At 49.2% G+C, this 57671-nt stretch carries 46 protein-coding genes; 27 read left to right on the forward strand and 19 right to left on the reverse strand.

Annotation, left to right across the window (positions count from 1 at the left end; translation table 11 throughout):
- The 5 genes from AC2215_RS19060 to AC2215_RS19080 all read right to left on the reverse strand — a co-directional run.
- A partial coding sequence (locus AC2215_RS19060) for a lasso peptide (protein ID WP_486811586.1) occupies positions 1 to 201 on the reverse strand: 201 nt, incomplete at its 3' end.
- A complete protein-coding gene (locus AC2215_RS19065) occupies positions 176 to 325 on the reverse strand; it encodes a lasso peptide (RefSeq protein WP_486811587.1) in 150 nt (49 codons plus the stop codon). The genes AC2215_RS19060 and AC2215_RS19065, both read right to left, overlap by 26 nt.
- A 192-nt stretch (positions 326 to 517) precedes the next feature.
- Positions 518 to 2476, reverse strand: coding sequence for a lasso peptide isopeptide bond-forming cyclase (locus tag AC2215_RS19070; protein ID WP_486811588.1), 1959 nt, complete (start codon positions 2474 to 2476; stop codon positions 518 to 520).
- Positions 2473 to 2919, reverse strand: a complete 447-nt coding sequence (locus AC2215_RS19075) for a lasso peptide biosynthesis B2 protein (RefSeq protein ID WP_486811589.1) — start codon at positions 2917 to 2919, stop codon at positions 2473 to 2475. Before AC2215_RS19075 ends, AC2215_RS19070 begins: the two co-directional genes overlap by 4 nt.
- Positions 2903 to 3193, reverse strand: coding sequence for a PqqD family peptide modification chaperone (locus AC2215_RS19080; protein WP_486811590.1), 291 nt, complete (start codon positions 3191 to 3193; stop codon positions 2903 to 2905). The genes AC2215_RS19075 and AC2215_RS19080 overlap by 17 nt, the downstream gene beginning before the upstream one ends.
- Positions 3194 to 4186: 993 nt before the next feature.
- Here AC2215_RS19080 and AC2215_RS19085 point away from each other — a divergent pair.
- From AC2215_RS19085 to rppB, 6 genes are all read left to right on the forward strand, one after another.
- A complete protein-coding gene (locus tag AC2215_RS19085; RefSeq protein ID WP_486811591.1) occupies positions 4187 to 6004 on the forward strand; it encodes an efflux RND transporter periplasmic adaptor subunit in 1818 nt (605 codons plus the stop codon).
- A 172-nt stretch (positions 6005 to 6176) separates the two neighbouring features.
- Positions 6177 to 9317, forward strand: a complete 3141-nt coding sequence (locus tag AC2215_RS19090; RefSeq protein WP_486811592.1) for an efflux RND transporter permease subunit — start codon at positions 6177 to 6179, stop codon at positions 9315 to 9317.
- Between the two features lie 12 nt (positions 9318 to 9329).
- Positions 9330 to 10232, forward strand: coding sequence for a hypothetical protein (locus AC2215_RS19095; protein WP_486811593.1), 903 nt, complete (start codon positions 9330 to 9332; stop codon positions 10230 to 10232).
- Positions 10233 to 10334: 102 nt separating this feature from the next.
- Positions 10335 to 10811 (forward strand): hypothetical protein, encoded by a 477-nt coding sequence (locus tag AC2215_RS19100; protein ID WP_486811594.1) that lies wholly within the window; start codon positions 10335 to 10337, stop codon positions 10809 to 10811.
- Between the two features lie 3 nt (positions 10812 to 10814).
- Positions 10815 to 11507, forward strand: a complete 693-nt coding sequence (gene rppA / locus AC2215_RS19105; RefSeq protein ID WP_486811595.1) for a two-component system response regulator RppA — start codon at positions 10815 to 10817, stop codon at positions 11505 to 11507.
- Positions 11494 to 12831 carry a two-component system sensor histidine kinase RppB gene (gene rppB, locus AC2215_RS19110; RefSeq protein ID WP_486811596.1) on the forward strand — a complete coding sequence of 446 codons (1338 nt, stop codon included), beginning with the start codon at positions 11494 to 11496 and terminating at the stop codon, positions 12829 to 12831. The genes rppA and rppB overlap by 14 nt, the downstream gene beginning before the upstream one ends.
- A gap of 132 nt (positions 12832 to 12963) precedes the next feature.
- Here the strand turns inward: rppB and uppS are convergent, their stop codons facing one another.
- The 5 genes from uppS to AC2215_RS19135 form a co-directional block, all read right to left on the reverse strand.
- A complete protein-coding gene (gene uppS, locus AC2215_RS19115; protein ID WP_486811597.1) occupies positions 12964 to 13716 on the reverse strand; it encodes an undecaprenyl pyrophosphate synthase in 753 nt (250 codons plus the stop codon).
- Entirely contained in the window at positions 13713 to 14657 is a 945-nt protein-coding gene (cdaA, locus tag AC2215_RS19120; RefSeq protein ID WP_486811598.1) for a diadenylate cyclase CdaA, read from the reverse strand. The genes uppS and cdaA overlap by 4 nt, the downstream gene beginning before the upstream one ends.
- Before the next feature lie 235 nt (positions 14658 to 14892).
- The gene (gene lysA, locus AC2215_RS19125; RefSeq protein ID WP_486811599.1) at positions 14893 to 16314 is read right to left on the reverse strand and encodes a diaminopimelate decarboxylase; all 1422 of its coding nucleotides are present in this window, start codon (positions 16312 to 16314) and stop codon (positions 14893 to 14895) included.
- A 343-nt stretch (positions 16315 to 16657) separates the two neighbouring features.
- The gene (locus AC2215_RS19130) at positions 16658 to 17479 is read right to left on the reverse strand and encodes an MOSC domain-containing protein (protein ID WP_486811600.1); all 822 of its coding nucleotides are present in this window, start codon (positions 17477 to 17479) and stop codon (positions 16658 to 16660) included.
- A gap of 43 nt (positions 17480 to 17522) precedes the next feature.
- A complete protein-coding gene (locus AC2215_RS19135; RefSeq protein WP_486811601.1) occupies positions 17523 to 18005 on the reverse strand; it encodes a tellurite resistance TerB family protein in 483 nt (160 codons plus the stop codon).
- Positions 18006 to 18187: 182 nt separating this feature from the next.
- Here AC2215_RS19135 and AC2215_RS19140 point away from each other — a divergent pair, with 182 nt between their 5' ends.
- The 4 genes from AC2215_RS19140 (at position 18188) to AC2215_RS19155 (ending at position 22224) form a co-directional block, all read left to right on the forward strand.
- A complete protein-coding gene (locus AC2215_RS19140; RefSeq protein WP_486811602.1) occupies positions 18188 to 19108 on the forward strand; it encodes an NAD(+) kinase in 921 nt (306 codons plus the stop codon).
- A 372-nt stretch (positions 19109 to 19480) separates the two neighbouring features.
- The gene (locus tag AC2215_RS19145) at positions 19481 to 19774 is read left to right on the forward strand and encodes a ferredoxin (RefSeq protein ID WP_486811603.1); all 294 of its coding nucleotides are present in this window, start codon (positions 19481 to 19483) and stop codon (positions 19772 to 19774) included.
- Between the two features lie 54 nt (positions 19775 to 19828).
- Complete coding sequence (locus AC2215_RS19150) at positions 19829 to 20122, forward strand: ferredoxin (RefSeq protein ID WP_486811604.1); 294 nt, start codon at positions 19829 to 19831, stop codon at positions 20120 to 20122.
- Between the two features lie 1145 nt (positions 20123 to 21267).
- Positions 21268 to 22224, forward strand: a complete 957-nt coding sequence (locus tag AC2215_RS19155) for an RNA polymerase sigma factor, RpoD/SigA family (protein ID WP_486811605.1) — start codon at positions 21268 to 21270, stop codon at positions 22222 to 22224.
- 43 nt (positions 22225 to 22267) lie between these two features.
- Here AC2215_RS19155 and AC2215_RS19160 read toward each other — a convergent pair whose 3' ends face one another.
- The 3 genes from AC2215_RS19160 to AC2215_RS19170 form a co-directional block, all read right to left on the reverse strand.
- Positions 22268 to 23236, reverse strand: a complete 969-nt coding sequence (locus AC2215_RS19160; protein WP_486811606.1) for a class I SAM-dependent methyltransferase — start codon at positions 23234 to 23236, stop codon at positions 22268 to 22270.
- Positions 23237 to 23684: 448 nt separating this feature from the next.
- The gene (locus AC2215_RS19165; protein WP_486811607.1) at positions 23685 to 25088 is read right to left on the reverse strand and encodes a cytochrome c biogenesis protein; all 1404 of its coding nucleotides are present in this window, start codon (positions 25086 to 25088) and stop codon (positions 23685 to 23687) included.
- A gap of 194 nt (positions 25089 to 25282) precedes the next feature.
- A complete protein-coding gene (locus AC2215_RS19170; protein ID WP_486811659.1) occupies positions 25283 to 26020 on the reverse strand; it encodes a cytochrome c biogenesis protein CcdA in 738 nt (245 codons plus the stop codon).
- A gap of 131 nt (positions 26021 to 26151) precedes the next feature.
- Between AC2215_RS19170 and AC2215_RS19175 the strand changes: the two genes are divergently transcribed.
- Entirely contained in the window at positions 26152 to 26637 is a 486-nt protein-coding gene (locus tag AC2215_RS19175; protein ID WP_486811608.1) for a PD-(D/E)XK nuclease superfamily protein, read from the forward strand.
- Positions 26638 to 26894: 257 nt separating this feature from the next.
- Entirely contained in the window at positions 26895 to 27794 is a 900-nt protein-coding gene (locus AC2215_RS19180) for a DNA adenine methylase (protein WP_486811609.1), read from the forward strand.
- Between the two features lie 163 nt (positions 27795 to 27957).
- Here AC2215_RS19180 and AC2215_RS19185 read toward each other — a convergent pair whose 3' ends face one another.
- The 4 genes from AC2215_RS19185 to AC2215_RS19200 all read right to left on the reverse strand — a co-directional run bounded on the left by AC2215_RS19185 (position 27958) and on the right by AC2215_RS19200 (position 32134).
- The gene (locus tag AC2215_RS19185) at positions 27958 to 28839 is read right to left on the reverse strand and encodes a pentapeptide repeat-containing protein (protein WP_486811610.1); all 882 of its coding nucleotides are present in this window, start codon (positions 28837 to 28839) and stop codon (positions 27958 to 27960) included.
- Positions 28840 to 29222: 383 nt separating this feature from the next.
- Positions 29223 to 29630, reverse strand: coding sequence for a hypothetical protein (locus AC2215_RS19190; protein WP_486811611.1), 408 nt, complete (start codon positions 29628 to 29630; stop codon positions 29223 to 29225).
- A 151-nt stretch (positions 29631 to 29781) separates the two neighbouring features.
- Positions 29782 to 30579: an OmpA/MotB family protein gene (locus AC2215_RS19195; protein ID WP_486811612.1), complete on the reverse strand. Its 798-nt coding sequence runs from the start codon at positions 30577 to 30579 to the stop codon at positions 29782 to 29784.
- A 28-nt stretch (positions 30580 to 30607) separates the two neighbouring features.
- The gene (locus AC2215_RS19200) at positions 30608 to 32134 is read right to left on the reverse strand and encodes a YifB family Mg chelatase-like AAA ATPase (protein WP_486811613.1); all 1527 of its coding nucleotides are present in this window, start codon (positions 32132 to 32134) and stop codon (positions 30608 to 30610) included.
- 355 nt (positions 32135 to 32489) lie between these two features.
- Here AC2215_RS19200 and pseB point away from each other — a divergent pair, with 355 nt between their 5' ends.
- The 14 genes from pseB (at position 32490) to AC2215_RS19270 (ending at position 54630) form a co-directional block, all read left to right on the forward strand.
- Entirely contained in the window at positions 32490 to 33479 is a 990-nt protein-coding gene (pseB, locus tag AC2215_RS19205) for a UDP-N-acetylglucosamine 4,6-dehydratase (inverting) (protein ID WP_486811614.1), read from the forward strand.
- Positions 33476 to 34642, forward strand: a complete 1167-nt coding sequence (gene pseC / locus AC2215_RS19210) for a UDP-4-amino-4,6-dideoxy-N-acetyl-beta-L-altrosamine transaminase (protein ID WP_486811615.1) — start codon at positions 33476 to 33478, stop codon at positions 34640 to 34642. The genes pseB and pseC overlap by 4 nt, the downstream gene beginning before the upstream one ends.
- Complete coding sequence (locus AC2215_RS19215) at positions 34639 to 35376, forward strand: cytidylyltransferase domain-containing protein (protein WP_486811616.1); 738 nt, start codon at positions 34639 to 34641, stop codon at positions 35374 to 35376. The genes pseC and AC2215_RS19215 overlap by 4 nt, the downstream gene beginning before the upstream one ends.
- 1 nt (position 35377) lies before the next feature.
- Entirely contained in the window at positions 35378 to 36412 is a 1035-nt protein-coding gene (gene pseG / locus AC2215_RS19220; protein ID WP_486811617.1) for a UDP-2,4-diacetamido-2,4,6-trideoxy-beta-L-altropyranose hydrolase, read from the forward strand.
- Between the two features lie 105 nt (positions 36413 to 36517).
- Positions 36518 to 37090: a formyltransferase family protein gene (locus tag AC2215_RS19225; RefSeq protein ID WP_486811618.1), complete on the forward strand. Its 573-nt coding sequence runs from the start codon at positions 36518 to 36520 to the stop codon at positions 37088 to 37090.
- Positions 37091 to 37104: 14 nt separating this feature from the next.
- A complete protein-coding gene (pseI, locus tag AC2215_RS19230; RefSeq protein ID WP_486811619.1) occupies positions 37105 to 38157 on the forward strand; it encodes a pseudaminic acid synthase in 1053 nt (350 codons plus the stop codon).
- A 181-nt stretch (positions 38158 to 38338) separates the two neighbouring features.
- The gene (locus tag AC2215_RS19235) at positions 38339 to 38911 is read left to right on the forward strand and encodes a GNAT family N-acetyltransferase (RefSeq protein WP_486811620.1); all 573 of its coding nucleotides are present in this window, start codon (positions 38339 to 38341) and stop codon (positions 38909 to 38911) included.
- A complete protein-coding gene (locus tag AC2215_RS19240; RefSeq protein WP_486811621.1) occupies positions 38908 to 39618 on the forward strand; it encodes a cytidylyltransferase domain-containing protein in 711 nt (236 codons plus the stop codon). The genes AC2215_RS19235 and AC2215_RS19240 overlap by 4 nt, the downstream gene beginning before the upstream one ends.
- Before the next feature lie 34 nt (positions 39619 to 39652).
- Entirely contained in the window at positions 39653 to 40654 is a 1002-nt protein-coding gene (locus tag AC2215_RS19245) for a Gfo/Idh/MocA family oxidoreductase (protein ID WP_486811622.1), read from the forward strand.
- A gap of 25 nt (positions 40655 to 40679) precedes the next feature.
- Positions 40680 to 41969: a DegT/DnrJ/EryC1/StrS aminotransferase family protein gene (locus AC2215_RS19250; RefSeq protein ID WP_486811623.1), complete on the forward strand. Its 1290-nt coding sequence runs from the start codon at positions 40680 to 40682 to the stop codon at positions 41967 to 41969.
- Positions 41966 to 42943 carry a hypothetical protein gene (locus AC2215_RS19255; RefSeq protein ID WP_486811624.1) on the forward strand — a complete coding sequence of 326 codons (978 nt, stop codon included), beginning with the start codon at positions 41966 to 41968 and terminating at the stop codon, positions 42941 to 42943. Before AC2215_RS19250 ends, AC2215_RS19255 begins: the two co-directional genes overlap by 4 nt.
- A 572-nt stretch (positions 42944 to 43515) precedes the next feature.
- Complete coding sequence (locus AC2215_RS19260) at positions 43516 to 45927, forward strand: class I SAM-dependent methyltransferase (protein WP_486811660.1); 2412 nt, start codon at positions 43516 to 43518, stop codon at positions 45925 to 45927.
- A 24-nt stretch (positions 45928 to 45951) separates the two neighbouring features.
- Positions 45952 to 48813 (forward strand): tetratricopeptide repeat protein, encoded by a 2862-nt coding sequence (locus tag AC2215_RS19265; protein ID WP_486811625.1) that lies wholly within the window; start codon positions 45952 to 45954, stop codon positions 48811 to 48813.
- A gap of 78 nt (positions 48814 to 48891) precedes the next feature.
- Positions 48892 to 54630 carry an O-linked N-acetylglucosamine transferase family protein gene (locus AC2215_RS19270; protein WP_486811626.1) on the forward strand — a complete coding sequence of 1913 codons (5739 nt, stop codon included), beginning with the start codon at positions 48892 to 48894 and terminating at the stop codon, positions 54628 to 54630.
- Here the strand turns inward: AC2215_RS19270 and AC2215_RS19275 are convergent.
- A complete protein-coding gene (locus tag AC2215_RS19275) occupies positions 54603 to 55250 on the reverse strand; it encodes a CheR family methyltransferase (protein ID WP_486811627.1) in 648 nt (215 codons plus the stop codon). The two genes, AC2215_RS19270 and AC2215_RS19275, sit on opposite strands and share 28 nt — an antisense overlap.
- A 301-nt stretch (positions 55251 to 55551) precedes the next feature.
- Positions 55552 to 56262 carry a ribose-5-phosphate isomerase RpiA gene (gene rpiA / locus AC2215_RS19280; protein ID WP_486811628.1) on the reverse strand — a complete coding sequence of 237 codons (711 nt, stop codon included), beginning with the start codon at positions 56260 to 56262 and terminating at the stop codon, positions 55552 to 55554.
- A 332-nt stretch (positions 56263 to 56594) separates the two neighbouring features.
- Here rpiA and AC2215_RS19285 point away from each other — a divergent pair, with 332 nt between their 5' ends.
- On the forward strand, positions 56595 to 57533 hold the full coding sequence (locus AC2215_RS19285; RefSeq protein WP_486811629.1) for a ParA family protein: 939 nt from the start codon (positions 56595 to 56597) through the stop codon (positions 57531 to 57533).
- Positions 57534 to 57671: the final 138 nt, after the last annotated feature.

Genomic DNA, 57671 nt, shown 5'->3' on the forward strand with positions numbered 1-57671 from the left:
ATCGGGGCCTACAGGAGTACCGAGGGGAACGTCTGTGGAGCTAGCACCCCCCTGCTGGGTGAGGTTTTCCACGTTGCCGTAGACGGTGAGGGTGGGAGCGGCGTAGTTGTTTTTGCGTGCGTTCATGGTTTTTTCCTTGTTCGGTAGATGGATTGATGAATGAAGTGGTGACGAACTAGCTGGCAACGGAGGAGATGCCATCGGGGCCTACAGGAGTACCGAGGGGAACGTCTGTGGAGCTAGCACCCCCCTGCTGGGTGAGGTTTTCCACGTTGCCGTAGACGGTGAGGGTGGGAGCGGCGTAGTTGTTTTTGCGTGTTTTCATGGTTTTTTCCTTGATGCTTGTGAGGTTTGCAGTTACAGCTCTCGAACGATCGCTCCAAGAATGGAGTCGGCCGCCAGATAGCTGTGCGATTGGATGCGGGTTGCATCCAAAAGGACAACCATCTGAAATATCGAGTTGTGAGATATTGAATCGGTTGCAAGTCCAACGGGAAATGGGGTGATGGGTTTTCCCTTAGCGAGATGAAACGGCGATTCTGTTGGGGGAAGCAGACGCTTGGCGATAGCGATGTTCCAGCCACAGATCTAAGTTGAGCGCCCGCCACAGAACCATGGCATCCTCTCCTCGGTCTTTCCCGGCAACCCAACAGTGGTAAGCTTGGCGCAGAGCATCGATGTTGGTGTACGGTGCGATGCGCTCTGAACGATGGAAGAGTAAAGATTCGATTTTTGTTTTCTCGAACTGGCGCAGTCCTCGAGCGAAATTCGGTCCGAGATTAGACTTGCCACCCCGCCACTGCACCGCTTTGGGTAAAATCCCCGTCAATCCCCGACGCATTACCATCCGCGTCCAGCCTCGGTGAATTTTTTGCTCGGGCGGTAGGGACAGGCAATACTCGACCAATCGTCGATCCCAGAAGGGAAAGCGCAAGTCGATACCGAAGGCGGCAGCCGCTTTATCCATCACTTCCAAGGTGTAAGGCATCACGCCTCGCACTAAACTGTAGTAATGTTCGGCTCTTTGGCTTTCTTGGGATTGTCGCAAGGCTCGACCCAGGGCTTTACGGCGCTGACCCAAGTCCACTTGCTGTAGGAAGTTTTCGTTGACGGCTGCGTGCCAGGAGGGTTGCGAACCGGTTGCTTGGGGCTGCATCCCCATTCGCCGCTGCAAAGATTTCCATCCGCGCTGGGTGAGTTTGAAGGGGGGGGCGTAGTTCCACAGATAGGGACTCATCCATTCCCAAAAGGAGCGATCGAAGTTTTGGGTATAGCCTCGAACTTCCCCCATCAGAGTCAGCCAGTGTCCGTCTCTGGCGAGTTGGCTCAGGTAGCCGACGCCATGGGAAACGGTGCTGTCGCCATCAAAACCGTCGAGGATGGTGCGCACCCCCTGTTGTTGGGCGATGCCGTACAGACCCCAATTGAGATTGAGGTTGAAGGCGAAGAGTGGTTCGTCTTGATGGTAGAGTTGCCGTTCGCTCTCGACGAGGGGACTGAGACGATCGCCGTACAGATAATGGGGTTCCATACCCCCTCCCTCGAGAACGGCATTGATATAAGGTCGTTCGTCGCATTCGGGAACATCCTCGAAAATTGCTGAGAAGGTGGGCAACGGTTGGCCGTTGTTGCGGGCGAGGATCTCTCGCGCCATGCAGGCAATGGAAGAAGAGTCGAGTCCGCCGCTGAGCATCGAACCGACGGGGTAAGCACTGCGCAGCCGACAGCCCACGGCTTTGGTAAAGATTTCGCGAAACCCTTCGGCGTATTCTTCCTCGGAATCGAGATGCAACTCGCGGGTGGGATCGAGATTCCAGTACGCTTCTATCTGCACGCCATCGGGGGAGACTTTCATCCAATGGGCGGGCGGCAAGCGGTGAATCGCTTGGTAGAAGGTAATGGACGTATTCTCGAACAGGGAAATCAGATAGTCGCCAACCCGCTCGGGATTGATATCGCGGGGCACTTCTTCCAGGCACAGCAGGGCTTTGATTTCGCTGGCAAAGGCAAAGGTGCGATCGCTCAGGTGATAGTAAAAGGGCGTCACCCCAAAACAGTCGCGGGCACAAAAGAGGGTCTGTTCCCGCTCGTCCCAGATGGCAAAGGCGAAGTCACCGATGATATATGCCGGACACCGCGCCCCCCATTTTTGATAGGCGGCTAACACTAACTCGCTATCGGTAATGGTTTCGGTTAACTCGAGGGTAATGTCTAAGGCCCCCAGGAGTTGGTCTCGGTTGTCGATGCGGACGTCGGCGGTGATGGCAAAGTTACCAGTGCGATCGACCCGAGGTAAAGTTTCGTACAAGGATTCTGGGGTCGTCCACCGCATCCGGTGACCGAAACCGAGGCTACCGGCATGCCAAACTCGACTGGAATCGGACCCGCGATGGGTGAGAACTTCAAGGGTGCGATCGATATCATCGCGATCGACCGGTCGTCCGTCTCGGTAGTATACACCTGTAATTGCACTCATCGTTGGTCTCCTTTTAGAGAGGGCATCGGGGTGAAGCGAGAAAGGTCTTGGAGCGCGCCCACCACGACTCGTCCTTGGTTTTCGATCCAGGCATGGGCTTCGAGCTGACCTCGTTCTCCTTTAGCAACTCCGATTTTGAGTTGGGGAGAGTAGCCGTGGCGGCGCATGATGACCTGGGTGGTGAGGGCGCGGGCCAAACACTTCGCGCCACCGGGAGTGTAGCGGCTGCTTTGGTTGACCGCCCAGACAATTTTGTCTAAGTCTCGCGGGTTGGTTTTCACAAAGGATGGGGACGGCCTGGAAATGCGATCGAGTAGACCTTGCAAGGTGAGAAAGGGCAACAACCACAGTCCCAGTCGCACGCCGCCGAGTAAGGCGAAGGTTCGCACTAACAGCTGACGCTCTCGCCGCCCCAACCGGACGAACTTAAGCCACTGCTGCATCTTTGACCTCAACGAGTCCGGTCGCTTCGAGTTCTTGCAGGAGGGCGATCGTATCGAGTTCGCACTGCTCGCGTTCGACATCGTACTTGGCAACGATAATCTCGATGATGTCGCTGACGGATTTGGGTTGTTCGATGGCTTTCCAGATATCGGTTCCCACTTCGTTTAATCCGTAGTAGGCGCCGGATTTGAGATCGAGAACCACCATTTCTCCGGCGAGTTCGGAGGCGAGGCGATCGGGTGCGATGACGATGACTGATTGCTGAGTTATCATTGTGTTCTATTCCTGTTTCAAAGGATATGCTTGCGAATTTGCCCTATCTTTTTGGCTTTGTTGCAACCATCTGATTGCTTTCTCAAGCCTCGATCGATATACTTACGTAGTTTTGCGGGTTTTTTGGTAAAACCGGCTTCCGTATAAACACCGATCTTTTTTTGCTATGAGAATCAATATAGTGGAAATCTCGGAGACTTTCATCAAGGATTGATAAAGAAACCCCGAAATTTCATCAACATTAGGTTAATTCCTGAATCTCAGCCCATCAGTATAAATCCGGATAATTTTCTTAAAGCTTAAATAAAGTTAAATAGTTTTGTTTAAAGCTTAGATAAAGCGCAGTGCAATTCGCCCAAAATCGATCTCAGATTCAGCCGATCTCACCACTCCACAGAGCGTTCTGATTCTGAGGCGATCGAACTTCAGAAGATGAAAACCCGCAAAAATCCGCTTAAAAATACAACTTAAACATCTTGAATGGCGAATTGAAAATTCAGTAATCGCCACAATCTGGATATCAAAGCCTGATTTCATAACAACCGCGCTGGGTGCCGAGTGCAGCGCGGCAGAAATAACAACCTAGTTTTCAACCGCTACAAGCTATATACAGTAAGAGTTTTGAATTTTGCGTAGCAGCACTCGAATCACACCGCACAATTGTGTAATTCCCCGTAGTCCTTCCTCCCCCGCCTTCCCCTGCCCACCGTTACTCGTGTCTTAGCCGATATGTCCACTGCTAGATCTGCGGGTAGCAATCCGGATTCGGCATCTCTCGCTCCTGCGTAATGAGTCCGGGAGACTCTGACGACTCTCGATGACGGCAAAATTTCATCCTCATTTTATTTTGACCTGTCAGACTCAGTACAAAGACTCAAGTTCCTAGCCCTTCAAGACGACTGCATTAGGATTCGAGCGTGAAATCGCCAAACGGTTTGGACGATCGCACGTTCCCTTTTGTTTCCGTAGAAATACTGACATCCGTCTACCCCCATGACATCCAACGCCTTCCCATCTCCTTGGACTCCAGCCCTACTCGTACTCTGTCTGTCTTTGACAACCCCCGTCGCCGTTTTCGCTCATGCCGGACACGGGAACGAGTTTGAAACCGAAGCGGCCGGTTCGGCCCAAAGCGTGTCGGTAGATGGTGATACCGCCCAACGGATGGGCATCATTATCGAACCGATTGCCCCGGAATTGATGGACGTTGGCATTCAAGTCACCGGGGAAATCGAAGCCCTCCCCAGCCATCGCGTCGAAGTCACCTCCCCCCTCCCCGGAACGGCGATCGAACTATTGGTAGACCTTGGAGATGAAGTAACCCAGGGACAAGCCGTTGCTATCCTGTCGAGTCCCGAACTGGCGGCGCTTTGGGTGGATTCCCAAGAACGGCGCGCTGAAGCGGATGCTGATGCCCTCGCCGCCGATGCCGATTTGCAACTGGCCCGAGAAAACTACGATCGCCAACTCGAAATTGCCGAAGCGGAAATTGCCCAAGCCCAAACCCAGTTAGACGTGGCAAAAGCCCGGTACGATCGCGATCGAGAATTAGTCGATGGCGGCGGGGTTCTGGCAGTGGCCCGAGAAAGCTACAAGCGCCAACTCGAAATCGCCGCAGCGGAAATTGCCCAAGCCGAAACCGAAGTCGCCGTTGCCCAGGAACAATACGATCGCGATCGGGATTTGGTGGCAGATGGGGCAATTCCCCGACGGCAAATGCTCGAATCCCAAGCCCGACTAGCCGATGCCCGCGCCCAACTGGCCTCCGCCCGCAGCCGTCGCAGCGTTCTCGATGCCGAATCGGGCGTTCGACAGGCTGAAGTGGACTTGCCGTTTCGGGATTTGCGGGAATCGGAAGATTTACTCGCCGAAGCTGAAGCCGCACTGACGCGGGCGCAACAGCGACGGGATGTTCTCGCCGCAGAAGCCGACATCCAACGGGCCGAGGCAGAGGTGCAAGTTGCCAACGCCCGTATCGATTTGAGCGACGAGACCTATCTCGCCCGCTTGCAGCAGTTGGGGGCCGAACCCAATCCCGATGGAACGGTCACCATTGCCGCCCCGATTGCCGGGACGGTGAGCGAGTTATTCGTCACCTCCGGGGAGTCGGCCCAGGATGCGGGAGAACCGCTGCTGAGTATTGTCGATAACCGTCAGGTTTGGGCAAGTGGGAATATCTACGAAAAAGACCTCGAACGGGTCGAAATCGGTCAGGGGGCGATCGTCCGGGTGGCGGGGTTGGAAAATCGCCTGTTTCGCGGGCGCATCGATCGCATCGACCCGGTGGTACGAGACGGACAGCGGGTGATTCCGGTGCGGGTGGAGTTGGATAACCTCGCCGGGGAACTGAAGCCGGGAATGTTTGCCGAGTTGGAAATTGCCACCGATCGCACGTCAGCCCCGGTTTTAGCGATTCCCACCCGCGCCCTGGTGAATGCCAACGGTCGAGAACTGGTCTATGTCGAGAACGGCAGCAGTTTCGAGCCGGTAGATGTTGTTTTGGGGCAGCGATTTGGCGAGTCGGTGGAAGTGAAAAGCGGTCTGTTCGAGGGCGATCGGATCGTCACTCAGGGGGGGATGCTGCTTTGGGCGCAATCTCTGCGGGGTGGCGGCGACTCCCATGATGAGGAACATGAAGAAGCGACCCAAAATCCGGTTTCGTTTCCCTGGTGGGGAATGCTGCCCGTTGCCGGAGTTGCCGCAGCCGGTGCGTTTTGGTTGGGACGGCGCACTCAGCAACCGGTGATTCGGGAAGCGTCGATCGCTTTGAACGATCGACCAAGAGAAGTCATGAGTAACAAATCGGGATAGGAAAGTGCGCACAGTCACGCCATCACTTTTTCGATGACTTCAATACGCTTCAGTACAACTTGAAGCCAAGCCATATGCCGATCGAGCTGAGAAATTCCCCCTTTTCCCTTTCCCCTTCTCCTTTGACCCCGCTTTGTCAAATTTTGGATAATTTCGTTGTACGTGGCGTGAAATGCTGAACTCCATCCTCAAATGGTCAATTGCCCAGCGCTGGCTGGTGGTTCTCGGGGCGATCGTGGTGACGGTTTGGGGCGTTCTCACGGTGTCGCAAATGCCTCTGGACGTATTCCCCAATTTCGCCCCGCCTCAAGTGGATATTCAAACCGAAGCCCCCGGACTCGCCCCGGAGGAAGTGGAGTCCCTGGTCACCTTTCCGATCGAAAGTGCGGTGAACGGTACGCCGGGGGTAGAAGTGGTGCGATCGTCCTCGGCGGTGGGAATTTCCGTGGTGCGGATTACCTTTAGCTGGGATACCGATGTCTATCGCGCCCGCCAACTGATAACCGAACGGTTGCAACAAGTGGCCGTCACCCTGCCTGAAGGGGTGGAAACGCCGCAAATCACCCCCCTATCTTCTCCCATCGGGACGGTGATTTCGTACGCCTTGACGCTGGAGGAGGGGGGCGAAACCACGTTAATGGACGTGCGGCGTTTGGTGGATTTGGATGTCACCAACCAACTGCTGGCGGTTCCCGGCGTGACTCAGGTGATTTCCTACGGGGGGGATACTCGCCAGTACCAAATTTTGGTAGACCCGACAAAGTTGAAAGCCTTTGATGTCACCCTAGCGGAAGTAACAGAAGCCGCAGAAGGGGCAAACTCTAATGCCGCTGGAGGGTTTCTCATTACCCCCGATCGCGAATATCTCATTCGCGGTTTGGGCCGCATTCAAGCTCTGCCGGAACTCGAACAGTCGGTGGTGGCGACGCGGGATGGGGTTCCGGTTCTGCTGCGAGATGTCGCCGAGGTGAAAATCGGGGCGGCGATTAAGCGGGGTGACGGCAGCGTAGACGGGCAACGGGCAGTGGTGGTGCAGGTGAACAAGCAATCCCTAGCCGATACCCCCAGGGTGACGCAGGCAGTCGAAGCGGCGATGGAAGAGATTCGGGCGGGTTTGCCCTCGGATGTGGCGGTGACGGTGACGTTTCGCCAATCGGATTTTATCGATGCTTCGATCGCCAACGTCCGCAATGCCCTCCGGGACGGAATTATCATCGTCTCGATTATCCTGTTCCTCTTTTTGATGAACTGGCGAACGGCGGCGATTACCCTGAGTGCGATTCCCCTATCGCTGCTGGTGGGGTTGATGTTGTTGAATCTGTTCGGTCAGGGTATCAACACCATGACCCTCGGCGGTTTGGCGGTGGCCATCGGATCGGTGGTGGATGATTCGATCGTGGATATGGAAAACTGCTATCGGGGTTTGCGGAAAAACCAGCAGGCGGGTAACCCCATTTCTCCCCTTCAGGTGGTCTACAACACCTCCGTGGAAGTTCGCGTTAGCGTCCTCTTTTCTACCGTCATCATCGCGGTGGTGTTCGCCCCCATTTTTACCCTCACCGGGGTGGAAGGACGCATCTTTGCACCCATGGGAATTGCCTATCTCCTCTCGATTTTCGCCTCGACTTTCGTCGCTCTCACCCTCTCTCCCGCCCTCTGCGCCTTCCTGCTGGCCAACCAAACCCTGCCCGACGACGATACCTGGGTGGCGCGGCAGTCCCGGCGATTGTACCGTCCCCTGCTGCGGTTTTCCCTGCGATCGCCCAAACTGGTTCTCCTCCCTGCCATCGCTGCCTTTATCGCCTCTTTGCTGATACTCCCCACCTTGGGGCGGGTATTCTTGCCGGAATTTCAGGAACGGGCGTTGGTGAATGCCTACCTCCTCTATCCCGGCGTTTCCCTCGAAACCACCAACCGGGCAGGATTTGCCATCCAAGAAGCCCTCAAGGACGATCCTCGATTCGATTCGATTCAATTGCGATCGGGTCGGGCGGCTGGAGATGCCGATGCTGGGGGGGTAACGCTGGGGCATTTGGACGTGCAAATTAGCGAGGCGGGGATGAAAAATCGGGAGGAGGCGATCGAAGTCTTGCGGGAGGAGTTTGCCAAGCTACCGGGCGTTGCCCCCAGTATCGGCGGTTTCATCTCCCACCGAATGGATGAAGTGCTGTCGGGGGTCAGAAGTGCGATCGCCGTCAAAATCGTCGGGGCGGATTTGTCCCAGTTACGGGAAATCGGTACCCAAGTCCGAGATGCCATGGAAGATATTCCCGGATTGGTAGACTTGCAACTCGAACCCCAAGTCCCCATCGAACAGGTGCAAATTCAGTTCGATCGCGCCGCTGCCGCCCGATACGGATTGAGTGTGGGGCAACTCTCCGAGATTGTCGAAACCGCGTTTAACGGGCGGGTGGTGTCTCAGGTGTTAGAAGGACAGCAACTGTTCGACTTACTGGTGTGGTTGCAACCGGACGATCGCAGCAACCCGGAAACCATCGGTAACCTATTAGTCGATACCCCCACGGGAAGCAAAATCCCCCTCGCCCAGGTGGCAAGTATCGGTTACGGAACCGGGCCAAACACCATTAACCGGGAAAACGTCTCTCGCCTGATTATCGTCTCGGCGAACGTCTCGGGGCGGGATTTGGGCAGCGTTGTAGAGGACGTGAGATCGGCCATTGACGAACAAGTGCAGGTTCGAGAAGGCTACTTCATCCAATACGGCGGTCAGTTCGAGTCCGAACAGCGCGCCAGCCGCAACTTAGTGGTATTCGGAACCCTCGCCCTCTTGGTTATCGGTGTATTGATGTACTTTGCCGTCAATTCGATCGCCGCCACCGTTGCCATTATGCTCAACCTTCCCCTCGCCCTCACTGGGGGCATCTTCTCCGTGGCATTGGGGGGCGGCATCCTCTCGGTTGCGTCCACGGTGGGCTTTATCACCCTCTTTGGAGTTGCCACCCGCAACGGCTTGTTGTTGGTGGATAACTACAACCATAAATTCGCCCGAGGAATGCCCCTAGAACGGGCGTTATTGGAGGGTTCTAGCGAACGGCTGGTGGCCATTTTGATGACGGCTTTTACTTCGGCTTTGGGAATGTTGCCCCTGGTGTTGGGATCTGGGGCTGGCAAAGAAATCCTCCAACCCCTCGCCATCGTCGTATTGGGGGGACTGTTCAGTTCTACGATGCTTACGCTGCTGGTGCTACCGGCATTGTACGCCCAATTCGGTCGCTATCTGGTTCCCAAATCCCGATCGCAATTTGCCAATGGGAAAGTGCCAGACGGTCAAATTCCATCTATCTCTCATTAAAGGAAGTATTCGATGAAAGTATTCACAGCGAGTTCTCTGATTCTTGCAGGTTTGGGATTGAGTTTGATGGTAGGTTGCCGCAACGGCGCCCCTCACAACCATTCATCCGATCATTCATCGCACCATACTTCTCACGGTGACGATTCTCATGGCGATGATTCCCACCACGATTCTCACAGCCATGGCGATAACCATGGCGGCATATCTACCCAAGCGGAATTAGTCGTTCCCCCAGAACTTGCGCCAGAGGAACCCTTCGATTTAGCGATCGAAATTTCCGATGCCTCGGGAGAACCTATCTCCGATTTCGAGATAAGCCACGAAAAACTCCTACATCTGATTGTCGTTAGCGATAATTTCCAGGTGTACCGCCACCTGCATCCGGAATATAAGGGCAACGGACGCTTTGAACTGAATGCGAGTTTGCCAAAAGCTGGAAACTATACGCTTTTTGCCGACTACAAACCCCAGGATAAATCCGGGCAAGTTTCTCTGATGAAACTCTCTATTCCAGGGGGATTAAACGAACCGGCCGTAGAGAATTTCGATCGCACCAAAGTCTACGACACCACCCAAGTTCAACTCAATTTCGACCCCGACGAACTCAAAGCAAACGGCGATATCGTTCTCCAGTACGCCCTCGAAGATACAACAACTCAGCAAGCCGCAGACGACCTCGAACCTTATTTAGGGGCATTGGGACATTTAGTGATTCTGCGTCAAACTGATGACATCACCACCGAGGATTACATTCACGCCCATCCCATGGATGGCAAAACACTGGGCGAAGTCAGTTTTCACACCATGTTTCCCCAACCGGGTCGGTACAAACTTTGGGGTGAATTTAATCGCAACGGCAATATCGTGGTATCGGAATTTTGGGTAGACGTTCCAGAATCTGGGGATAGCGAGTAATGCGATCGGGCGATAGATTTTAAATTTCGATCGAGAGCAACGTTTCTGCCTGTTTCGCACATCCAAACCCCGACAAAAATCAAACCAATTAAAGGAGTAATCATGAATTTCCTAAAATTAAATGCGATCGTTCTTGCCAGCTTAGGTTTAATCGTTGTTACCGGATGTAGCAATACCGCCCAGACTACCGATTCCACTACAAATACCGAACATTCTTCCGATGACGGTCACAGCCACGATGACGGTCACAACCACGGAGAAAACTCCGATGTCAAAGCCCAGGCGATCGAATCGGGAAAATACAATTTAGAATTCTTAGCCGTACCGGAAAACGAGGGAACGCACATCGATTTATTCCTCAAAAATTCCGAAACTAACGAACCGATTGCCGATGCAAAAGTAACTGCTCAAGTGCAGCTTCCAACGGGCGAACAGAAAACGATCGACATGGAATACTATACCGCTGGAGAACATTACGTAGCAGACTTAGACGCTGATGCGGAAGGTGAATATAAAGTGGTAATTCAGACGGATGTTGATGGAGAGAAAGCGAACGGTCGTTTTAGTTTCGATCGATAAATTATGCGCGTACTACTGGTTGAAGACGAACCCGATTTAGGAGCGGCGATCGCACAAACCCTCTCCCGCGAAGCCTACATTGTAGACTGGGTGCAAGAGGGTTACGAAGCCTGGAACTATTTAACATACGAAAATATTGAGTACACCGTTGCCATTTTCGATTGGCTGGTTCCGGGATTGTCGGGAATCGAGTTGTGCCGCCAGCTTCGGCAAGCGGGCAATTCCCTACCCATTCTCATCCTGACGGCAAAAGATCGCCTCGAAGATAAAGTGGTGGGGTTGGATGCGGGGGCCGATGATTATCTCACCAAACCCTTTGGCATGGCAGAATTGTTAGCGCGGTTGCGGGCCCTGCAACGACGCGCGCCCCAAATCCAACCCCAATCCCTGCAAATTGGCAATCTCACCCTCGACTACGACTCCCGCACCCTTTCGTGCGGTGACGCAGTGAAAATTTCCCTCACCAACAAAGAATTTCAACTACTCGAGTATTTCATGCGCCATCCCGATCGAATTATTACTCGCGATTTAGCCATGACCCAAATTTGGCAGATTGCCGCCGAACCGGGGAGTAACGTGGTGGCTGCCCAGCTGCGGTTGTTGCGTCGCAAATTTGCTGCCCATAATTGTATTTGTCCGATCGAAACCGTATACGGACTCGGGTATCGCTTCAATCGCGCCGATGCATCGAAATAAGCTTTTCAGTCGCACTCGCATCCGATTAGCCCTCTGGTACGCCGGAGTTATCGGCATCGTTCTTAGTGCCTTTGGTTTCGGGGTGTACGCAGCGCTCGCCTATCTCTACGAACGGGCGGTCGATCGCGAAATTGAATCCCTAGCCGCCACCCTCCACGACAGCCTGGAATCCTTTCTCGTTTCTCCCGGACGCACGGAACCGGAGATTCAGCGTTTTTTCCCCGATTTCTGTACTCAAGATGAAGAGTGTTCGACCCTGCGGGCCGCACGATCTCACCATCTAGTTAGTCCCATTGCGCAAGGCAACTATTACCTGCGTTTGCTGAATTTCTCCGGGGATGTGGTGGCAGTGGCGGGTATCGTCCCCCAGGATTCGACCCCGCAAGCTGAAGCATGGCACACTCTCACTGACACGGAAGGCGATCGCTACCATCAATTCACCACCATTATCCACACCCAAACCGGCGCGGATTGGGGATACCTCCAGGTGGGACGCAAGCTCCACGATCTCGATAGCTATCTCTCGGCAGCCCGGTGGGTGTTGATGCTGGGATTGCTCCTGGCGCTGCTGTTGGTGGGGTTTATCGGTTGGGGGTTGGCAAGTTTGGCGATGCAGCCAGTGTACCAGTCCTATCGGCAAATTCAACAGTTCACCGAAGATGCCGCCCACGAGTTGCAAACCCCCTTCGCAGCTTTGCAAGCATCGATCGAATCCACGCTGAGAATCGAAAACCCCACCGTTACCCAAACACTCCATACCCTGCACGCTGTCGATCGTCAGAATCGCCGTCTTTCCCACCTGGTGAAAGATTTACTGTTTCTCTCGCGGATGAAACAACGGGCCGTCCCCCACGATAGCCAACCCTGCTGTCTCCAAGACCTCATCGACGACGTGGAAGAAGAACTGGCGGTTCTGGCGGTTACCAATGGGGTGAAATTGGTCAAAGAGATTTGTGCCACCGAACTCCTATCGGTGATGGGAAACGAAGCGCAACTCTACCGCGCCATCTACAACATTGCCAGCAATGCCATCCGCTACACCCCGAAAGGGGGTCGAGTCACCCTCTGCCTCGATCGCATTCCCCCCCACGCCGTCATTCAAATTCGAGATACCGGTATTGGCATCGCCCCAGAACACCAACCGCGTATTTTCGATCGATTTTACCGAGTGGGCAGCGATCGCTCTCGGCGCACCGGGGGATCGGGTTTGGGACTGGCGATCGCTCTCGAAATCCTTCGCACCCACAACGGTCGCATTCAGGTGCAAAGCGAACTCGGTTGCGGCAGTACCTTTACCGTTCGACTCAATTGCGATCGATTTTGAATTGGTGGAGTATCGCAACCGCCAGGGCGGGTGCGGACAACACCGGACAATTGTGTCATTCGGTCGAGGTGTCCCCCCCTGCCCCGCTCGCCCACAGTCAATTGTGACCGAACCGATATGGCGACTGCTATACTAGCGAACTTTCCCAAACCGGCGATCGCGTTTCTGATACGCCAATAACGCCCGATGAAATGCGGCGCGATCGAACTCCGGCCACAGGGTATCCGTCACGTACAATTCCGCGTAGGCCATCTGCCAGAGCAAGAAATTACTAATGCGCATTTCGCCACTGGTGCGAACGAGCAAATCCGGATCGCCAACGCTCGAGGTATACAAATGGCGCTCGAACAACTCTCCATCGATTTGCTCTGGCTGAAGTTTCCCTTCTTGGACTTGAGTGGCAATGGAACGACAGGCGGCTAAAATTTCCTGCCGTCCGCCGTAATTTGTCGCTACGGTAAACTGAATACCGGGATTATGGCGGGTCATGTCCGTAGCACGAGCGATTTCGGCTTGTAGCGAGGGTGGCAGCTTCTCCAAATTCCCCACAAACTGGATGCGGACTTTCTCCTCCATCATCTCCTGCAACTGCTGGCGCAACACTCGCTCGAATAAAGTCATCAAAAAATCGACTTCTTCTAGAGGTCTACCCCAGTTTTCCGTAGAAAATGCATAGGCCGTGAGCGCTTTAACCCCCCAGTCATCACAGCAACGCAACAAATTTTTCAGCGCGTCCACACCTCGCTGGTGTCCCATGATGCGGGGTAATCCCCGGCATTTAGCCCAGCGACCGTTCCCATCCATAATCACCGCGACGTGACGGGGGAGTCGTTCGCGATCCAAATCTGCGGGTAGCTCTTGCAATAAGGTAGAATTTACAGTCATTTTTTGTTACTAGAAGCCGATGAAGTCAAACGAAGCAAGCGAGCGATCGCCGCACCACCTTGGGAACCGATTCGCCGACCCAAACTGCGTAAATTTGGAGCGACGACCTCGCGATCTGCGGAATTGGAGAGTCGCGCTTCCAATAGTTCCTTGAGTTTACTGCTAGTCAGGGGTCGGTTGAGGGTTCCCCGTTCGGCGAGGGAAATCGAACCCGTTTCTTCTGACACCACAACGCAGATGCAATTTTCCACACGTTCGGTGATTCCCATGGCCGCTCGGTGGCGCGTTCCCAGTTGCCGAGACGCCATGCGTTCCGAAAGAGGCAAAATGACCCCAGCCGAGAGGATGCGCGACGCACGAACCCAAACAGCTCCGTCGTGCAGTAGGGTACTGGTTTGAAAAATTGTCTGCAACAGTTCCTTCGAGATCTCTGCATTGAGTCTAACACCGGGAACTGAAAAATCTCGTTCGTCAATGGGTTCGTTGGTTTCGAGAATCAACAGCGCGCCAATCCGATTCTGAGATAATTGTTTGATGGCTTCGACAATTTCATCGGTAATGCTATTAGAACTCGACGGTTGGGGGCGAGAAGATTGAAACAGAGTGGAAATTTCACCCCGACCCAATTGTTCTAAAAAGCGTCGCACCTCAGATTGCAAGTTGATTGCCATGGCGATGGCGCAGCCGATGGTAATTTTATCGAGGACAAAACCCAAAACCTTCAATCCGAGATTTTGAGCGACGGTGACGGCAACCATCAAGATAATAAAACCTTGCACCATCCACAGCGTCCGACGTTCGCCAATGACCACTAGCACCATATAGGTCAGTGCGAGCACCAGTGCCAGCTCGATGGCCAATCCTAGATTTTGCACGACTTGAAGCAATCTGGCCTGAATCCAGCTTGGGTCTGTGAACCATTGCTGTGGCAGAACTCCCATGAGAATCTGGATTTTTGCTCCGTACGGTTTGTTTGGACGCGGCGCGATCGCGATCGTATTTTCGTGCGAACGTTTCGGTGCGATCGCCCCCAAGGCTTGTGGAGTTTAAACAATGCCACAAACCATCGAGTTTCTCAACTCAAATCCTCGGACGGTAGAGAAATTCTCAGTGACAATCTCGCGATCCCAGGGCCTTTGAGTCAGAACTTTCCAACTCGCTCGGCACACCCCGAGTTTACGAACGATCGCTCCTGAGTCGATCGGGTAAACAGTCTTGACGAATCAGATCTTGATAGGTTTCGCGTTGGAGGATTAGGTTGGCTTCCCCATCTTTCACCACGACCGCTGCCGGACGGGGCAGCCGATTGTAGTTCGACGACATACTGTAATTGTAGGCTCCCGTTCCCATTACGACTAAAGTATCTCCCGGTTGGGTGGGGGGCAATTGGGCGTTTTGAATCACCACGTCTCCGGATTCGCAATGTTTGCCAGCTACGGTGACGGTTTCCGTTAGCGGCGCGCTCATGCGATTGGCGACCGCCGCGCGGTACTCGGATTGATAGGTAATCGGACGGGGATTGTCGGACATACCGCCATCGACGGTCACGTACGTCCGCATTCCAGGAATGGTTTTGCTCGAACCCACGGTATAGGCGGTCACGCACGCAGAACCAATGGCAGAGCGTCCCGGTTCGCACACCAAACGCGGGAGGGGCATTTGAGCCGCTTCGCAAGCAGCCGTTACGGATTCGCATACCGTTCGCACCCATTCCTCAATACTGGGGGGATCGTCAGCCTCGGTGTAGCGAATGCCCAAACCACCGCCCACGTTTAGCTCTCGAACGGGCAGGTTGTAGCGCTTGGCGAGTTGCATCCACTCCACCATCACCCCGGGTAAATCTCGATGGGGTTGCAGCTCGAAAATTTGCGACCCGATGTGAGCGTGCAAACCAATGCATGACAGGGAAGGTTGCCCGCTCAGGAAGTCGAAGACGCGCTCGATCGAATCGGGATCGAACCCAAATTTACTATCGATGTGACCGGTTTGAATGTATTCGTGGGTATGACATTCAATTCCCGGGGTGAATCGGAGCATTACGCGGGTGGGTTCCTCGTTTGCGCGCGTCAGTTCGGCGAGGGTTTCGAGTTCGAGCCAATTATCGACGACGATCGTACAACCAATATCGATCGCCTGTTGCAGTTCGGCTCGCGACTTATTATTACCGTGAAAATAGATCGTTGCCGCATCCATCCCCGCTTGCAAGGCTGTATACAGCTCGCCACCGCTGACCACATCGATTCCCCATCCTTCACTGGCAACGATCGCGCAAACGGCCAAACAATTCCAGGCTTTGGATGCGTAGATAACCAGGGCCTCTCCAGAGTAGTAGCGATCGAACGCTTCTCGATACTGGCGGCACGACGTTCGCAGGGTTTCTTCATCTAAAACGTACAACGGCGAACCAAATTGTTCTACCAAAGTCACCACATCGCAGCCCCCGATTTCCAAATGCTCGAGGTCGTTAATGCGAGCACTCAGCGGTAACAGTTGCTGGTTGGGGGAGAGCGATTCGATGGCGGAATTTGGGTCGGTTAGATATTGCTCGGCCGTTGCGGGCGCTGAGGCGGGTACTTGTAATGAGGGAGTCGATACCATAATCGTGAGTAATGGAGGAGGAGATGCTGAACGCCAACCCTTAGTTTACAGAAAAGTCTGGAACCTTGACATCTACCCCGGCGTAAACGCACTGGGATTCCTCAGTCTCACGATTTCGATTTCTGCTTCGCGCGCACCGACCTTCACTGATTTATCTCAACATCAGTTTTGGATTGTTGTATCTGCTTCGGGTGGGCAATGGGGAACGGGGAATGGAGTAGCTTCCTGACCCGAGCGCAGATTCACTCCGGTGTTTTCCGCTGGCTCTAGAATTTCCTGCGAGTTCGAATGTCTCCGAGAAGGAACATTTGAGCGAGGCAACTTCACTAAAACCGATCTTCTCTTACAGTTCGTCCGTCGAGTGGGGGAGTAACTGCAAGCCGTCACCCACCCCCAGGGAACCTGCGGTCAAAACTTTCGCCCCCACGGCGGTTTTGGCATGACCGAAATGTTTCCCCAACCCGGAAAATAAGGGCATATCTCGCACGCCGGAGTCTGGATGGACTTCTATATTCACACAGCGACCGATGGGGGCGGACACCTCAATTTTTGCCGCTCCGATCGTCATTTCCCGACCGACCCAGTTAAACTCTTCCCAGGCTGTAACCCCGTCGATCAGAACGTTCGGGCGAAAGCGACGGACATCGATGGTACGACCGACGGCTTCGCCGATGGCGTCGAGGGTGGCTTGACTGAGGACGGACAGGTGAACCGGCTGACGATCGGGGTAGCGAGTCTGGCCCGTGCGCGTTCCCACCAGTTTGACCGGACTCGGTATGGGATGTCTGGCTTTTTCCGTGGGAGTGAGCGTTGCGAGGTAGTCGCTGAAAAAACCGTTGATGCGATCTCGCTCGGTTTCAGTTTGGGCTATTAAGACTTCGGTACCCTGGTGGCAAACTTGAAGCCGATCGGTTTGGGCATCGTAGCAGCAATCGAGAGCGGCGAGTCCGGGCCAATCGTTTTGGACGGCAAAGTGTTTTTTCGGCATCCACGGCACGATCGCCTCATCGGCTCCCCCAGTATCTTCAAACATCAGAGCAAACGCCCGATCGCCCCGAATCCCCACATCGGCTTCGAGCATCACTCGATCGACCCTTTGCGGTGTCAGTCCTTTAATCGGATGCACGAAGATTTGCGTCACCCTCGGTTCTGTTGCGCGGTTCAAGGCTCGTTCCTCAAGTCTTTAATTTCGTTGAATTTTAAAGTCTTTAACTTTTCACAAATCGATCTAATTCCCGCACCAATTCATCGATTAATCCTTGATGGGACTCGGGTACCGCGACGGCGGATTCAATTTCTTTCACGACTTCTGGAGGCAACCCGAGCAAATCGATCAGTTTTTGATAGGCGATCGCTTCTTCTTCGTTGATATTCGGTTCCTCGGGGGTGCGGGCGCTCGAAGCAATCACCTCGTAACCCAGTTTGAGGACGAGTTTGCGCTCGGCATCGCTTTGCAGCTTCGGCACCAATTCCTCTAAGGGGATATTTTGCATCAGATAATCCCGCAGTTCCCGTTGCAGTTCGTGGCGCTGTTCTTCGTTTTTGGCGAAAATTCCCCCAAAGCCATCGAGCATCACATCCACTTCTTCGAGAGCCAGTTCCCCATCAGACCAAGCCATAGAGGCCACAATTCGCAATAGGTTCATTTGCCGGGGAGAGATGGAAGGGGGGGGAGGAGTTTGAAGTGCCATAGGGAGTGTCAGGATGAACGAACGAGCGATTGAACTGTTAGTATCGATACCAATTGCTGTTGAATCTATCACGGTCTTCCCTAAATTTCTTTCAACCGTAACAATGATTTTAGCTAGACGTTTTTCGCTTAAAATCGGAAACATCTAAAACCCAAATCCAAAACCCACTACCATCGAGCGACGTGCAACTCCAACAAGTGATTATTGCCCATAAAGCTGGCAATCCCCTCAGCCAGCGCTGGGCGCAAACCTGTGCCAAGCAGTTAGAACGCCGCGATTGCAAAGTTTTGCTCGGACCCAGCGGTGCGAACGATAATCCTTACCCCGTATTTTTGGCATCTGCAACGCAGCCCATCGATTTGGCGATCGTCTTAGGAGGAGATGGTACGGCACTCTCGGCCGCCCGAAATCTAGCGGAGGAAGGCATTCCCATTTTAGCGGTGAATGTGGGGGGACATTTAGGATTTCTCACCGAACCCTTCGAGCTATTTCGAGATACGGAAGGCGTTTGGGATCGCCTGGTCGACGATCGATTTGCCGTCCTGCGGCGAATGATGTTGCAGGCGGCACTTTACGAGAGCAATCGTCGGGATTTACCCCCTGCGAGCGATCGCTACTTGGCGCTCAACGAGATGTGCGTCAAACCCGCAGCCCCCGATCGGATGATTACCTCAAATCTGGAAGTCGAGGTGGATGGAGAAATGGTTGATTGCTACCAAGGGGATGGATTGCTCGTGTCTACCCCTACGGGTTCGACGTGCTACAACGCTTCCGCCAGCGGACCGATTATGCACATGGGGTTGGAGGCGATTTCCGTTGCCCCCATTTGTCCTCTGAGTTTGTCGAGTCGTCCGATTATTCTGCCGCCGCGATCGGTGGTGAGTATTTGGCCCCTCGAAGATCCGGATTTACACACGAAACTTTGGATGGATGGGGTTCTAGCCACGAGTATCTGGCCCGGACAGCGGGTTGACGTGCGCATGGCCGACTGTCAGGCAAAGTTCATTATTTTGCGCGAAAACTATTCATACTATCAAACCCTGCGGGAGAAGTTAATGTGGGCGGGAGCGCGGATTCAATACAGTAATAACCATCAAAATTGACGGCTGAATCTTCATCGCAGTATTCGGCGATCTTGCGAAGGACACGGGTGCGATCGCACCGGTCTGGTTCTGCCCGATGCTCCCCCAGTTCCCCTGACCCAGGCTCGATTTTCAAGGCCTTATCCCCCCCTGAGAGGGTTGTGCGATCGTTTGTTGTTCGCGTCCCCTCAAATATAAGCAAACAGAATTAAATTAGTAATTTTTATAATAAATTTTGTTGCCTATTCGTCCTTTCAGGGGGTTGTATCAGGCTTCTTTTCCCGTAATATCAAAGATGGAAATAAACCTGAAACCAAAGCAAACGGGTTAATCAAACCAAAGCTTTATATAAGTCAGGCTTATATATTGAGAACATTAGAGAGGAGTACAAATATGGCGACTTACAAAGTCACGCTTAAAACCCCCGACGGCGAAAACACCATTGAGGTGGCTGACGACACCTATATCCTCGATGAAGCGGAAGAGCAAGGTCTCGATCTGCCCTACTCCTGCCGCGCCGGTGCCTGCTCGACCTGTGCGGGTAAAATCGTCTCCGGTACCGTCGATCAGTCCGATCAGTCCTTCTTGGATGACGATCAAATCGAGGCTGGGTATGTCTTGACCTGCGTTGCTTATCCGACTTCTGACTGCACCATTGAGACGCACAAAGAAGAAGATCTGTACTAAGGGCTAAAGCCTCACATTTCTATATTTGAGAACACTTGAGAGGAATATACAAATATGGCGACTTACAACGTTACCCTTGTCACCCCCGACGGCGAACAAACCCTTCAGGTTCCCGATGATGAATACATCCTCGATGTTGCTGAAGAGCAAGGTGTCGATCTACCCTACTCCTGCCGCGCCGGTGCTTGCTCGACCTGTGCGGGTAAAATCGTCTCCGGTACCGTCGATCAGTCCGATCAGTCTTTCTTAGATGACGATCAGATGGAAGCGGGCTACGTCTTGACCTGTGTTGCCTATGCAACTTCTGACTGTAAGATCGAAACGAACAAAGAAGAAGATCTCTACTAAGTCAGTCAAACCGATCTTGGTTTAAAGGTTTAGCGAAAAAACATTAAAACGAATCGCAGGGTTACTCGATGGTATCCCTGCGTTGTTCGTGTAGGGGAGCATCGATGGCTGTTCGCACCCTTTTCGTTACAAGTTTTTCGAGGGTGGGAACGGGGAATAGAGAAAGTCCATCTCGTCGAGCGTGTATAGCCATCGCCATAGCAATTAGAACACCCGTGAAGTTGTGCTTCGGGGGCTTTAGGAGCAGGGGGGAAGACTTCAGCAAGATGACATAATTGTCTGGTGTTGTCTTAACCGCGAATGGCAACTGGGATAGCTCGACTGCGTGCGAAGCAAAGCGGAGGGGGAACCAAGCGGAGGAGAAGCCATCTACCAAAAAGAATTTTACTGACAGATTTTCGTCGCTAGCAATTTTCCCAACTTAGAGCCGGTTGTGCTAGATTGCGAGTAGGAGCAATAACTCGGCAGCGATCGCCCTCTATCGATCCAGAAAAGCTTAAACGCGACACAAAACGTAACAGACGAAAAAAACATTCGCGACATTAAGACGACCTCCATGGCCTAGAGAGTACACCGAAGGGTTTACCCCCAGCGTCAAAGGCAAAAAAAAGTGGAGATCGGAAATTTCTACTACGATCGACTCCCCCAAAACCCTTCAAATTCGCTATAAGTGTGTTATTGGGTAAATCGCTAGCACTGGCAACTCTCATCTACGCTTGGGGACTCTTTCACCTTTTTTTCAGGAACATTAAGAATAATAACGAAAGACTTCCCGGATCGACGGGCAAAATCTTTGTATTTTGTTGCCCAGGATGCAGTTGTATGATGGCAGACTCGTTACCCTATGGGTAGAAGAGTGGTGCTGGTGGGAACTACCTAGATGAAATCAACGACAAGCATTGAAAGCACAGCTTTTGCTTCGATGTCTGCTATTTCTCACATCCCAATTCGATCGAACCTGAGGGGTAGACCTTTTTTCTCATAAATGTTACAGTTCTTAACATTAGTTTGAGATGAAAGCGGTTGTACTCTCACACTGGCAAATCCAAAGCAGTCCCAACCCTTGACACGTCTTGCCGCGATGACTCTGCTAGTTCAGAACTCTATCGCGTACCCCGTCGTTATCAACACAGAATACTAGCATTATGAAGACCGCTCAGACCTCTACAGATTTAGTTCGTACCTACCTGCGAGAAATTGGCCGGGTTCCTCTACTCACTCATGAAGAGGAGATTCTGTACGGGAAACAGGTGCAGCGGTTGGCCTCTTTAAATTTGCTCAAGGATGAGTTGATGGAGCAAAGCGATGGCGAACCCACCCTAGAAGAGTGGGCTAAAGCTGCGAAACTCTCTCAAGAAGACTTAAAGTTCGCGATCGCCAAGGGTGATGTCGCCAAACGTAAGATGGTGGAAGCGAACCTGCGTTTGGTGGTCTCGGTAGCGAAGAAGTACCTCAAGCGGAACGTTGACCTTTTAGATTTAATTCAAGAAGGAACCATCGGGATGCAACGAGGGGTAGAAAAGTTCGACCCCACGAAAGGATATCGCTTCTCCACCTATGCCTACTGGTGGATTCGTCAAGCTATCACCCGCGCCATTGCCGAAAAAGGGCGAACCATTCGCTTACCCATCCACATTACCGAAAAGCTCAACAAAATTAAGAAGGTTCAGCGTCAGCTCACCCAAGAACTCGGTCGTGCGGCCACCGTTGCCGAACTGGCATCGGAGATGGACTTAAGCACCAAACAAATCCGCGAGTATCTCGAACGGGCCCGCCAACCCCTCTCCCTCGATTTGCGAGTGGGTGACAACCAAGATACGGAACTCGCCGACTTGCTTGAGGACGAAGGTCCATCTCCAGAAGACTTCGCCGTTCAGTCTTCCCTGCGGAACGATTTAGAGATGCTCATGGCCGATTTAACCCCCCAGCAACGGGAGGTTCTGTCCCTGCGATTCGGTCTCAAGGACGGACAGTCCATGACTTTAGCAAAAATCGGCGACCTTCTCCAAATCAGCCGCGAACGAGTGCGGCAAATCGAGCGAGAAGCCTTAACGAAGCTACGCAAGCGTAAAGCCGATATGGGCGAATATTTAGCAAGTTAAGCTCTTGGCTTGTTTGGATTGAAAACCTTAAAAACCCGCTGGATTATGCATCTGGCGGGTTTTCGCTTTTTTTCCGACCGATTATCGTCCGGTGGCGGGGGTCACTGGCAACAGTTGCGAGAACCTCGAAACCCACCTGGGTCATCGCTGTTTCCACATCAAAGGTATAGTAGTCGTCACTCCAGGGTTCCGTACTTTTCATCAGGACGAACAACGCCGGAGGGAGATTCTGAATGACGGAGGATTTCGGGTTATTATCCACGATCGCGATCGTTCCCCCAGGTCGTAAAATCCGCAAAACTTCCTGGCAAATTTCGCTGGTGGCACGGCGCGGCAATTCGTGAATGACAAATTGCAGGGTCACCAAATCGAAGGAGTTATCGGGGAAATCGGTTTCCTCGGCTTTGCCGTGTTTCCACTGGGCTATTTCCCCTTTCTCGTCCCGTTTTTTTGCCACCGCTAACATATAGGGGGATAAATCCAACCCCACCGTCCGGACGGGGGTATTTTGGGTGCGGGTGTAGTAGCGATGGAGAGCGAGGGTGGAAATACCTACGGAACAACCGATATCGAGGATATCCGCAACGGGGGGGGTATGGTGCTGCGCCAGGACTTGGTGAAAACTCGATCGCAGCCTTTCCTGTGCCAACTCCCAAGTCAGTTCTTCCTTCGGCCATACTCGCAGTGCCATAGACTGGGTTGCCGACTCCGCTTCAAATGCCGCTTTCCAGCATAGATTCCCTTCATCGTAGGCGTGGAAGGGGACGCGATAGTAATGGGGATAGGCGATTTGGGGATTGGCAATATCGTCGTAGGTCTTCTTCACCCCCGAGGCTTCCAGTTCCCGGCAGGTTTGTCGCCAGGGAATCCCATTTTTTTCCGCCGTTTTAATTAACACTTGTCGTGCCTGATGCTTCATGAGACCGTATAGCGGCTTCGTATTAATCAACAGGTTGACGAATTGGGAGAGGGGGTCAACACCGGCCCAGTTGGGTTTAGTTCGATCGCTCATTGGCTCCGGAAAAGGGTTAAGGGTTAAGGGTGAGAGTGACAAGCAATTGATGATTTTAGTCTAGTACTCCGCCACAATGATTTTGACAGGTAGGGGTAGTGCCCCTGTGCCTCCTTCATGCGGGGCGAGCGCGGGGGGTTTCCCTCCACTACGTTCCGCCCCGACAAAATTACCCGTCATACTTTCTGTGGTGGACTACTAGAAATGGTATGAATTTTGAATTTTTACCAGATGTCTCATGCTTAAGATAATGGGTGCATTAGCCTCGACCTTCGATTTGATAGACAAGACTTTGAGTAAATAAGGGAATTCCCGAGTTCGCTAGATATAGATGCATCGTTTTTTAGACACGAGCGATGTTCGATCGAGAAAGCTTCCTCATTCGATCGCTACCAAGACTCTACAAATTCTTTCGATTCGACTCGCTCTGGGAATCGTCGATCCTCGTCTAACTGGCCAACGATTCTACCTTCGCCGTTGTTGATTCCTCCGTTGACCGTTGCGCCAAAATATCGAGGATCTCGACAATTTCCCGCTCGAACGTCACTTGCGCGCGATTCGTCCGACCCCCAACGTAAAACTTCCCATCTTTTTTGAGTGCCCAAATTTGGGAGTGAGAGATGTAACTCATCAAGGCGCTAATCATCAGCAAGCCGAACCCACCGTACACCATCGGGATACCCGGATCGACTTTAATTTGCAATCCTGTAGAGCCAATGACATCTCGGACTTTGAGAGTGACCCCGTTGACTTCCACGTTGCCCCCCACCCGGACGCTCGAAACCAGTTGCCCGGTCATGTCGTACACCAACAGCGTCCCCTGTAAGTCCTTCGTAATCAAAGAAACCCCCTCGCTCATATCCGGCTTGGTGGGAACCCAAGTCCCCCAAAGCCGACCGCGTCCTTGGGTATCGAGTTGAACCATCGGCAATTGGAGAATAGGGCTGTTGTTGAGGCGCACCAAAACCCCGGCGATGTCCCAATCCGTTTGGTACAGCACTGCCCCTTTGTAGCGCAGGGGTTTGTTAACGTAAATAGTTTGCCGATCGACCTCTTCTCCCTGTTTATCTAAAATAGATAGGTCGGAGTAGAATTGGTCGATTTTGCCTTCGGGGGTATAGTCGATCCAAAAACGATTCACCTTCACCGACCAATCCCGAAAGATTTGGGGCATCGACCAACGCCCGACCTCCACCAGATTGGTAATTTGGAACGTTGTACCGCTGGGAACCATATGCTGGGCGACAATACCTGTCATCGATCCCCAAATCGCCCCAGCCAAAATCAGCAACATACTCCCATGAACCACAATCGGACCGATGCGGCCGATAATCCCTTTACGAGCGTAGAGGGTATCGCCTTCCACGAACACGCGATAGTTTCGCTTTCGCAATAACTCCGAGAGGCGGTTAGGATTGCCCGTTTCCAGTTCTGCCCCGAGGGCGAGTTTTTTGAACTGCCGGGGTTTGGTATAAAATTTCCAGCGACGGGCAGCTTTCAGGGCGGGAAGCTGCCGGGTAAAGGTACAAGCAGTGAGGCTGGACCCGAAGAGAATCAGCAGTGCCAGAAACCACCAGGTGCGGTAAACGTCGTTGAGTCCGACTCCCAACACCACTTTCCAACTCAAGAAACCAAATAGTGCCGGGTCTTCGGGGTAGTTGGCTTGGTAAAATTCGAGGGATTGTGCCTGTTCGATGACGGTGCCGGTCATGCTGAAAACGGCGATCGCCAGTAACAGAACGATCGCCAGACGCAAATCTGCCAGAACCGGTAGCAATTCTCGCCGGAAGAGGCGATAGGGAACGCTCCAAAGTTGGGAAAGTGGGGAAGAATCGGAAGAATCTGAAGTCACGGTTCGTTTTTTAATCGTTTAATTAGCTTTCAAAAATTCGTTTCAAAAATTCGATCGAACGGCAAGCATCGTCATTGGAACTTATTTACGGACTGCATGTTACCAAATTCCCATACCGCGCACATCGTTAGTTTTCAATTACAATACTCTTTCCCTCGTCCTCCTTGTCTCCCGTTTCTCCCTTGTCTCTTCCTTTAAGCGACGGGAAGGAAACGAAAGACGAGGGAGAATACGCCAAATCCGACGAGTAACGCCCCGCTAACGGGGGTAATCCAACCCGACCACTGGCGCAGTTCTAACAGCTTCTTAATCGTAGCGGTAAACGTACCGGCCAGAATGAGGGGGGCGACGTAACCGCTGGTATAAGCCAGGAGTAAGGCGCTACCGAGAAGGGGATCGCCGGTGGTGGAAACCCAAGCCAGGAGAGTGGCAAGAACGGGGGTACTGCATGGGGAGGCCACTAAGCCGAACGTGAGTCCGAGGAAGTACGATCGCGTCCCATCGGGCAAATCTTTAGGAATCCACTGCATCCCATCCACGGAGGGCAGTTGCAGGGGGAGGGCTTCGAGGAGGTTCAATCCCATGATAATTGCCACTAAACTCACCACAATCGGCAATCCAATGCCCACCTGACCGTAGACTTTACCCACTAAAGCGGCGACCACCCCCAGTATGGCGAGGGTAGTAGCGAGTCCGAGGGAAAACCACGCGGATTGGGCGGCGGCTTTGGCGCGACTTTGGGCTTCGTAACCGCCGATGTAGCCGATGGTGATGGGTAGCATCGATAGCATACAGGGGGTGAGACTCGTGAGCAAACCCGCCCCAAAAATGATACCCAGACTCATCCAGGTAATGTGGCTCAGTTGAGCGTCTACCAGGTGGGTGGCAAATTGCTCTAAGGTATATAGTTGGGTTTGCAGGGTTTCTAGCATTGCGATTTGTAAAGTGCCTCTCAGATTAGAATTGTAGCGTAGGGACTGGGGGTTGGTTCGTTGGCGATCGAGTGACCCTGTATCCAACGGGCAATATCGAGTAAAATTTCGATCGGGATAATTGAAAGACGATGCAACGCTACGGCAATCTTAAGGGTGAAGAGCTAAAACATGAAGTGTGTTGTATTCTCGATGAGTTAGGTCTTTACTATAAAACTGAGGAATATTCCGCTCATGGTAGCTCGATTATTGGTAAGCGCCGACGAGTCGATGTCGTGATTTTCGATGGCTTGGGAGAAGTTCTCATGCACATTGAATGTAAAGCTCAAAAAGATCGCGGTTCGGCAGAAGATAAGTTGTTTAAAGCGATTGAGGAAGCCAATCGAGATAAACGCTTAGGAACCCCTTCAATTATTGTAATCGCTGGGTTTGGTTGGAACGCAGCAGATATGAGACACGCGATGCTCAACGGGGCAGTTCGGATTGAAAATTTACAGGATTGGCTCATGTTTTATTTTCAGTACCAACAGCTTAAACCCTCTCCCCACGAGTTACCCGATTTAAAGTCGCGACAAGGGGATATTTTTAACAATGATGTGAATAGCGACTTGAATTGATTATTGGACTGCGCTCTGGTAATTAACCCGGGTAAAATTTTTCCCAAGCCACGGTTATTAATCCTCAATAAATCTTGATTGATTCTCTAATTTTTTTTGAAGTGAAGTATCTCCCATGAGAAACTCGCATGATCTTCGAATTATTTTGCGCGATCTTCATCTCATATCTTATTTATGAAAAAATTTAAATATATATCTTAAATATCTTTTTTGATATTTATACAAGAATCTATTTGCATTCGTGCTATATTTTAAATATGCTCAAAAATAATGTCCTTAAAGAAGCAAAACCTAGTTATAATCTAGAGTCTTCTCGTCACTTAAATTCACCTAAACCATTCTTGAAATGGGCGGGTGGAAAAACTCAACTACTCTCAGAAATACTCGCTCGGATTCCTAAGATTGAAGAACGATATTACGAGCCATTTATCGGGGGTGGTGCTTTATTTTTTTATTTGCAGTTTCATTTAAAATTAGAAAATCCCTATATTTCAGATATTAATCCCGAACTAATTACAACCTATCAAATTATTCGAGATCGAGTTTTAGATTTAATTGATTCTCTTAAAACTCATGATTACGATGAAGAATATTTTTACGATCTTCGCAGCCTCGATCGAAAACGAGACTACGAACGAATGTCGGATATTGCGAAAGCAAGTCGCCTCATTTATCTCAATAAAACCTGCTATAACGGTCTGTATAGAGTGAACTCAAAAGGACAATTTAACGTCCCGTTTGGCAGACATAAAAATCCAAATATTTTTAATGAAGATAACCTAATAGCGTGCAGTGAGACTCTACAAAATACGGAAATTCAGCATGCTTCTTTTGAAGCGATCGAATCTTTAGCTCAACCCGGAGATTTTGTTTATTTCGATCCTCCCTACGTCCCCTTAAATACTTCATCGAGTTTCACACAATATAACCGCAAAAAGTTCGATCTAGAAATGCAAGAACGATTACGAGACTTGTGTATCGAACTCAATCGAAAAAACGTCAAATTTCTCGCATCAAATTCATCGGCACCCTTGGTTATCGAACTCTACGCACCTTACTTTAATATAGAATTCGTTCGCGCCGGACGTGCCATTAATTCTAAGGGTAACAGACGAGGAAAAGTAACCGAAGTTTTAATTAGAAACTACGATCTATAATGTTAGTAGTAACAGGTTACAACAGATGCTTGGATATTAGTTGTCAGCTATATTTTTGGCGATTTAACATATTCAATAACGGTAGCTAAGCCGGATAAAATACCCAATTCTGGCGATTTTAGCGCAAGAATTGCGTCTAAATTCAAACTTAGCTTACTGATGACTAACTTTGTCCGTAAATCGAACCATCTGGCATAATTGCCCCCGTCAGCTTTGCCCCCGTCATCTTGACCAAAAGCCGGTTTTTCGTTCCTAATTTTGCTCCGCGAAAATCTGCACCGCTTAAATCTGCGCCACTAAAATCCGCACCGACTAAATTCGCCTCTTGCAAATTTGCCCGACTCAAATCCGCTTCGAGTAAATTTGCCCGAAATAGGTTTGCTCGGGTGAGATTCGCCCCCTGTAAATTGGCGCGGTGCATGAACGTATCGCTCAAATCTGCCCCCGTCAGGTCGGTATAGCTGAGATTGTAGCTCGATAAATCCTTTTCTTTGAACGATCGCCCTTTCAAATCCTGACCGCTGAGATTCGATCGACTCTTTTGAGTTTGGGTTGCGGCACGAGAATCCGAACCCGAAGACGAACCCGAGGATGAACTCGAATCCGCGCGCCCGTTCGATGGATTCGATTGGGAAGAATAGTAATAGTAATAGGATGAGGGTTCTCGCCGTGGGGGGTCTTTCCGGGGAGGTTCCCGGCGATAATATTCTCGACGCGGGGGTTCTCGGCGATAGTATTCCCGCCGCGTTTGGGTTTTTTTCGTGTGATGTGTCGCGCGATCGCTGCTAGTCGACTTGCCATTTTGGGAAGTGCCGTTCGCGGTGGTTTGACTTCCCGAAGCCTGTCGAATCGAGCGCAGCTTATCCCGCGCTTGATTGATGAGTTTGAGCTGTTCTTGGGCTTTGTCTCGAAGACGGGGATTATCGTTAGGAATGCGATCGGGATGCCAAATAAATGCCAAATCTTTGTAGGCTTGGTTGACATCTTCGGATGACGCGCCAGGTTCTAAGCCCAGCACTCGATAATATCGAGCGAGATCTTCCATATTTCCCTTTTTCCCGTCTCCTGTGTCCTTCATTCCCGATCGCGATCGGATAGTTATTCTATTATGCGGCAAACTTACGTTTGTCCTCGATAATTTTAGATGATATTTAGATAAGTGTTCAAGACGATCGACGCGAAAACAAGTTCATAAATCTATAGATTTAGGGAATACCAACGTGCAAACCCAAGTCGCAGTGGAATCAATCGAACTATAGATTGAGGGACTCGGTAAATTATCTTCAAGTCAAAATCGATCGAGATCGTATCTGTGAATACCATTTTATCTTTTGACCTTTAACCTCTCACAAAATTATCGAGAGATCGAGCATTTGAATTTATCTATAGATCCGATCGTGACGATCTATTTTATGGGTGACGATCGATTTATCCCTCAAACTCCATGATTGCCACATTCGCCAACGACGGCGCGATCGCATCTTTGAAGCCGCGACGATATAACGCTAAACGCCATTCCAACAACCGCTGCAAGTTTTCATCTTCCCTTGCGGCGCGCCAAATTGCTTTTGCACTTGGGAGACGCCGATCGGGATGCTGTCGATCCCACCCAGCTTTGGCTTGAAGACAGTATACCCACTCGAGGAGGGTTACCGTTCGATGTTCTTGGATATCAGCGAGAATTTCATCGATGTGGCGCGGTGGTGGGGTTTTTGCGCTGGGAATATTGGGGGGAGACTTTAGGGAGAGGCGATCGCTTTTTGAGGCAAGTTGCTTTAATTTCGTGGCATCGCATTGGGGACGTTGCGGTAACTGTAGGGAATGAAATTGAATCATAGAATCTAATTGCCAGAACAATGTATTCTCAAAATTAACCCTTCTGATGCCATAAACATTGGAATTTCAACTGTTTCATTTCTTCGAAATACTTATTACTTATTACTTATTACTTATTACTTATTACTTATTACTTATTACTTATTACTTATTACTTATTACTTATATCTAACGGCTGCTGTCGGAATTGAAAGCGAAATACCACTTTGCGATCGCTCGGATCGTCAAAATTAGAATTTGCTTCAATTTCCCCGCGTCCCGCCGCGAGTATCTTTTCTTTTAAACGAGATTTTTGGGTGAAATTTAAATTATCCGAAAAAATATAGGCTGTAACCGATAGCGCCCGTCTCAAACTTAGCTCTAAGTTACTTTCTTCCAACCCTTGAGAGCTAGTATGTCCTTCGATAATAATGCGAGTAATCTGGCGATCGAATTCTTCATTCGAAAAAATAACCTGAGTGTAAATCGGGATGAATTGCTCGAGAAACTGTTTCCCTTCCGGTTTGAGGGTGGCGCTACCTCGATCGAAGAGGATGCGATCGCGAATGCTCACCTCTCCCGTTTCGGGATCGACAGACACCGCGTCGCTCCCCCCCAATTCCGATTCGATCGCCGTTAAAATGACTAACGGTAGGCGATCGAATGCCTCTTGATAGCGTTCGAGTTCGGTGATTTTGGCTTCTAACTCTTCTTCGAGTTTTGCCACTTCAATCAGCTTTTGTTGGAGTTGTAGCTGAACTGTAATAAAGAGCAGCGCAAACAGCATCAGCAATCCCGACATTAAATCGCCAAGGGATAGCCAAATTCCAGTTTCGGTCGTTTCGGTATTTTCGAGTTCGGTGGCTTCAAAATCGTTCATTACCGTTAGGAGTAATACGAAGACCGTTAGGAGTAATACGAAGGACGCGAGCAAGATGCTCGCACTTGGGTATATTTTGGATCTATTCATCGGGTATATTCATCACCCGACACCTGAATTACTGCATTCGATCGATCGTCCGATATTGAATTGCCTCAGCAACGTGAGCGGGTTTGAGGGCGTCATCCCCCGCCAAATCGGCAATGGTACGCGCCACTTTCAAAATGCGATCGGTGGCCCGCGCCGAGAGTCCCAACTTGCGAATTGCCCCCTCCAGGAGATTGCGACTGGCATCGTCGAGTTGGCACCATTGGCGCAAGTGCTGGCTTTGCATTTGGGCGTTGCAGCGAATCGTTTCTCCCTTGAATCGCGTGGTGGCGCGATCGCGTCCCGCCTGCACCCGTTCTCGTACCGGCAGCGATGCTTCCCCCGTCGGCTGACGGGTAATCTCCTCCGGCTTCAGGCGATTTACCGCCACCTGCAAATCAATTCGATCCATCAGCGGCCCCGATAGTTTCGCCCAATATTGCTCGCGATGGCGCGGCGAACAGGTACAGGGTTGAATCGGGTCGCCAAAATAGCCGCAGGGACAGGGGTTGGTACTGGCGACAAGGGTAAATTGCGCTGGAAAGCTTACCGATTGGCGGGTGCGAGAAATGGTGACATAGCCGTCTTCGAGGGGTTGGCGGAGAAATTCGAGCACATCTCGCTTAAACTCTGTCAACTCATCGAGAAACAACACTCCCCGATGCGCCAGGGAGATTTCCCCCGGCTTCGGATAGCTGCCGCCACCCACCAGAGACGGCCCCGATGCGGAATGGTGGGGACTGCGAAACGGGCGATCGCTCACCAGTTGCCCCTTCTCCCGCAGCAACCCCGCCACCGAATGGATTTGGGTGACATCGAGGGCTTCGTCAAAGGTTAGGGGTGGTAAGATACCTGGTAAGCGCCGTGCCAGCATGGTTTTACCACTGCCGGGAGGTCCGACGAATATCAAATTATGCCCTCCGGTTGCGGCAATTTCTAAGGCGCGTCTGGCGTGGGTTTGCCCCTTCACATCCTTCAAATCCAGTCCCAGAGTGCGATCGCCCCGCAACTCCCGGCGCGCGTCGATGGTAACGGCTTCGTACTTCTCGGGGTCGTTGAGAAAATCCGCCACCTCCCAAATACTTTTCAAGCCATACACCGATAACCCCTCTACCACTGCCGCTTCCCGCACGTTCCCGGCTGGAACCACTAACCCCGCTATCCCCATCTTTTGGGCGGCTGCGGCGATGGGGAGGACTCCCGTCACCGGACGCAACGCGCCATCGAGGGAAACTTCCCCTAAAAAGAGGTGATCGCCTAGGAGTTGGGGGTTTACTTGTTCTGAAGCGGCGAGGATGCCGACGCTGATGGGGAGATCGAAGCTGGGGCCTTCTTTGCGCAAGTCGGCTGGGGTGAGGTTGATGACGTTGCGCTTGAGGGGGAACATATACCCGGAGTTTTTCAGTGCTGCTTTCACCCGTTCTTTGGATTCTTGAACCGCAGCATCGGGCAAACCCACCACCACAATTCCGGGGAGTCCGCCGGAGACATCAACTTCTACGCCAACTTTGACGGCATCAATTCCCACCAGGGAAGCACTCCAAACTCTTGCCAGCACAGGTGTTTTCCTTATTGCGATCGATGTTCGATCCCACCATAGCCTAGGGGAATGTTGGAGTGAGTTGGTTTTGGGAGAAAAGGGTTCATGCTTCTCAGGGAGTCGCAAGGCGATCGCACTTTGGGGTAGAGTATTTCAGGTGTGATTCGATCGAATGCACAAAGAGTTCCCAAAAACCCGATCTTTCTGATTTATCGCGCTAACATTTGACCAGGCAAAAATATATGCGGGTGGGAACTATACCAATCGAGATCGAGTCATGTCGGATTATCGATCGAATTGAAGACGATCGATGTCAAGATAACGTTCTCAGTCATCGTTTTTGGGAACCCGAACCAATCGGGATAGAAGCTCAATGTTAGATGGAAAATCAATTTTAATTACGGGTGGCACGGGTTCCTTTGGTAAACAGTGCGCGCGCACGATTTTGACTCAATTTCAACCCCGTAAAATCATCATCTATTCCCGCGACGAACTGAAGCAATTTGAAATGGCGCAAGAGCTGAACGCCCCAGAAATGCGCTACTTTATCGGTGATGTGCGCGATCGCGATCGACTGCGGTTAGCGATGCGAGGGGTTGATTGCGTCATTCATGCAGCGGCACTCAAGCAAATTCCAGCGGCGGAATATAACCCGATGGAATGTATTAAAACAAATATTTATGGCGCAGATAACTTAATTAATGTTGCCTTAGAGCAAGAAGTTGAAAAAGTAATTGCTCTTTCTACAGATAAAGCCGTTAATCCAATCAATCTTTACGGTGCAACGAAACTGGCAGCTGATAAATTATTCGTCGCGGCTAATCATTTAGCAGGGAATCTCAGAACGCGATTTTCCGTCGTTCGCTACGGAAATGTGGTGGGTTCGAGAGGGTCTGTAATTCCATTTTTTCAAAAACTAATTCGAGAAGGTGTAACGGAATTACCGATTACCGATCCGCGCATGACTCGATTTTGGATTACTCTTCAACAAGGCATCGAGTTAGTGCTAAAAAGTTTCGATCGAATGCAGGGGGGAGAAATTTTCGTTCCCAAAATTCCCTCGATGAAAATGACGGATATGGCAGAGGCCTTGGCACCGGGAATTCCTCAGAAAATTGTCGGGATTCGACCGGGAGAAAAACTTCACGAAGTCATGTGTCCGATCGAATCTTCTCACTTAACTTTAGAGTTTGGCGATCATTACGTTATTACTCCCACAATTGAATATCCTCACCCCGTAGACTATACCTGCAATGCTTTAGGAGAAAAGGGAAAGTCCGTACCCACAGAATTTGCCTACAGTTCCGATACAAATACAGAATGGCTGAGCGCACAACAACTTCTGGATATGATTAAATCGTGAATCAGTTTATCCCCTACGGTCGTCAAGATATTTCCCAGCAGGATATCGATGCTGTTGTAGAAGTTTTGCGATCGGATTGGATTACTCAAGGTCCGGCAATTCCTCGATTCGAGCAAGCTGTTGCCGACTATTGCGGGGTCAAATATGCCGTTGCCGTCACCAGTGCGACAGCAGCACTGCATATTGCTTGTTTGGCAGCAGATTTAGGTTCGGGAGATATTCTCTGGACATCGCCAAATACCTTTGTGGCTTCGGCAAATTGTGGTTTATATTGCGGCGCAGAGGTGGATTTCGTCGAGATCGATCCTCGTACTTACAATCTTAGTATCGAAGAATTCGAACGCAAATTAGACCTGGCGAAACAACAAGGACAGCTTCCGAAAGTGGTTGTTCCCGTCCATTTTTCCGGACAATCTTGCCAGATGGATCGAATTGCCGAGTTAGCGAAAAATTACGGCTTTCAAGTCATCGAAGATGCATCCCATGCCATTGGTGCAAACTATCGAGGAAAACCCGTCGGAACCTGTGCGTTTTCCGATCTGGCAGTCTTTAGCTTTCATCCGGTGAAAATTATCACCACTGGGGAAGGCGGCATGGTTCTCACCAATCGAGAAGATTTGTACGAAAAGCTGATTCGCTTGCGAACTCACGGCATCACCCGCAACCCCGATCTAATGCAAGAAGAATCTCATGGGTTGTGGTACTACCAGCAACTCGAACTCGGCTTCAACTATCGCATCACCGATATTCAGGCGGCGTTGGGTGCAAGTCAGATGCAGCGATTGGATGAGTTTGTGGCGCGTCGTCGGGTTCTCGCAGCGCGTTACAACGAATTACTGCAAGATTTACCCATTATTCTACCCTGGCAGCATCCCGATACGGAATCGAGTTGGCATCTGTATGTCATTCGCTTGCAGTTGGAGAAGATTAACAAAACCCACCGGCAGGTGTTTGAAGAACTCCGACAAGCAGGAATTGGCGTAAATCTGCACTACATTCCCGTTCATACTCAACCGTACTATCAAAAACTCGGGTTTGAATGGGGAGATTTCCCACAATCCGAGCAATATTATCGAGAAGCTATTAGCATTCCCTTATATGCGGGTTTAACTCAGGAAAACCAAGATCGAGTTATCGAATCTTTGAGGGGGATTCTCGGATGAAAGTCGTCATTATTGTCCAAGCGAGAATGACCTCCACTCGCTTACCCGGAAAAGTCTTAAAGCCGGTTTTGGGAAAGCCGTTATTGGAATATCAAATCGAGCGATTGCAGCGTGTTCGATTAGCCGATGAAATTGTTATTGCCACGACGAAAAATGCAACGGACGATCCGATCGTAGAACTGTGCGATCGCCTTTCGGTTTCCTACTTTCGCGGTTCGGAAGCAGATGTCCTGGCGAGATACCACGGTGCGGCAACAGAACATAACGCTGATGTTATCGTGCGCGTCACATCAGATTGTCCGCTCATAGACCCGCAAGTTATCGATCGAACGATTCAATATTATCTCGATCGAACCGATGAATTCGACTATGTTGCGAACTGTTTAAAACGAACCTATCCCCGAGGTATGGATACAGAAGTGTTTTCGTTTACAGGTTTAAACGAAGCATTTTTAGAAGCAACGGCGCAACCCGATCGCGAACACGTCACTCCCTTTATTCACCGACAACCCACACGGTATAATTTAGGACAAGTTCTGTATTCTGAAGATTGTAGTCAACATCGCTGGACGGTTGATACTCCAGAAGATTTTGCACTGATTGAGAAAATTTTGAAGGCGATCTATCCGGTAAATTCAGAGTTTAGCTTAGAGGATTGTTTGTACCTTCTCAATCGATATCCCGAGTGGTCGAAGATTAACGCGCACATCGAACAAAAACAGTACGGTGAGTAACATGAAAAGCAATCGACTATTATTTCGCGTTGATGCTTCGACTCGAATGGGGACGGGTCATGTGATGCGTTGTCTCGCTTTAGCTCAGGCATGGCAAGATGAAGGGAAACAAGCGATTTTTGCGATGGCAACTGAAGTCCCGGCATTGGAATCTCGGTTGCGATCGGAAAATATTGAAATCGAGCATTTTTCCGTTCGGCTAGGAAGTGTTGAAGATGCGACAGCAACCATTCGTTTAGCACAGCAAATTGAGACAAAATGGGTGGTGCTCGATGGTTATCATTTCGATGCCGAATATCAACGAATTCTCAAAAATTCTGAACTCAAGCTTTTGTATATTGACGATTGTGGATATGCGAAACACTATTATGCAGATATTATCCTCAATCAAAATATTTGTGCGGATGAGAGTTTATACTTGAATCGAGAACCTTATACCCAGCTTTTACTTGGTACGTGCTATGCTTTACTGCGACGTGAGTTTTTACAGTGGCGAGGGTGGCAAAGAGAAACTCCTTCCGTCGCTCGGAACGTTTTAGTGACCCTTGGTGGTAGCGATCCGGATAATGTAACCCTCAAAGTTATTCAAGCATTGCAACAAGTAGATGTAGAAAAACTAGAGGTAATTGTTGTCGTTGGGGGAAGCAATCCTCACAACGAACCGTTACAGGCGGCTATTCGAGAGTCCCCATTTCCGATCTCTTTGAAACGGAACATAACAAATATGCCAGAACTTATGGCGTGGGCTGATGTTGCCATCTCCGCAGGTGGTTCGACCAACTGGGAACTGGCTTTTATGGGGTTGCCTAGTATCCTTTTGATAATCGCGGATAATCAACGCGAAATTGTTGAAAAGCTCAGCCAAATCAGTGCGGTTTTGAGCCTAGGATGGCATAAAGATGTGAACTTTCAGAAGATAGAACGGGAGATTTTCAATCTGCTGTCTAAAACTGCACTGAGAGTTGAAATGACTCAACTCGTTCGAGAGTTAGTGGATGGTAGAGGTTGTCTAAGAGTGTTATCGAAATTGGAATAAATTTATATTCGGGTAATATTGTCAATCATCTACAATAAACTTAATCATATAGATAGTCTTAAAAATAATTTCTTTATCAATAAGTATAATATTATTTTGAACGGCATGAATATTTTGCATTTAGGACCTGACGATCCTCAAATAATTAATATTTTAAAAAAATATAACGACCGCATTATCTCTACACAAGAAAAGATTGATATATACTCAAGAATTATCCTGGATATTGATTTTATCGTGAGTTATCGATATCGTCATATTATTCGAAAACCAGTTTTAGATAAATTTCAAAAACGAGCGATTAATATTCACATTTCTTTATTACCTTGGAATAAAGGAGCTGACCCCAATCTATGGAGTTTTTTAGAAGATACTCCGAAGGGTGTTTCGATTCATTATCTAGATGAAGGAATTGATACAGGGGATATTTTAGTGCAGAAAAAAATAGAATTTACGAACCAAGATACCTTGGGAACTAGCTATCAAAAACTATCCGAACTTGCTTACCAACTTCTTGAAAGCTACTGGTCAGAAATTCGCGAACAACAAATTGAACCTAAAAGGCAATCTGAAGCTGGTTCATTCCACTATTCAAAGGAGCGCTTAAAATACGAGCACTTATTGAGCTTAGGATGGGAGACTCCCATTCACGAGCTGATTGGTAAGGCAAAAATATAGAGAGCACACATCCTATGAAAAATATTAAAATTCTCAATAAAACGATTAGTCGTAATGACTCTCCTTTCATCATTGCCGAAATGTCAGGCAATCACAATCAATCTCTTGAAAGAGCTTTAGAAATTGTCGAAGCCGCAGCAAAAGCTGGCGCACACGCGCTTAAACTTCAGACTTATACTGCTGAGACCATGACGTTGGATCTCGACGAAGGAGAGTTTTATATCGACGATCCCAATAGTCTCTGGCAGGGAAATTCTCTCTATAAATTGTACCAACAAGCCTATACCCCTTGGGAATGGCACCAACCCATATTCGATCGATGTAAAGAATTAGGAATCATCGGTTTTAGTACTCCCTTTGATGCCACGGCTGTCGATTTCCTCGAATCCCTCAACGTTCCCTGCTACAAAATTGCTTCGTTTGAAAATAGCGATTTACCTCTGATTCGCAAAGTGGCCAGTACCGGCAAACCGATGATTATCTCTACGGGAATGGCAACTGTTGCCGAATTAGACGAAACCGTCAGAACGGCGCGGGAAGCCGGCTGTAATGACTTGGTACTGCTCAAATGCACCAGTACCTATCCCGCAACACCCGAAAACACGAATATTTTGACAATTCCTCACTTGCGAGAACTCTTCGACGTTCAGGTGGGTCTCTCAGACCACACGATGGGAATCGGTGTTGCTGTTGCTAGCGTCGCGTTGGGTGCTACAGTAATCGAGAAACACTTTACCCTGCGACGATCGGATGGTGGCGTGGACTCGGCGTTTTCCATGGAACCCGAAGAAATGCAGCAACTGGTAGTTGAAACCCAAAGAGCTTGGCAGGCGTTGGGAACCGTGCAATACGGACCGACGGATGTCGAAAAAGATTCCCTTGTGTTTCGGCGTTCTCTTTACGTGTCGAAAGATATGAACGCGGGTGATGTATTCACCCCAGAGAATCTAAAAGCGATACGTCCGGGTTTAGGATTGCCATCTAAGTATTATGACGTTTTGCTAGGCAAACAAATTCACCGAAGTATCAAAAAAGGAACTCCAATTAATTGGTCTCTCATTATTTAAGTCTTTTTCAAAAGATGAATAATTTATGAATTAATTAAATGGTTAACGATTGATAATTTTTTCGATGAATCGTACATCGATTTAGCTGATTATTCAAATAATTTAAGCTTTCTCATTTTTATCAAGAACTAAAAGTAAAACATAAACTTTAATAAATCAAAATAATCGATTTTATTTAAAATTGAAGCAGAAATTTATCACGGGCAATAGCATCTATCTTCGAAAAATAGAACCCGAAGATCTGGTAGGTAATTACTTCAATTGGTTTAACGATCGAGAAGTAACCCGATGGACTCAGCATGGCATTTTTCCCAATACATCCCAAGCGATGGAAAAATATTATGAATCTGTAAGTCATAGTAAAACCGACCTAGTTTTAGCCATTATTTTACAAGACGATAATCGCCATGTTGGAAACATTGGTATTCATCGCATTCATCCTATTTTCAGATCGGCAGAAGTTGGCATTATCATTGGCGAAAAAGATGTGTGGGGTCAAGGAATTGGAACTAAATCGATTCAGTTGATGGTCTCTCATGCTTTTCTGCGATTAAACTTGCATCGCCTTTATGCAGGAGCTGTTATTAAAAATATAGGCTGTATTCGTGCCTTTGAAAAAGTTGGCTTTATCCGCGAAGGAATGGCTCGTCAAGCCTATTTTTGTGAAGGGGAATATCTTGACTGTATTAATTTGAGTTTATTACAGTCGGATTGGTTGATGAATCGAAAGAGTGAAGACGCTCGAAATCTATGACTCGGATTGTCGCAACGATTGAAGCTCGAATGGGGTCTTCACGCCTTCCAGGAAAGGTGCTCAAAGAAGCTGTCGGGAAGCCGATGCTGCTATTAATGGTCGAGCGAGTTCGTCGCGCTCGGTATCTTGATGAAGTGGTTGTCGCGACCACCGATCGAGATCGGGATGATGAAATCGTAACTGTTTGCGAAAAACACAACATCTCTTACTTTCGGGGTTCTGAAGATAACGTACTCGAACGAGTGGTCGAGGCAGGAAGACAGTATCAAGCCGATGTGAGCGTTCTGTTGACTGGAGATTGTCCCTTAATCGATCCGTATGTTATCGACCAACATATTTGCGCCTTTATCTCGGCATTCCCTAATGTAGATTGCGTGACAAACTGTGAAGTTCGCTCTTTTCCGCTGGGGCTGGATCTCATTGTTTTATCTTGGAAAACCCTAGCACAAACGCTTCAATTTGCGACCGTCGAACCTTTTCGCGAACACGTAGGTTGGTACGTTCGGCGGCATCCAGAAAAATATAAACGTTTGGATATTATTGCCCCTCCCGGTTTGAGCAATCCTTTTTTCCGAATCACTTTAGATTATCCAGAAGATTACGATCGCATTCAAGCAATTTTTGAAGCTCTCTATCCGGTAAATCCTGAGTTTACAACGATCGATATTCTCAACTATGCCAAACAGCAGAGTTGGATTGATTTCTAGGTAAAATCTGCCAAGACAAAAAAGCTGAAGTCAAATGAACGAGATGAATGTGAGGATTGGGATTATCGGCTTAGGAAAAATCGGTCATCAATTTGGGATCTCATCTGCGGGCGATCCCCTCAGCCATTCCGAAGCTTACCATCGTATTTCTAACGTAACGATCTCTTTAGGGGTCGATCCCAATCCCGATGCTCGTCAGGCGTTTCAAAATCGCTTCCCAGATGCACGGGTTTTTGCCAGTCTTGCGGATGTTCCCGATCGAACTCAACTAGATGTCGTCTCTGTATGCAGTCCGACTCCACTCCACCAAGAGGGAGTCACCGCAGCCTTGAGTTGGAGAGCGCGTGTCATTCTCTGCGAAAAGCCCTTGGCACAAACGGTTGCACAAGCTTCTACGATGGTTTCTGAGTGCGCGCTCCACAACTGCACTCTGATAACTAACTATTCCCGTCGTTGGACTCCGATGCTGCGGACTTTGAAACATTTAACTCAGCCAGATAGTATCCTCGGAACCCTACAGGGAGCTTGCTTGCGTTACAACGGCGGCTTGCAGCATAATGGCACTCATTGGATTGACTTGCTCCTCACCTTATTGGGTCCGGTCGATCGAGCTTATTCCTTAGAAGCTCCTGCCATTCGTGAAAGCGATCGGGCCGAATCGATCGCCTTGGTGTGGAAGAATAGATTAACGGCTTATCTGATTTCTGTGCGCGATACGGGATACTCCATCGGAGAAGGAGAAATCTGGGGAACTGGGGGTCTGGTCAGATATTATGCGAGCGGTCAACAGGTCATCTTTCAAAAATCTCAACCCAGTGTCTGGTCTGGTTTCAAAGGTTTAAGCGAACCCGAAACGATTTGTACTGCGGGATTAGAGGGACATCTCTTGGGCGCGGTGACGGAGGCCGTGCAACTGGCACAGTTTGCTGGAGACCCCACCTGTTCTGGGGAAGATGGCGTTCGCGCACTCCAGGTTGTGGAAATGGTTAGAGGCAAAAACGTTCCAAGTCCCCCATCAAGCCTTAACATTAGTTAATTAATGACTCGCACAGAGGACTTTAATGACTCGAACAGAGGACTTGACGATCTCCATCGGCAACAAACCAGCATTACTCGGGGGTTCTAAAGTTTTTCCCGAACCCTTACCTCGGTACATCAGCACCAGCCATCGGGAGACAGAGGCGGCGCTTCGGGTATTGGAAACCGGCATCCTATCTGATTACATCGGTGCTGCAAGTCCCTATTTTATGGGTGGCGAACAAGTCCGCACCTTGGAAACTCAGTGGGCCCAATACTTCGGAGTACGGCATGCCTTGAGCGTCAACTCGGCGACGAGTGGCTTACACGCAGCAGTGGTAGCCGCTGGAGTGGGCTTGGGAGACGAGGTCATCGTGCCGTCTCAAACCATGTCCGCCACGGCAACGGCAGTGGTCATGGCGAACGGGATACCGGTCTTTGTCGATCGAGAAGAAGCAACGTGCTGTATCGATCCAGAAGCCGTCGAACGAGCGATTTCCGAGCGCACTAAAGCAATCGTTGCCGTCAACCTGTTTGGGGGACCCGCACAGGTGATTCGGTTGCGAGAGATAGCGGATAGAGCGGGTTTGATTTTGATTGAAGACAACGCTCAAGCACCCGCCGGAAAGCATCAGGGACGCTTGCTGGGGACGATCGCTCACTTAGGGGTATTCAGTCTCAACTGTCATAAAACCATTCAGTGCGGGGAAGGGGGAATCGTCGTCACCGATGACGATCGCTTAGCACGACGAGTGGCATTGGTTCGCAATCATGGTGAAAATGCGATCGAGGCTGAAGATTGGTACGAAGATGTTGATATTGTCGGCTACAACTACCGTCTCACAGAACTTCAAGCGGCGATCGCCCAAGTTCAACTCCAACGCCTTGAAGAATTGACCGCACCGCGAATTGAAATTGCGCGAGCGCTCGATCGACGTTTATCGGAGTTTCCAGCGTTACGAACCGATCGAGTTGCTCCTGGAGATCGCCACGTTTACTATACCTATCCCATTTGGATCGATCCTCAAAAAGCAGGTCTGTCGCGCGATCGATTCGTCCAAGCCTTGCAAGCGGAAGGATGTCCCATTGCTGGACGATACGTTCGTCCTCTATATCGCCTACCTTTGTTCCAGAAGCTTCAGCAAGAGGGAAAAGCGAGGATCGCTCATTCAACCCGAACCTGTCCGAGAGCAGAAATGGCTTATGGAGAAACCCTGTCTTATACAACTCTCATTCAAATGCCAGGAGGAATCGAACTCGTCGATCGATTTGTGGAAGCTGTGGCCAAAGTACTCGCTCACGCGGAGGAGTTGAGCCAAGGACAAGTTTCATGAAGGTTCTTGCGATCGCCCACGATCCCGGAGGCGCAAATGCAGTCGCTGCAACGGTGGAAACGTTACGCTCGACTCAAACAACGGTAGAAGCCTATGCAAAAGGTCCAGCGATCCGTCAGTTTCAACGCCTCGGCGTTCCTTGCACGCCAGTTTCAGGAGAACACCAAGCGCTATTTTCTCGACTCAATGGCGATGTTTTAGTGACGGGAACGTCGCAGTCCGATCGATTTGAACGAGACACAATTCTCTGGGCAAAGCAGCAAGGAATTCCCAGTATCGCCCTGATCGACTACTGGGCAAACTACCGCCAGCGTTTTCAAGCGTCCGATGTTCCAAATGCGGAACTCATTCTTCCCGATCTCATCACCGCCATTGATGAAGAGTGCGCTCGGGAAATGATGGAGGATGGGCTACCTGAGAGTCGAATTCGTGTCGTCGGACAGCCCTATTTTTCTTGGTTGATTGAAAGAAAAAAGCCTCTGAAGCAGCAAGTACAGCGACCACAGTTTCTGTTTTTTGCCTCTCAGCCGAATGCCAATGAAGTCGAAATTCTCCAAACGCTGATTGAAGTCTTAAGCGACTACAAACCCCTTAAACAATTGCTCGTTCGATTTCATCCCCGTCAAGGTCAATGCCCGGCTTCACTGAAGTTGCTCGAGCGCTCGGGACTGCCATTTGCGATCGATGAAAGTACTGATGTACTATCCACTTTACGTCAGCAGGATTGCGTTTTGGGTATTACGTCAACTATTCTAATTGAGGCCGCTTTTATGGGCATTCCAGTTGGCAGTATCGTCATCGGGGTCAATGATACGTTGGCAACGAATCAATGGAGACTGACAATACCGTTAAGTTCTTCTCGTCAAATTCGGCTATTTTTGCAAGATCTCAAGCAAAATAATGACAATCCAGGAAAAAAATTTATCGAACAACATAAATTTGCAAGAGAAAATATATATCAATTATGTAAATAGAATGTCTACGATCTAAAACAAAACTATATATTTTTTTTTATCGATCGAAAATGAATATACTCGTTTTAGCCCCTTATGCAATTAACACCCCTCATTTTGAAACGGAGCTAGAAATTATTCAAAAACATCTAGATTCTGGAGATAGAGTTACGGTTTTAGGCTGTAATGGTAATCTAGTAGCTTGTGATGTAAACTTATCACATCACATTCATCAATGCTTAAACTGTATCTCCAGACGCATTGAAGGCTTAAAATTTTTATCAAAACCAGTAGAAACCAAGTCGATATACAATCTCACTCCACAAAACAAAGAAGAATTAAAATCGCTAAAGACAGATTTCTCAAAGACCTCAGAATTAAAAAGCTTTAAGATTGAAAACTTTGATATTGGCTTTGCAACTCTCTCTTCATTAATTTCGGCAATTCGAGAGCCAGAACCCGATATCGACCAGTATCGAGACGTCATCGTTCGATTAATGCAGGCAGCTCTGATTGTATATCGATCGGTTCAAAATCACTTACTGGCTGAAAAATTCGATCGAGTTTATGTTTACAATGGTCGCTATGCCTCAATGCGTGCGGCTTTTAGAGCTTGTCAAAGTCAGGAAATTGAGTGTTTGCTACATGAAAAAAGTCGAACGCTCAATCATTATGGATTGTGGAAAAATACATTACCTCACGATATATCTTATGCCGAATCTTTAATCAAAGAATCCTGGCGTGAATCAACAGGAAGTCTTGAAGCAGAAAAAATAGCTGCGAGCTTCTTTCTAGATCGAGACAAAGGAATTTCGCATACCTGGTTTTCGTTTACTAAAGACCAACAAGACAATTTATTACCAGACAACTGGAAAAATAGCCGAATCAATATTGCAATTTTTAGTAGCTCTGAAGATGAGTTTACTTCCATTGGCGACCAGTGGGAAAATCCACTTTATGAAAGTCAATATGAAGGCTTGATAAAAATCATCGAATCTATTGGAGAGGACGATCTCATTCACCTCTATTTGAGAGTTCACCCGAATCTCAAAAATGTGAAAAATAAACAAATTAACCAAATTAATTCTCTCAAATTTAAAAACTTAACGGTGATTCCACCCGATAGTCCTGTCAGTAGTTACACGCTTCTCAAAAATGCATCGAAAGTGGTGACATTTGGATCGACGATGGGAATTGAAGCGGTGTATTGGGGCATTCCGTCTATCTTAGCCGGTCAATCGTTTTATCGAAATTTAGGCGGAACCTACAACCCAAAAACTCACGAAGAACTGGTCGAGATGCTCTATTCCGAGCTACTGCCAAAAGATAAAACAGCGGCTCTGATGTATGGATATTACTTCAGTACCTGGGGGATTCCATTTAAATATTATGAAGCATTAGGAATTTATGAGGGGAAGTTTAAAGGGGTGAAAATTCAGCCAAAGATTACGGTAGATTTAGTAGTCAATCAAGCACTCGAAGAACTTAATGTTAATCAACATCCAGAGATTGCGTTAAATTTATTCGATCGAGCGATCGCCGCTCAACCGAAGGTTCCCGGACTCCAATATGGAAAAGCCGTAGCTTTAGCTCGTCTGGAACGAACCGAAGAAGCGATTAAAACGCTACAAACGCTGTTAAGTGTTCTGCCGGCTCATCAGAAAGCACGGGGATTACTCGACGAACTTCAACCCGTCCCCGAACTTGTAATTGACGATGCCGAATTTCAGGAACTGTTACCGGTTATTCGTTCCCAAACATCCTTAAGCGATGCCAGTTTGTATTCTCTATTTTCCCGAGCTAAGCAAGTTTGCGAGCAAAATATTCCCGGTAATTTTATTGAGCTAGGAATAGACGGGGGGGCCGCAGTTTTAATGGCAGCGGTCATTAAACGCCACAGCAAACAACAGCGTTGGGTGTATGCATTTGAGGGGGAGAGTTATACAACAAACTCCGCAGGACAAGTGCGCGAAATCTGCGCGAAATTGGGGATAAACGACATCGTGAAACCCATCACGGGAAACATTCGAGAAACCGTTCCCAAGATGCAATACATTGTCGGCGTGCTGGCATTAATGCATCTAAATATCGAAGATGATTCGATCGCCAAAACGCTCCTAGATATTCTCTACCCTCACATCGCCAACGACGCTTTAATTCAAATCGATCGAGGTCGTGATTTTGGAGGAAGCCACCGGGTATTACAAGAATTAGCAGCAAAACGCCAGATACAGTTTGATTTGAAGGCGATCGATGCCATGAGTGTTTGGTTCCAGAAACCCGATCGCCATCGGGTTAACTCCATCCTCAATTTAGAACTCGTCAAAAACTTTACTGAAGACGATTCAACGAACTATGGCATTCAAAGTCAAATGTCAATTAACGAGCGCTTCCAACTCTATTATGCTTTGCGCGAGCTTTTACCTCGACTTCCGTCACCTTTTCGTTTTGTCGAAATTGGCTCGTGGGCAGGAGGCTCGCTACTTCTAATTTGTAAAGCGCTCAAGCGAATGACTCCATCCGTGCAGGGCATTTCGATCGATCCCGGTGGTTTGCCTCAGTTGTACCAAGTGCTTCAATATCTTCAAAATGATGTTCGGCATCTGCGAATGTTTTCCCATCAAGCCATACCTCACCTCAAACAATTTTTCGATCGAGATGGAAATTTGCCAACTTTTATGTTTATCGATGGCGACCATACCTATGAAGGAGTACGGCGAGATATCATCGACTATTTCCCACTTCTAGCCCCCGGCGGTCTGATGGTATTCCACGATTATTTACCACCACTCGATCTCGAAAATCAAGACTCAATTTTATTCCATCATGCAGGTAACGAGCCGGGGATTCGCCAAGCCTGTCAAGAAGTCATGGAAGCGACTTATGGCTGTGAAGTTCTGAATATTCCCTTGCTTTATCCAACCGATCCAGCTTCCACCGATGCGAGTTTACCCATTATTCCGGGTGTCTCTTCAACCTTGCGAGTCTATCGCAAACCGCTCTAGCGACTTCAAGTAGATGGAAGCCTTATGAAAACGATTCAAATCTTACATATTATTCAGCACCTGAGCCGAGGAGGAGCCGCTCGCTCGTTGATGGCGACGGCAAAGTATTCCTCAAAGCTAAGCAATATACGACATACAGTCGTTTCTCTACTGCCCGCCGAACCGGAAGCAATTGACATTGCTCAAAAATCGGGAATGACAATTTTTAATGCTCCCGAACGTTCAAGAATTCAAACAGCGATTGAAAAGTCCGATCTCGTCCAAATTCATTTTTGGAACAATCCGGAAATTTACGAACTTCTCCACTCCAATTTACCCGCAATGCGATTATTGGCTTGGTTTCACGTTGCAGGAGATTTCCCCCCGCAGATCGTGACGAAACAAGTCATCGATTTAGTTGATTTTGCCCTGGCTTCAAGCCCGTATACTCAGGATATTCCCGTTTTTCAAGGATTATCTTCTGAGGTCAAGGCGAAGAAGACCGGTATGGTCTATGACTCAACCGACTTCGATCGACTCGCCAATTTCCAGATGTCTCCTCACCCCACTTTTAATGTGGGCTATATCGGGATGGTTGACTTTGTCAAAATGCATCCTCGATACGTACCTATGAGCGCTCAGATCGACATTCCCAACGTGCGTTTTCTCGTCTGGGGGAGTGGTGGAGCGTGGAATCATCTACGCCAACAAGCCCATCAATTAGGAGTGGCAGAACGATTCGAGTTGCGTGGCTATGTTGAAGATATTCGATCGGCGATCGAAGTGTTTGATGTCTTTGGTTATCCCCTATGTGAAAATAATTACTCAACCGCTGAATTAGTCCTGCAAGAGGTGATGTATGCAGGAATCCCGCCGGTGATTTTTGCCCACGGTGGCGCGCAACGAACGGTCATTCACCAGCAAACGGGGTTAATCGTTAATAGCGAAAAAGAATACAAAGAAGCGATCGAATATCTCTACCATCATCCCGAAGAACGATCGAGATTGGGACGTAATGCCAGGGAGTATGCGCAACAACATTTTGGAGCGGAAAATGCGGCAAAACAGCTCAATATCATTTACGAAAAATTGATGCAGCAACCCAAGCGTCGGCGAATTTGGGGTGTACCGGTGGGGGAAAAGTTACTTCACCAAGCAGTGACGCTGCAAGACTTAATTGGAAATGCTCCTTCTGCGGCGGAGTTATTTGTTGAGTCTTTAGGAGATCGTGCCTCGCACTTTTCTGTGAGTTTGCACTCGCAAAATATTCAGGAACTGTTTGATGCCGATCGCCAAATCGCCATGTCTCCACCCATTATGTGTAATCCCGGTGGTGGTGGGGTTTTAAATTATCGATCGCACTATCCCAATGATGGAAATTTGAGATTGTGGTCGGGTTTAATTGCACGAGAAAAACAACAATATTCACAAGCGATTTCCGAATTTAAGGGAGCGATCGAGTTGGGATGCAACCATTGGCGCGTCTCTTGGTATTTGGCGAATGCTTACGAAAAAGTGGGTTCGATCGAGCTGGCTCAAAAATCCCTTCAAACGGTCTTACAAACTGTTCCTAATTTTACTGAAGCAAAATTGATGTTGGCTCGTTTATCTTCTCAAGTCGAACGACCCATAAAACCATCGACTTCCACTCCTTCTAAATCCTTACAAGGTTTAACGATTTTTACCACTACTAAGCCTTTTCAGGGACATCCGGGGATGATTCAGCGCAATGCCATTCAAAGCTGGACGATGCTGAACCCCAAACCCGAAGTCATACTACTGGGAAAGGAAGCGGGTGTTGCTGAAATTTCGCAAGAATTGGGATTAAACTATCTCCCCGAAGTCAATCGCAACGAGTACGGTACGCCAACCATTCAGGGATTATTTAATATCGCTCAAATTTCGGCAAAAAATTCAGTTTTAATGTATACCAATGCCGATATTATTTTCTTGAGCGATTTGATATCGGCGATCGAAAAAGTTGCAGCGCAGTTTGAAGAGTATCTCATCGTCGGACAGCGCCATAACTTCGATATTCCCGGTCCGATTAACTTTGCCAATCCTAATTGGGAAAAAGGCTTGGGAGGACTGGTTGCCCAACAAGGTAAACTCGAAGCGGATTGCGCGATCGATTACTTTATTTTTACCAAGAATTTGTGGTCTGATATTCCCCCATTTGCCGTCGGACGAGCAGCTTGGGATATTGCCATGGTGTACCGCGCTCTAGCTGCGGGAAAACCGGTGATTGATGCGACGCAAGTCATTACCGCCATTCACCAAAATCATAATTACGGACATCTTTCTGGGGGGCAAACTCAAGCCTGGAAAGGAATTGAAGCCCAGCGAAATCACGAACTGGCGGGAGGAGCATTTCCCAAAGGCATGGGTTACGGCGGCATTGGCTATATTTCCGATGCCACTTGGAAGTTAACGCCGTCAGGATTGGTGAAGAATACCCCTAGGATTACGGTGCAGACCCCTCAATCTCATCCTCAAGGGAATGCGCCGAGTATTAATAACAATAATCCAGACCACACTATCGCTCAGTGCTACGAAGCCCTCAAAACTCAACCCAACTCCGCCGAAATCTATAAAACTCTGGGTAATGCATTTCAAGCAAAGGGTCAAGCAGAGGCAGCCATTCGAGCCTATACAAAAGCCATCCAACTCAAACCCGATTTTGCCGAAGCCCATGCAAATTTAGGGAGTATCGCCTATCTTCAAAATCAGTTCGATAAAGCGATCGCTTGCTATTACAAAGCGATTCAACTAAATCCCAATTTAGCCGGTGTCTACTTAAATATGAGTGTTGTTTTGAAACAGCAAGGTCGAGAGCAGGAAGCCGGCTATTACGAAGACAAAGCGATTCAACTGCAACCGGAACTGGCAAAAATGCAAACCCCATAGCGGCGATTGCAGAGCGATCGCTCCCGTGTTACGCTCTAAAACCAGAAACCCTCGCCACTCTTGAACCCAGCAACTGCAATGACCCTATGGCAATTAAAAACACCGGTTGCGCTGCTAATATTTAACCGACCCGACACCACGGCGCAGGTTTTTGAAACAATTCGTCAAGCAAAACCTCCGAAACTGTTAGTGGTTGCTGATGGACCGAGAGCAGATAGACCCGGAGAAGCCGAAAAGTGCGCTGCAGCTAGGGCAATTATCGATCTCGTGGATTGGGATTGCCAAGTTATTAAAAATTACGCCGATACAAATTTAGGGTGTCGCCAGCGTGTTTCGAGTGGCTTGAATTGGGTTTTTGAAACCGTTGAAGAAGCAATTATTTTAGAAGATGATTGCTTGCCACACTCCACTTTTTTTCAGTTTTGTGAAGAGTTGCTAGAGCGATATCGCGATGACGATCGCATTATGGCAATTTCTGGTGATAATTTTCAATTGGGACGGCAACAAATAGAATCGAGTTACTATTTCTCATCCTATATGCACATTTGGGGGTGGGCAACTTGGCGGCGTGCTTGGAAGTTTTACGACCTCGATATGAAGCGATGGCCTCAAGTTAGAGAAACAAATGGGTTAGGCAATCGACAACAGAGCGATCGAGCCTTTCAATATTGGTCGAGAATTTTTCAAAATGCTTACGAAGGATTTAATACCTGGGATTATGCCTGGGTATTTGCCTGTTGGTATCGCAATGGCTTAATTATTTTACCGAGAGTCAATCTAGTTTCAAATATTGGCTTTCGGGAAGATGCAACTCATACCAAAGTGGTGACGCCTTTTACGAATCTAAAAGTCGAAGCGATGACGTTTCCCCTCATTCATCCGACCTCAGTTTCTCAAAATATTGCAGCGGATAGTTTTACCGAAAAAAATATGTATAGTGGAGATTCTCAACCCATTCAGTTTTCTCCGAAACAAGCCGGATATCAAAGCCAAACTTCACCACTCGAGCTTTGTAAAATTTGCGGTTCGGTTTCTCATTCTTTCGATCGCGCTCGACTGCTGCAAAAGTATGAGGTGAATTACTTTCAATGCTCGAATTGCGGTTTCGTACAAACGGAAAAACCCTATTGGCTAGAAGAGGCGTATTCGAGTGCGATCGCCAGTAGCGATGTGGGTTTGGTGATGCGGAATCAGATGTTTTCGAAAATCGTCAGTAACTTATTATTAAACCTATTCGATTCAGGCGGGAAATTTCTCGATTATGGCGGGGGATACGGTTTATTCGTGCGCTTGATGCGAGATTTGGGGTTTGATTTTTATTGGGAAGATCGATATGCCTCCAATTTGCTCGCGCGCGGATTTGAAGTTAAAGAAGCGGGAACGCACACCTTTGAACTGGTAACTGCTTTTGAGCTATTCGAGCATTTTGTCGATCCGATTTCAGAAATCGAACGATTGCTCAGTTTTTCTCGAAATATTTTATTTAGCACCGAACTTTTACCAAGTCAGAATCCTAAAATAAAACAGTGGTGGTACTATGCAACTCACGAAGGTCAGCATATTGCCCTTTATACTCCAAAATCACTATCAATTATTGCTAAAAATTTTAATTTAAATCTGTATTCAAACGGTGCTAATTTACATCTATTAACCGACAAAAATATTTCTGCTTCTCTATTTGAGCAAGTTATTCGCTACCAACCACCCGCATCACCTCGACCTTCACTGATTCAGCGCGACTATCAAGCGGCGATTGCTAAAATAAACCAAACTCGAACTTCGATAACGCCCGACATAAAATCTGAAAAAAAATATGAAGCATTAACCCAAAAACAGCAAGTTAAAGTATTATTTGATGCAGTTTTCTTTCAACTCTATCAAACCGGAATTGCTCGCTTGTGGCGATCGCTTTTAGAAGAGTGGGCAACGGAAGATTTTGCCCGACAAGTTTTCGTACTCGATCGCGGTAAAACGGCCCCGAAAATTCCCGGAATTCAATACATTGATGCCCCCAGATACGACTATAGTAATACCGAAGCCGATCGCAAAATGCTTCAGACAATTTGCGATGAAAATAAAATCGATGTTTTCGTTTCCTCGTACTACACCACGCCAGTCACAACGCCTTCGGTGTTCATGGCCTATGACATGATTCCCGAAATTGCCGGGTACGATCCCAATAATCCCATGTGGCGGGAGAAGAAATACGGTCTCGAACATGGAACATCATATATTACCATTTCTGAGAGTACGGCAAGAGATTTAACCCGCTTTTTCCCCCAGATTTCCCAAGACTCGATTACCGTTGCTCATTGTGGCGTCAATCCAATCTTTTCGCCCGCCAGTTCCCAGGAACTTGAACGGTTTAAAAGCCAGAATTCTATCTCGAAGCCCTATTTTATGCTAGTGGGGATGAGAGTAGGCTACAAAAATGCGGGTTTATTTTTCCAAGCCTTCTCAAAACTGGAAAATAAAGCAGACTTTGAAGTGGTTTGTACCGGCGGAGGAAATCAACTCGAAGAAGAGTTTAAATCCTATGTTAGCGATACAAAAGTGCATATGCTGCAACTCAGCGATGAGGATTTGAGTGCGGCATATTCAGGGGCAACGGCTTTAGCATTTCCCTCCCAATACGAAGGTTTTGGATTGCCCGTTCTCGAAGCGATGGCTTGTGGGTGTCCGGTCATTACCTGTCGGAAATCCTCGATTCCAGAAGTGGGGGGAGATGCAGTGATTTATATTGGCGAACGAGATGTGGCGGGGATGCTCAATGCCCTGGGTGAGGTTCAAAAATTAGAGATTCGCAATGCTTTAGTGTTGGCAGGACTCGATCGCGCCCAGAAATTCTCATGGTCAAATATGGCCCGTCGCGTTGAAGAAGCACTGATTAAAACCGCCTTACAATCGAATTCTCCCTCTCATCAATTTCTTGAAATTCCCGCACCACATTCCGAGCTTCTGGCAACTCAAATTCAGCAATATTTGGCGAATCCATCCCAGGCAGCCACGATTCAAGGCTTGTGTCAATCTCGCCAGCAGCTTGCTGAATATTGGCTGGGTTTGAGTGCCGAAAAACTCGAAGCCGCTTATACCGGGGCGATCGGGAAAGTTCATCGCCAACTGTGGAATAGTGGGTTTAAAAACGTCAGCTTGACGGAATCCGAGAAAAAATTAACCGCGCAGATTTCGGCAACCGTTGCCCGAGGTTTTGACGCCCCAGAAGCGATTCGGGCGCTACTCGCGGCCACCTTATATTTCTATCCCCATCAACTCGAAATCAAATACCAGCGCGCGCCGATTCCCAATTGGTTGGCCCAGGACTATTTGGTGTTTATGTTTGAGTCTCCGCGTCTCTTTAAAGAAGTGGGAGAAGTCGATGGCTACTATCACTATTTAACCCAGTGGCTGACCTATATCTCTAAAAACATCAAAAATAACCCCGATAATCCCGTTTGGAATTCTGTCACCTCTACCTATGTGAATAGCGCGAATTTAACCCCGCTCTATTTCAGCGCCAATTCCAGCCCGGAAATTACGTTAAAACAGATCGAAACCGATCGCGCCGATATTGTCGAGTGTTATTTAAAACAAAACGGATATCAACTCGACTATACTTTCGGAAATCGCCCCACCCACCGCAGTAAAATTCGCCTCGGTATCCTGTGCCAAAACTTCTATCCCAGCGCCGAAACTTTCACCGGCTTACCGATATTCGAGTATCTCGATCGAACTCGATTTGAGGTCTATTTATATTCCCTTGCCACTGTCGATGCCGCTGCGGAACAATTCGTTCGCGATCGCGCCGATAAATGCATCGATTTAGCGGGTAACGAACTCAACCGCGCCGTGCAAACCATTCGCGCTGACGATTTGGATATTCTGTTTATTGGCAGCAACATCACTGCGCGGTCTTACCCCATCACCCTACTATCCCTGCACCGATTGGCACGTATCCAAACCGTATCCCTAGCCCAACCCGTCACTACGGGAATGCGCCATATCGACTACTACATTGCCGGAACCCTCTCAATTCCGGCGGCAAATCCCCAGAGTTACTACCGCGAAAAACTCGTCACCGTCGAGGGATCGGGACTCTGCTTCCGCTTTGGATCCGAACGTCCGGCAACGCTCGATCCCGATCGGGCTAGTTGGGGGGCAACGCCGCAAACCACTGTCTTCATCTCCGGGGCTAACTGTCGCAAACTCAACCCCGAAGTCCGCCATACCTGGGCAAAAATCCTCGCCGCCACCCCCAATTCCATCCTCGTTCTCTATCCCTTCGGTCCCAACTGGGGTCGTCATCCCCAACTCGAAAAACCTTTCTACGACGGGATGCAAGCTGTTTTCGAGCGATACGGGATCGATGCCAAACGCCTCGTCCTCATCCGCACCCTTCCCAGTCCGGCCGATATTCGCAAATGCCTGGAACTCGCCGATGTCTATCTCGACTCCTACCCCTATTCCGGTGCCGCTTCCGCCCTCGATCCGTTGCGGGTGAATTTGCCCTTGGTGGTGATGGAAGGGGAGGAGTTGCGGTGTCGGCAATCGACATCGCTGTTGCGGGAGTTGCAAATCCCCGATCTGATTGCCCGGAACGAAGAGGAGTACGTGCGGTTGGCGGTTTCCCTGGGAAGTAATCCCCAACTGCGGCAACAGAAGCGGCAACAAATCCAACAGCAGATGCAACAATCACCGCCATTTTTGGATAGTCGCGCCTACGGGGAGAAGATGGGGGCATTGTTTGAAGGTCTGTTTGAAGCCATGGTGCACGGGACGGTGGAATCGGTTATCGCGTCCCCCGTTTCAAGCTATGACAGTATCAAACACGCCGTTGAGGCGATCGAAGGATTTTTAATTCCCGGACAAGAAAAGTACCTGTTCGATAAAGTGAAGTCCTTGCCCGAAGATGCAACTATTGTTGAAATCGGTTCGTTTCAGGGTCGATCGACGGTCGCGATGGCCTATGCCTGTGTGGGAACGAATCGGAAAATCTACTGTATCGATCCGTGGAATTTCAAAGGGTCTAAATCGTTTCCCGAAAACATCTTTGAAATTTGGACGGACAATATCCAGAAAAATCGCCTCGACGCCTACGTGACTCCCCTGAAAGGTTATTCTCGCGACATTTTGAGCCGTTGGTCGGAACTGGTGGGCAACCAAAAGATCGATTTTATTTTCATTGATGGCGGTCATGAATATGAGGACGTGTTGCCTGATTTTCAGCTTGCATTTTCCTTGGTTAAACCGGGCGGATGGCTCGCACTGCACGATGTGCGCGCCGGTTTTCCAGGAGTCGATCGGGTGTGGGCGGAAAATGCCCGCGTGGCTTTAACCCATCACGAGGGTTGTGCGACCATTGCCTGCGGTCAAAAACCGGAGATCGGGCCAATTCAACTATCTTCGGAAGTCTCCCCCCCAGATCTCAATCGCCTGTTGGGATGCGTCAACCTCTACGAAATCGATCCGTCTAACACTTCGATCGCCTCCGAACTCTCTCAATTACGGCGACAACTCGCGGAGTATTTCCTCAGCCTACCCACCGCCGAACTCGAAACGATTTACAAAGGAGAACTGGGTAATGTCTATCGAGTCTTCCTTAAAAGCGGGTTTCAAACCCAACCTATCCCGGAATCCGATCGCCCCTTCGTCGGGCAACTCACCCAACAGGGGGCGGGATTCGTTCATCCTCAGGCTTTAAACGCTTTCCTCGGGGCAATGCTATACTACGGGCCGGGAACGATGAAGGTGCAAAACGCGCGCACTCGCCTGCCGGAGTGGTTGATTGAAGATTACGAGGGCGTGTTTGGGGCAGATTGAGGCGTTTCGGGACGCAACCGATAACCGATCGCCCGATCGAATTTCACCGACTCAAATGCGGGATCGACCCCAAAAGTTGTTTCCGTCGAACCGAGGAAGAGATAGCCATCGGGTTTGAGGATTTGCCGCACCCTCGTCAAAATGTGGCGGCGAGTAGATTTGTCGAAATAGATTAATACGTTGCGCATCACGACCAAATCCATCGGTGGTAGGGGGGGCCAAGGGGCGAGCAAATTAATGGGGCGAAACTGTACCATCGATCGAATCGATGGATCGATCTGCCAGCCATTGCCCTGTTGGTGAAAATATCGCGTTAGCAATTCCGGGGGCAAGCGGCGATCGACTTCTGCCTGGGTATAAAATCCCCGATGGGCTTTGGTCAGCATTTCCAGGGATATATCGCTGGCGATAAATTCTAGTTCCCACGTGGCGAGTAGGGGAAAATAAGCCTGCAACACCAGGGCGAGGCTGTAGGGTTCCTGACCGCTCGAACACGCCGCACTCCAGAGGTTTAACTGGCGATCGATCCGCCCTTGTTTCAACAACTCCGGAAACACAGAGGATTTGAGCGCGTGGAAAAAATCCGCATCTCGGAAAAATGATGTCTCGGTTGGTATCATTTGCATCATTCGCCCATTTATAGCGCTGCGGGGGGAATTGGGAATGCGGAATGCGGAATTCGGAATTCGGAAAGGGATGTTGGAGAAGACGCAGTGACGCTCCGGACGCTCCGGACGCGGTGAGGGGGAACTGTAGGGGCAAAGCATTTGGGCGACATCTCATCACAGAAACGATACCTAATATATCCAAATGCTTCGCCCTCTCAGGATAGTTGGGAGACGCGGAGATCGGGTGATGGGGAGGATGGTAAACACTCGCCCATTATCCGTTGTCCATTGTCCATTCACTCCCCCCAAACCCTTACATCTGGCGAATCACCGGCTGCCCATCTTCGATCGCCCCAATGAGAACCACATCGGCGACACCGACAAACAGTCCGTTTTCGAGCACCCCAGGAATGTTATTGAGGGTTTTCTCCATTTCTGCAGGGTTGTCGAGGGTCTCGAACTTAACATCGATGACTAAGTTGCCTTCATCGGTGACGACGGGACCGGCTTTTTTAACGCCCATGCGTAAGGTGGGTTTGCCTCCGAGTTTTTCGATCGCCCGCATCACCGGTGTCATCGCCATCGGCAGCACTTCCACCGGCAGCAGGAATGTCGAACCCAATCGATCGACGATTTTGGACGCATCTACCACCACGACGAACTGTTCGGCGAGGGCATCGACGATTTTTTCCCGGGTGTGAGCCGCCCCGCCGCCTTTGATTAAGTTCTTATCGGGATCGACTTCATCGGCACCGTCGATGGCGATATCAATGCGATCGACCTCATCGAGGGTGGTGAGGGGAATGCCGTACTCTTTCGCGAGAACCGAAGCCTGAAAAGAGGTGGGGATACCTTTAATATCCGAAAGTTCCCCAGATTGCAGGCGCTTGCCCAGAAATTCGATCGCGTAGGCGGTGGTCGACCCCGTTCCCAGTCCGACGATCGAACCCGACTTCACGAGATCGGCGGCGGCTTTACCCACCTGCTGTTTCATCAATTTAACGGGGTCTTGTTCCGTACTCATTCAAAATACTCCTTAAAAATTGGTTTGGATTGAAAATCGATCGCGCCCAAAAATCACAAAATCCAATGGGGCGATCGCCACTGACTTGCGCTGGGCTAAAAAAAAGTTAACATTGTTTGGTCAACATACACTCACTTAACCTTTAACCCCGCTCAAGAAAACGCAACGGGAATTCGCAGATCGCGAGAATTCTCACAAATCAAACCCCCGTAGTTTTCTGGTAGGATAACTGCCAGGGTTAGGGCAATCGAAGATAGAAGCCCTCTCTTGTGCGCTATAAGGCACAAGGGTGCATCAACAGCCAGACAGCTTATCCAAGGGAGCAATCGCTGATGGGATATATTGTTTCGACCGCCAATATGAAAGGGGGGGTTGGCAAAACGACACTAACAGTCAACCTTGCCACTTGTCTGGCAAAGGATCATGGCAAACGAGTTCTTGTCGTGGATCTCGATCCGCAAATTAGTGCAACTCTATCGCTGATGCCGCCGACGGAGTTCGCGAAACTGCGTAAAGAACAGCGAACCCTCAAATCTCTGATTCATAAAGCAATTACCAACGATCCCCAGTACCATCTCGGGGTCGAAGATGTGATTCAGCCCTATGCGGGAACGTTAACGGGGATCGATATCTTGCCGGGAGATATCGATTTGTATAACGATTTTATCGTCGCCGAAACGATGTATAAAAAGGCGATGCGCAATCCAGGTAATAATTTTCAAACGGTTTGGGATAGTTTTGAAGATGACTTGTTGCAAGGCATTTTAAAATCGGTCGTTCCCCAATACGATTTTATTCTTTTAGACTGCGCCCCCAGCTATAATATTATTACTCGCAGTAGTTTGGTCAATAGCGACTTTTACTTAATTCCAGCCAAACCCGAACCGTTATCCTACATTGGCATTCAATTGCTAGAACGACAAGTGAAACGGTTAATTGAAACCCACCAAGCCGATCGCAAAGAACAAACGCAGCTCATTGGTATTGTTTTTACCATGTCGCGCAATATTTTAGCCGGTCGATACTACCAGAAAGTGATGCAGCGAGTGCGTCAAGAATTCAACGCCGCTCAAATTTTTAAAACCACCGTCCCGATGGACGTGAATGTATCGAAAGCCGTGGATAGTTTTAAGCCGGTGGTCTTAACAGAACCCGGATGTGGGGGGGCAAAAGCCTTTAGAAATGTCACCCAAGAATTGTTGCAAAAAATTTCAGTTCTGCGAGGAGGACCGGCGGCGAAAAACTCTTTGAATTTGTCCAAGCTCGATTAAATGTTGTTTTGGTCTACAAAAAATTGTCAGTTATCGGTTTTGCGATCGCAAATCGATCGCCGCTTCAACAGAGAATTGAGTTTTGCTCGCAACGATCTCACGATCGAGTACATTAGTAATTGACGGGCAATTTCCATT

Source organism: Zarconia sp. (genome assembly GCF_057467645.1).

Bases quoted from the DNA above. Each gene is read 5' to 3' on its own strand.
- AC2215_RS19190 (WP_486811611.1), bottom strand. From the start codon at position 29,630: ATGATTCAATTTCATTCCCTACAGTTACCGCAACGTCCCCAATGCGAT.
- AC2215_RS19170 (WP_486811659.1), bottom strand. From the start codon at position 26,020: ATGCTAGAAACCCTGCAAACCCAACTATATACCTTAGAGCAATTTGCC.
- AC2215_RS19225 (WP_486811618.1), top strand. From the start codon at position 36,518: ATGAATATTTTGCATTTAGGACCTGACGATCCTCAAATAATTAATATT.
- AC2215_RS19145 (WP_486811603.1), top strand. From the start codon at position 19,481: ATGGCGACTTACAAAGTCACGCTTAAAACCCCCGACGGCGAAAACACC.
- AC2215_RS19240 (WP_486811621.1), top strand. From the start codon at position 38,908: ATGACTCGGATTGTCGCAACGATTGAAGCTCGAATGGGGTCTTCACGC.
- AC2215_RS19135 (WP_486811601.1), bottom strand. From the start codon at position 18,005: ATGGCACTTCAAACTCCTCCCCCCCCTTCCATCTCTCCCCGGCAAATG.
- AC2215_RS19175 (WP_486811608.1), top strand. From the start codon at position 26,152: ATGCAACGCTACGGCAATCTTAAGGGTGAAGAGCTAAAACATGAAGTG.
- AC2215_RS19090 (WP_486811592.1), top strand. From the start codon at position 6,177: ATGCTGAACTCCATCCTCAAATGGTCAATTGCCCAGCGCTGGCTGGTG.
- pseB (WP_486811614.1), top strand. From the start codon at position 32,490: ATGTTAGATGGAAAATCAATTTTAATTACGGGTGGCACGGGTTCCTTT.
- rppB (WP_486811596.1), top strand. From the start codon at position 11,494: ATGCATCGAAATAAGCTTTTCAGTCGCACTCGCATCCGATTAGCCCTC.
- AC2215_RS19260 (WP_486811660.1), top strand. From the start codon at position 43,516: ATGCGTGCGGCTTTTAGAGCTTGTCAAAGTCAGGAAATTGAGTGTTTG.
- AC2215_RS19070 (WP_486811588.1), bottom strand. From the start codon at position 2,476: ATGAGTGCAATTACAGGTGTATACTACCGAGACGGACGACCGGTCGAT.
- AC2215_RS19150 (WP_486811604.1), top strand. From the start codon at position 19,829: ATGGCGACTTACAACGTTACCCTTGTCACCCCCGACGGCGAACAAACC.
- AC2215_RS19100 (WP_486811594.1), top strand. From the start codon at position 10,335: ATGAATTTCCTAAAATTAAATGCGATCGTTCTTGCCAGCTTAGGTTTA.
- uppS (WP_486811597.1), bottom strand. From the start codon at position 13,716: ATGACTGTAAATTCTACCTTATTGCAAGAGCTACCCGCAGATTTGGAT.
- rppA (WP_486811595.1), top strand. From the start codon at position 10,815: ATGCGCGTACTACTGGTTGAAGACGAACCCGATTTAGGAGCGGCGATC.
- AC2215_RS19265 (WP_486811625.1), top strand. From the start codon at position 45,952: ATGAAAACGATTCAAATCTTACATATTATTCAGCACCTGAGCCGAGGA.
- AC2215_RS19195 (WP_486811612.1), bottom strand. From the start codon at position 30,579: ATGAATAGATCCAAAATATACCCAAGTGCGAGCATCTTGCTCGCGTCC.
- AC2215_RS19250 (WP_486811623.1), top strand. From the start codon at position 40,680: ATGACTCGAACAGAGGACTTGACGATCTCCATCGGCAACAAACCAGCA.
- AC2215_RS19245 (WP_486811622.1), top strand. From the start codon at position 39,653: ATGAACGAGATGAATGTGAGGATTGGGATTATCGGCTTAGGAAAAATC.
- AC2215_RS19180 (WP_486811609.1), top strand. From the start codon at position 26,895: ATGCTCAAAAATAATGTCCTTAAAGAAGCAAAACCTAGTTATAATCTA.
- cdaA (WP_486811598.1), bottom strand. From the start codon at position 14,657: ATGGGAGTTCTGCCACAGCAATGGTTCACAGACCCAAGCTGGATTCAG.
- AC2215_RS19275 (WP_486811627.1), bottom strand. From the start codon at position 55,250: ATGATACCAACCGAGACATCATTTTTCCGAGATGCGGATTTTTTCCAC.
- pseI (WP_486811619.1), top strand. From the start codon at position 37,105: ATGAAAAATATTAAAATTCTCAATAAAACGATTAGTCGTAATGACTCT.
- AC2215_RS19285 (WP_486811629.1), top strand. From the start codon at position 56,595: ATGGGATATATTGTTTCGACCGCCAATATGAAAGGGGGGGTTGGCAAA.
- pseG (WP_486811617.1), top strand. From the start codon at position 35,378: ATGAAAAGCAATCGACTATTATTTCGCGTTGATGCTTCGACTCGAATG.
- AC2215_RS19065 (WP_486811587.1), bottom strand. From the start codon at position 325: ATGAAAACACGCAAAAACAACTACGCCGCTCCCACCCTCACCGTCTAC.
- AC2215_RS19085 (WP_486811591.1), top strand. From the start codon at position 4,187: ATGACATCCAACGCCTTCCCATCTCCTTGGACTCCAGCCCTACTCGTA.
- AC2215_RS19095 (WP_486811593.1), top strand. From the start codon at position 9,330: ATGAAAGTATTCACAGCGAGTTCTCTGATTCTTGCAGGTTTGGGATTG.
- AC2215_RS19185 (WP_486811610.1), bottom strand. From the start codon at position 28,839: ATGGAAGATCTCGCTCGATATTATCGAGTGCTGGGCTTAGAACCTGGC.
- AC2215_RS19075 (WP_486811589.1), bottom strand. From the start codon at position 2,919: ATGCAGCAGTGGCTTAAGTTCGTCCGGTTGGGGCGGCGAGAGCGTCAG.
- AC2215_RS19080 (WP_486811590.1), bottom strand. From the start codon at position 3,193: ATGATAACTCAGCAATCAGTCATCGTCATCGCACCCGATCGCCTCGCC.
- AC2215_RS19160 (WP_486811606.1), bottom strand. From the start codon at position 23,236: ATGAGCGATCGAACTAAACCCAACTGGGCCGGTGTTGACCCCCTCTCC.
- AC2215_RS19255 (WP_486811624.1), top strand. From the start codon at position 41,966: ATGAAGGTTCTTGCGATCGCCCACGATCCCGGAGGCGCAAATGCAGTC.
- rpiA (WP_486811628.1), bottom strand. From the start codon at position 56,262: ATGAGTACGGAACAAGACCCCGTTAAATTGATGAAACAGCAGGTGGGT.
- AC2215_RS19215 (WP_486811616.1), top strand. From the start codon at position 34,639: ATGAAAGTCGTCATTATTGTCCAAGCGAGAATGACCTCCACTCGCTTA.
- AC2215_RS19270 (WP_486811626.1), top strand. From the start codon at position 48,892: ATGACCCTATGGCAATTAAAAACACCGGTTGCGCTGCTAATATTTAAC.
- AC2215_RS19155 (WP_486811605.1), top strand. From the start codon at position 21,268: ATGAAGACCGCTCAGACCTCTACAGATTTAGTTCGTACCTACCTGCGA.
- lysA (WP_486811599.1), bottom strand. From the start codon at position 16,314: ATGGTATCGACTCCCTCATTACAAGTACCCGCCTCAGCGCCCGCAACG.